The following is a 57202-nucleotide window of genomic DNA, read 5'->3' as shown; positions in this document are numbered from 1 at the left end:
GTACGGCACGCCGAGCAGCAGGCCGACCGTGGCCCCGATGACCCCGTAGAGGCTGGACTCGGTGGTGAGCATGGTCCGCAGGCCGGCGCGGGAGAGGCCGACGGCGCGCAGCAGGCCGGACTCGCGGACGCGTTCCACCACCGACAGGGCGGTCGTGGTGCCGACGCCGACGACCGCGATCAGCACGGTCAGGCCGACCAGGCCGATGAGCACCGCGAGCATGGTGGTGATCATCTTGTCGTACTCGTCGCGCTGGTCGGCGAGGACCGCGACGCCGAGTCCGCTGTGGCCCGCCGCCAGTTGCCGCATCGCCTTCTGACCGGCCGTACGCCCCTCCTCGCCGGGCTTGGCGGCGTCGGCGAGCAACCCGGTCGGAGTGGCCGCCGCGCCGAGCTTGGTGAGGTCGCCCGGGTCGGTCACGATGTCCGACTGCAACGGCCCGGAGTCCGGCAGGATCGCGACCACCTGCGCCTGGAGCTTCTTGCCGTTCGCCGTCATCGTGGCGGTGTCGCCGACGTCCAGCCCGTGGTGCTCGGCGACGTACGTGTTCATCGCGACCTTGCCGGGCCCGATCGCGGCCAGCGAGCCGCGCGTGACGTCGATCTTCTTCAACTCCGGCAGCGCCGTCATGGACAGGTCGGTGACCCGCAGCTTCCAGGTGTTCTCACCGCCGGGGATCTCGACGTCGGAGAGGCGGCGGTACGGCGTCACGTGCGTCAGGTCCGTGCTGGCCTGCGCCTGCGTCACGACGGTGGCCGGCACCGTGGCCGAGTCGCCGTTGGCGGTCAGCTCGAAGTCGGCGGGGGCGGACGAGGCCAGTTCCCGGTCGGCCAGGACCCGCGACGAGGCGCCCGTCACCACCACTCCCGCGATGAGCGCGACGCCGAGAGCGACGACCACCGACACCGCGGCGGCACGCCGGGGCGCCCCGCCCACGCCGCCGACGGCGAGCCGGCCGACCGGGCCGAGCCGGCGCAGCGGCCAGCCGACGGTGGCGAGCACCGGGCGCACCAGCAGCGGGCCCAGTGCGATGAGCGCGAGGAAGGCCAGCGCGGCGGAGCCCAGGGTCGCGTACATCATCGGCTCGGCGTCGTAGTTCTTGGTGTCGGGGCCGGGCAGGTTGGCGACGACGTACGCGACCAGCAGCGCCGCACCGGCCGCGACCAGCACACCGAACGCGCCGCGGATCTTGCCGATGCTCTTGCGCCCGGCGGTCGTGCTGGCCGACCGCAGCGCCTCCAGGGGCGCCACCTTGGCGGCCGAGAGCGCCGGGGCCAGCACCGCCAGCACGGTGATCACCGTCGAGAGCAGGACGACGCCGACCGCGGGCAGCACCGGCAGCCCGGGCGAGGAGACCTTGATGTCGAAGGCGCGCAGCAGGGGCGGCGTCGCCTGGCCCAGCGCCAGGGCGCCGAGCACACCGACGGTGCCGGCGACGAAACCGGTCAGTGCGCCTTCGACGGCGAGGGCACGCCACAGCGAGCCGCGTCCGGCACCGACCGCGCGGAGCAGGGCGAGCTGGCGCATCCGCTGGGCGAACACGATCCGGAAGGTGGACGTGGCGACCAGGCCCGCAGCGCCGACGGCGATAGCCACGAACATCCCCATCGCGAGGAAGAGCTCGTCGATGCCGGAGGCGGCCTGCTGCGCTTCCGCGAGCCGCACGTCCGCACCGGTGCGGACCTGAGGCCGCGCGCCTCCCTCCTGCGGCGCGGGAGCGGCGGCGATGACGCGCTCCGCGGCGGCGGTCACCGCGGCGGCGTCGGCACCGGGTTCGAGCCGCAGCTCCACCTGCTGCATGAGGTCCGAGTTCGCGATCATGGAGACGGTGCTCTGCGGCGCGTACGCGGTGCCGCCGAAGTCGCTCTCGGCGTCGACGATCCCGGTGACCGTGAGCTTCACCGGCTTGATCGGCTTGTCGTTCTTGTCGCGCCCGGTGTGGATGGTCACCGTGTTCCCGATGGCCAGGCCCATCCGGTCCGCGGTCCGCGGGCTGACGGCGATCTGGCCGGGCTCGGCCGGATAGGTGCCCTTCGTGGCGTGCACGGTGGCGAGCGGGCCGCTGCCCGGATCGGCCACGAACTCGATGAAGTCGCCGTTCAGCTCGCTGCCCGCCCGGGGCCGCCCGACGACCTCCGCCACGCCGGGAACGGCCTTGAGCTTGGCGATGTCCTGGGCGCGGAACTCCATGTCGGCGAACTCGTTGTCGCCGCCGGGGCTGACCACCAGGTCCGCGGCGGCCGGAGTGCCGGTGAACCCCTCGATCGCGGTCTTCTCGGTGATGTCCCGCGCGAGGACGGTGCTGTAGACGACGAAGGCCGCGACGAGGACGGCCAGGCCGGTCAGCAGGAGGCGGGCGGGCCGGCGGGCGACGCCGGCGAGCTGGGTGCCGAGGACCTTCATCGCTGGTTCCCCAGGTGCTGCAGGGCCTCGGCGACCGACGCACGGTCCGGGCGGTCGATCTCGCCGGCGATGCGGCCGTCGGCGAGCAGCACGACCCGGTCGGCGTAGGCGGCGGCGGCCGGGTCGTGGGTGACCATGACCACGGTCTGGCCCAGCTCGCGCACCGAGTTGCGCAGGAACGACAGGACCTCGGCGCCGGAGCGCGAGTCGAGGTTGCCGGTCGGCTCGTCGGCGAACACGACCTCCGGGCGCGAGACCAGAGCGCGGGCGAGCGCGACGCGCTGCTGCTGGCCGCCGGAGAGCTCGCTGGGGCGGTGCTTCAGCCGTTCGGTGATCCCGAGAACCTCGGTGAGGCGGGCGAGCAGGCCGCGCTCGGCGGTGCGTCCGGCCAGATCCAGGGGCAGGGTGATGTTCTGCTCGGCGGTGAGCTGCGGAAGCAGGTTGAAGGACTGGAAGACGAAGCCGATGCGTTCGCGGCGGACCTTCGTCAGCACCTTGTCGGAGAGCACGGTGAGGTCGGTGCCGCCGAGCAGCGCGCGGCCGGAGGTGGCGGTGTCGAGGCCGGCGAGGCAGTGCATGAGGGTCGACTTGCCGGAGCCGGAGGGGCCCATGATGGCGGTGAACTGGGCGCGGGCGAATCCGACGGTGACGCCGTCGAGGGCGCGGACCGCGGTGTCGCCGGTGCCGTACACCTTGACCAGGTCCACGGCCGCGACGGCGGTGAGGTGGCCGTCGGGTGCGCCGTCGGCGGAGGTGAACGGCGCGGCGGCCGGGGATGGCGGGTACATGGGGTGCCTCCGGGTTAGGGGATCTGACGGGAGAGATCTTGCGGGAGGCGAGGCGGGCGGCACATCGGCCGGCGGTGAGGAACGGCCCAGGGCGTGGATCTGCCTTTCGGCCGATGGAGGCCGCCGGAGCAGCCGTTACGCTGGGTCACGATGTTGACGCAACGCGCCCTGCTCTTCCGGCTGGCCCAGCTCGGTGGCCTCTTCCTGATGGCCTGCCTCGGCCTGTTCGACCTGGCCAACGGGCTGAGCAACAGCGGGGACGTCGTGCTCCTGCAGGTGCTGAGCGCGATCGCCACCGCGGTGGTCTGGCTGCGCCGGCACCGCCAGGGCTCGACGCGTCTGCCGAAAGTCGCAATGGCGCTCGCCGGCTTCTCGCTGCTGCTCACGATCGCCGTCGGAGGCGCGGACCACGGCGGCAGCTATGGCGTCGCCGAGGCGGTCGGGTTGCTCGGCGTGCTGTTCGTGGTCAGCCGGCGCGGCGACCCGCAGTGGGCCATCGGCGCGGTGCTGGCGACCGGAATGGCCCTCGGCTTCCTGCCGCTGCGCAGCGGCCCCGACTCCGGCATGGTCATCCTGGGCCTCGCCCAGGGCCTGGCCGGCACGGCCGTCATCGGCCTCGGCGTCTACCTGCGGACCCTCGAGGCGACCCGGGTGCGGGCGATGGACACGGTCCGCGCCGAGCAGCGCGCCGAGTTCGCCCGAGACCTGCACGACTTCATCGCCCATCACGTGACCGGCATCGTGGTGCAGGCGCAGGGTGCCCGCTTCATCGCCGAGCAGGACCCGAAGCGGGTGCTGCTCGCGCTGGAGCAGATCGAGGCCGCGGGCGCCGAGACGATGGCGTCGATGCGCCGCATGGTCGGCGTGCTGCGCGACCCGAACGCGCAGCCGGACGCCCCGCTGACGCCGCTGGCCGGGGTCGACGAGCTGAGCCCGCTGCTCGAGCAGTTCACCAGCTCGGGCGGCCCGCTCGCGCGACTGCATCTCGACGGCAGCACCGAGGGCGTCCCGGTCGAGGTCTCCACCTCCGCCTATCGGGTGGTGATGGAGGCGCTGACCAACATCCGTCGGCACGCGCAGGGTGCACGGGTCGCCGACGTGTGGGTGCGCCGCACGCCCGACTGGTTGCTGGTCCGGGTGGCGAACGACGGATTGCCACCCAAGGCCGGCACGCCGCGGGAGGCGCCAGGGTACGGTCTCGTGGGCCTGCAGGAGCGGGTCCGCGCGGTCGGCGGGCGCATCACCGCCGGGCCGGGCATCGACGGCGGCTGGGTGGTCGACGCGGCCCTGCCCTTGGACCAGGAGGTGACGCGGTGATCCGCGTGATGATCGCCGACGACCAGGCGATGGTACGCACCGGCTTCGGCATGATCATCGGTGCACAGCCCGACATGGAGCTGGTCGGCGAGGCGGCCGACGGCGTCGAGGCGGTCGCGATGGCGCGCAAGCTCAAACCGGACGTGGCGCTGTTCGACATCCGCATGCCGCGGATGGACGGGCTGGAGGCGCTGCGGCTGCTCGCCGGCCCGGGCGTCGCGGACCCCATGAAGGTGGTCGTCGTGACGACCTTCGACCTCGACGAGTACGTGCACCAGGCGCTGCGCAACGGCGCGGCGGGCTTCCTGCTCAAGGACTCCGGCCCGGCGCTGCTGGTGGAGGCGGTGCGCGCGGCCGTCTCCGGGGACGCCCTGATCAGCCCGTCGATCACCGTACGGCTGCTGGAGCATCTCTCCCCGCCCGCGCCGAGCGACGACGACGGCGGCCTGTCGCCGCGTGAGCTGGACGTGGTGAAACTCGCCGCACGCGGCCTGACCAACGCCGAGATCGCGACCGAGCTGTTCATCTCGGTCGGCACGGTGAAGACGCACCTCGGCAGCGTGCAGACCAAGCTCAACGCCCGCAACCGGGTGGAGATCGCCGCTTGGGCCTGGGAGCGTCGTCTGGTGGGCTGACCCTGAACGAGGGATTCTGTCCCGGTTCCTTCCGAGTCGCCCTTCTTCCGGCGGTCGCACCTCCACGATCTTGCACATGCAGCTCAAGCGATGCGCACGCCTCGGCCTGGCCGCGGCGACAGCGTTCCTGACCCTCGGTGCCCTCGCCGCCGCGGCGGCGCCGCCGGAGAACTGGACCCAGGACGGGTACGGCCCCGGCCACACCTTCTACAACCCGTCCGAGTCGGTGATCAACTCTTCCACTGTCGCCAAGCTCAAGACCCGCTGGACGGTGACCCCCAAGGCGGCCGTCGACAGCTGCCCGCTGAACCCGGTCGCCCCGATCGTCGCCGGCGGCCGGATGTACGTCCTGGAGCCGGACGGCAACGGCGTCGGCGCCTACGACACCAGGACCGGCAAGCGGCTGTGGGCGTACTTCGCCGGCTACCTGGAGGCCACCGGCCTCGCCGTGTCGGGCGACACCGTCGTCGTCACCGACATCGCCTGCTACTCGAACAGCAACTACGACAGCAACGTGATCGGCCTCGACGCGGCGACCGGCGCCGAGCGGTGGAGCAGCCTGACCGCGTGGACCACCGACACCGTGGTCGCCGACCAGGGCACGGTCGTCGTCTCCGGCTACTGCGGCACCTGCGACGACGCCGACCACGGCGTCGAGGCGTTCCGGATCTCCGACGGCGCGTCGCTGTGGAGCCGCCCGAACGCCGTGCTCGCCGGGCCGGTCGCCCGCAACGGCCGGATCCTGCTCACACACACCCGTACCCACCTCACCCAGGCGGTCTCCGTCCAGAGCGGCCTGGACCACTGGGGCACCGGCCTGCGGTACACGGCCCGCGCCGCCGACCCGGCTCGCGACCAGTTCTACGTCTCCGGCCCCACCGGCCTGCGCGCCCTGGCGGCCGGCACCGGCAAGACGCTGTGGACGGTGAAGAACGAGGCGGGCGAGCTCGCCACCGACGGGCGGCGCGTCTACGTGGCGTCGGCCGGGCGGATCAACGCGTACGACGCGAAGAACGGCAAGCCGCTGTGGACCCGAGCCCTCAGGACGCCCGGCCACCCGGTCCGTGCCGGCGGCCTGCTCTACGCCACCAGCGGCAAGTCGCTGATGGTGCTGGCGCCGACCAGCGGCAAGACGGTCCGTACGTTCGGCACGGCCACCGATCACGTGGTGGTCGCGGGCGGGCGGCTCCTCGTCACCAACGGGCGGACGGTGAAGGCCTACACGCCGTGATCCTCACCGCTCGGCCGGGCCGCGGCGAGGCTGATCCAGTATCGCCGGACCCGACCGAGCGGGGTGTCGCGCACGTCCTCGCACTCGCCGCCGTTGCCTTCGATCGTGCGGCGCGAGGCCTCGTTCCCGACCTCGCAGGTCAGCAGCACCCGGTCCAGGCCGAGGTCCCGCGCGTACGGCAGCACCTGCCCCAGCGCCCACGAGGCGAGGCCGCGGCGGCGGGCGCCGGGGCGTACGCCGTAGCCGATGTGACCGCCCGCGTCGAGCAGGATGTCGTTGAGCTCGTGGCGCAACGCGATCGCGCCCAGCACCTCGTCGTCCTCGACGATCCACCAGTACGTGCAGTGCACCCAGCCCGCCACGGGCGGGACCGCCGGATCCGACTCGCGCCGCAGCTTGCCGACGAAGGCGGCGAAACCCTCGGCCGTGGCCACCTCGTCCTCGGGGCGCAGCCCCGAGCCGTCCTGATGCACCCCGCGTCCCCACTCGTCGCGCGCGGCGAGCCATTGTGCGTGCAGCCGGGTGGTCGGGGTGATCAAGTGCGCCATGGAAGGCAGGCTAGCGTGGGCCCGGCCGGGCGGCGACCTGATTCGGCTCGGCGGCCTCGAGGCGGGCCAGGACCCGGCGGGCGACCTCGCCGAGCTGGGCCAGCTCCGGGCCGGTGAGGGCGTCCAGGACCAGCGCCCGCACCGCCTCGACGTGGCCGGGGGCGCTGCTGCGCACCTTCTCCCAGCCGGCCTCGGTGAGGACCGCGTTGGTGTAGCGCCCGTCCCGCGGGCACGCGGCACGCTCGACCCAGCCGCGACCCTCGAGGCGCTTGACCACATGGGACAGTCGCGACAGCGACCCGTTGGCCAGCGCGGCGAGGGCGCTCATCCGGCGGGTGCGGCCCGGTGCCTCGGAGAGGTTGGCCAGCACCAGGTACTCGAAGTGGCTCAGACCCGAGTCGCGCTGCATCTGGGCGTCCAGCGCGGCGGGAAGCCGCAGGAGCAGGCCCCCGACCGGCAGCCAGCACTCCAGCTCCTCGGCGCTGAGCCAGCGGGCCCGTGATTCGGCACTCACCCGCTCATCGTACGGGGGGTTTGAAGCTTCAACGAGCGATCGATCGGGCTATGCCAGGGCCAGCAAGCGCCGGATCCAGTCCCGGCGGGTCGTTGTCATCTCCTCGGCGAGCTCCCGCGCGGGCGGATACCGGCCGCCGGCCGACTCCATGCGGCTCACCTCGACGCCGCGGTGCAGATGACCGAGGAGCAGGGCCACCGCCGTACGGTCGAAGTCATCGCCGCGCGCCAGGCTCAGCTCGGCGATGTCGGAGTCCCGGAGGGAATGCAGGTCGCCGTGCCCCGCGTGGGCGTCCGCCGCGGGGTTCGCGGACACCGGTTGCCGCCAGCCGGCCAGCAGGTCCCGCATGGTCCGGGCCTCGGCCCGGCACCGCTCGCGCACCTCGGCCGCGAGCGAGCGCAGCCGCGGATCGGCCGCCCGCTGCGCGGTGGGCCCGGCGACCCGGTCACCCTGATCGGCGTACGCCAGGCCCATCTGCAGGAACATCACATCGGTGGCGCCGTACGCCGGGGCCGGGGCCGGCGCGGGCTCGGACCCGCAACCGGCGACGACCGCCAGCAGGACCGCCGCGACGGTCCGGCGCCAGCTCACATCCGTTCCCACAGGGCGGGGACGTTCGGCGGTTCCCAGCCGGTCAGCGCGGTGTGCGCCTGCCGGCACCGGTACGCCGCCCCGCCGTAGGTGACGGTGTTCCCGGGCGCGTACGCCGCCCCGGCCTGCCAGGTGCCACCGTCCGGCGGCGTCGTCGGCGGGGCGGGCGGCGTGGTGGGCGGCGCCGGTGGGGTCGTGGGCGGCTGACCGCCACCCCCGCCGATGTTGAGGTCGACACAGGAGTAGAAGGCCATCGGGGTGTCGTTGATGTTCCAGCGGGCGAGCAGGGTCTGGCGGCCGTTGAAGCCACCCATGCTGACCGTGTGGGACTTGGTGGCGCCGGGCTGCGCGCCGCCGTCGTGGAAGACGGCCAGCCGGGTGCCGCCGATGAAGTACTCCCACGAGTGGGTGGCGTGCCGGGCGGTGAGCACCCAGTTGAAGGTCACCGTCTTGCCGACGGAGGCGGCCGGCCAGTTCCTGCTGTTGTCGTTGAGGACGGCGAAGCGACTGCCGCCGCCGTTGCACTGCATCGAACCCTTGGGCGCCTCCACGCTCTGCGGCTCGTAGATGATGTCGCCGCAGTTCGCGACGGCACCGCTGGCACAGTTCGCCTGCCGACTGGGTGGCGACGAGACGTACCCGTGTGCCGAGGCGGGGGCCACGGCGACGAAGAGCGACGCGCCGACGGCGGCGATGCTGAGGATGGGAAGGGCGACTCTGCGTCTCATGAAGGGCTCCTCTTCATGGGGGACGGCAGGCCGGGGACGTGGGGGACCCGGCCCACCGCGGGGACGGGACGGCAGGCGTGGGGGCGCCTTCCGGCCGTGGGCCCAACATAAGTTAAAGCTTGTTAACAGTAAATACATCTAACGAAATATTTCGATACATGAGATCGGTCTGCGGACGTTTCCCGATGCGTCCAGTGGGTATTCGGCCGGCCCCGGGGCCGATGACGTCCCCGGAGGAAGGGCGTGGTCATGCATCGCGACGACCTGGTGTCTCACGTACGAGCCCGTGCTCGCCTGCACGGGCGCAACGAGGCGCGGCGCGTCATCCGAGCCGTGCTGCAAGCGTGCCGACAGTTCGTTCCGGACCGGACATTCCAGCAGGTCAATGCCCAGCTTCCCGCCGATGTCGCCGCGCCGGGGAGGGAACACGGCGACGAGCAGCCGAGCGTCGACGGCGACGCGTGCCGCACGCTGATCCGCTCCGTGGCGCGGCGACTGCACGTCGACGAGCCGAACGCCGCGTTCCTGTCCCGGGTCGTCTTCGAACAGCTCAACAACTACTGCCGCGGGGTCACACCCGCGTCGATCGCTCCGTCCCTGCCGGCCGAGGTGCGCCCCCTGCTGGCGGCACGCTCGGACGACCCCGCCCGGCGGTACCGGCTCCTGCTTCCCACACTGGGCTCGGCCGGCGCGGTGCTGGGCGGTCGTGCCGCTCCGCAGGGGGCCGCGCTGACCGCCGCCGTGCCGCCCCCGCGGCCGAGCCGGCCGGACCGCCCGGCCGCGAAGAACCGGGATTGACCTTCAGACGGTCAGATCCTCCAGCGTGGCGCGGGCACCCTTGGTGTGCAGGGAGGCCAGGACGGTCCGGTAGGTCGCGACGAACCGCTCGTCGTCCACGAGGTCGCCGAACAGCTCACGGTTCTCGACGAAGGCGAGCGGCTCGTCGTGCTGTCGCCGGGCGCGCGGCACCAGGCAGTCGCGCAGCCGGTCCACCACCTCGATCGGCTGCCCCTTCTCGTCGACGCCCTCGGCGTAGCGCGCCCAGGAGGCCACCACCGCGGTCGCGCGCAGGATCTCGCCGCCGGTGCGCAGATTGTGGCGGATCACCGGCAGCAACCACTTGGGAATGCGGTCGGAGCTCTCCGCGCACAGCCGCGCCACGGTGTCCTTCACCTGGGCATTGGAGAAACGCTCGATGAGCTGGCGCTGGTACCTGTCCAGGTCGATGCCGGGCACCGGCGCCAGGGTCGGCGTGGCCTCGCGGTCCATGTACGCGAGCAGGAAGCCGGCGAACAGCGGATCCTGTGCCACCTCGTGCACCAGCCGGTAGCCGCAGAGGTAGCCGAAGTAGCACAGCGCCTGGTGGCTCGCGTTGAGCAGGCGCAGCTTCATCAGCTCGTACGGCTCCACATCGGCCACCACCTGCACTCCGGCGTCCTCGAAGGGCGGGCGCCCCAGCGGGAACGCGTCCTCGAGCGCCCACTGGGTGAAAGGCTCGCAGACCACCGGCCACGCATCGTCCACACCGAACCGCCGGCGGACCTCCTCACGGTCCTCGGCGGTGGTCACCGGGGTGATGCGGTCCACCATGCTGTTGGGGAACGCCACGTGCTCCTGCACCCACGCGCCCAGCTCGGGGTCGCGCAGCCTGGCGAACGCGACGAAGCTGCGCCGGGCGGCGTGGCCGTTGCCCTGGATGTTGTCGCAGCTCATGATCGTGAACGGGGCGACACCGCGCGCCCGGCGCCGGGCCAATGCCTCGGTGATCAGCCCGAAGGTCGTCCGGGGCCGGACGCCGGGAACCAGGTCGTGCTGCACGCCGGGATCGTCCGCGAGGAACTCGCCGGTGACCGCGTCGATGTTGTAGCCGCCCTCGGTGACGGTCAGCGAGACGATGCGCACGTCCGGGTCGGCCATCTTCTCGACGACGGCCTCCGGGTCGTCGGGCGCGTACAGATACTCCTTGATGGAGCCGATGACGCGCGGCTCGAGGATGCCGTCCGGCGCCTTGACGACGAGGGTGTAGAGGCCGTCCTGCGCGACGAGCGCGTCGCGCATCCGCTCGTCGAACGGCATGACGCCCACGCCGCAGATCGCCCAGTCCAGGGCCGTGCCGGCGGACATCAGCCGATCGAGATACATCGCCTCGTGGGCCCGGTGGAAACCGCCGACGCCGAAGTGCACGATCCCGGTCCGCAGCGCGGCGCGGTCGTAGGACGGGACGGGCAGATCCGCCGGCAGGGATGACAGGTTCCGGGCAGTGAGCGGCAACATCGGTGTGTCCTCCCAGCGCTGCGAGAAGCCTCGTGGCGACCTCAGCATCGCATCTGGGAGAGAGCCCCGCCGGGCCCCGAGCCCGGCGCCTTTCACACCGTGCGCCAACACGGGCACGGCCCGGCGGCAGATCGCCGCCGGGCCGTGTTTTTCCCGCAGGTCAGACGCTCATGGCAGGGGCCGGCGTGGGCTTGTCCCCGGTCATGTGCCGCAGGTACGCGGGCAGAGTGAGGAACTCCGGACAGGTCCGCTCCGTGAGCAACACGGTGAGCAGGGTGCGGGCCTGCCCGAAGCGCCGGGCGGCGTCCTCGTCGAGAGCGCCCGTCTCCGCGAGGACGTCCAGTTCCTCGCGCAGCATCCGGGTCACCAGTCCGGCCGTGACCGGCACACCGTAGTCGGTCGGGGTGCCGTGAGAGATCCACTGCCAGAGCTGGGCCCGGCAGATCTCCGCGGTCGCCGCGTCCTCCATCAGCCCGCCGAGTGCCACCGCGCCCCGCCCGCCGAGCCAGGCGGCCGTGTAGCGCAGGGCGACGCTGACGTTGTTGCGCAGCGCCACCTCGGTGACCGTGACCGCCGTGGCCCGCACGTCGAGCAACTCCTTGGCGGTCACCCGCACGTCGTCGCGGCGACGCACGAGCTGGTTCGGCTCGAAGCCGAGCCACTGGTCGAAGACCTCCTTGCAGGTCTCGACCAGACCGGGGTGGGCCACCCACGAGCCGTCGAAGCCGTCGCCGACCTCGCGGCGCTTGTCCTGACGCACCTGGTTGAGCGCCCGCTTGGCCGCGACCGGGTCGCGGCTGGGCACGACGGCGGCCATGCCGCCGATCGCGTGGGCGCCACGCTTGTGGCACGTCTGGACCAGCAGTTCCGTGTACGCCCGCATGAACGGCGCGGTCATCGTGACCTGCGAGCGCTCCGGAAGCACCACGTCCGGCCGGTTCTTGATCATGCTGAAGAGGTAGTCCCACCGGCCCGCGTTCAGGCCGGCCGAGTGCTCGCGCAGCTCGTACAGGATCTCTTCCATCTCGAAGGCCGCGGTGATCGTCTCGATCAGCACCGTCGCGCGGATCGTGCCCCGGGGGATGCCGAGCAGATCCTGCGCGAAGACGAAGACGTCGTTCCACAGCCGAGCCTCGAGGTGGCTCTCGAGCTTCGGCAGGTAGAAGTACGGCCCGCTGTCACGTTCGAGCTGACGCCGTCCGCAGTGGAACAGGTACATGCCGAAGTCGAACAGCGACGCCGACACCGCCCGCCCGCCGATGCGCAGGTGGCACTCGGGCAGGTGCCAGCCCCGGGGCCGGACCATGATGGTCGGCATCGTGGCGCCGATCCGGTACTCCTTGCCGTCCGGCGCGGTGAAGTCGAGCTTGCCGTCCAGCGCATCGCGCAGATTGAGCTGACCGAGGATGACGTTCTCCCAGGTCGGCGCGGTGGCGTCCTCGAAGTCCGCCATCCACACCTTGGCACCGGAGTTGAGCGCATTGATGGTCATCTTGCGCTCGGGCGGACCGGTGATCTCCACCCGCCGGTCCGTCAGGTCCTCGGCCGGCGGCGCCACCGTCCACGAGTCATCCCTGCGGATGTGCTCGGTCGACGGCAGGAAGTCCAGCTCGGTGGTGCGGGTGGCGCGCCGGCGACGCCGGCGCTCCAGCAACTGCACCCGGCGGGCGCCGAACTCGCGATCCAGCGCCACGACGAAGTCGATCGCCTCGGGCGTCAGGATCTCGGCGTACCGGCCCCCGCTTTCGCCACAGATGGTGACCTCTTCGGTGCCCATGTCAGAACTGCTCTTCCTCGGTGGAGCCGGACAGCGCGGTGGTGGAGCTCTCCGGGTTCAGCGCGGTCGACACCGCGTCGAAGTAGCCGGTGCCGACCTCGGCCTGGTGCTTGGTCGCGGTGTAGCCGTCGGTCTCGGCCGCGAACTCGGCCTCCTGCAGCTTCACGTACGCGCTCATGCCGGTGGTCGAGTAGCCCTTCGCCAGCTCGAACATCGAGTGGTTCAGGGCGTGGAAGCCGGCCAGCGTGACGAACTGGAACTTGTAGCCCATCGCGCCGAGCTCCTTCTGGAACCGGGCGATCGTGGAGTCGTCCAGGTTGCGCTTCCAGTTGAACGACGGCGAGCAGTTGTACGCCAGCATCTTGCCCGGGTGCTTGGCGTGCACGGCCTCGGCGAACCGCTTGGCGAACTCGAGGTCCGGCTTGCCGGTCTCGACCCAGAGCAGGTCGGCGTAGTCGGCGTACGCGACGCCACGGGCGATCGCGGCGTCCTCGCCCGGACGGACCCGGAAGAAGCCCTCCGCGGTGCGCTCACCGGTCAGGAACGGCTTGTCACGGTCGTCCACATCGGTGGTCAGCAGGTCCGCGGCGAGCGCGTCGGTGCGGGCGATGACCAGGGTGGGGACGCCGGCAACGTCGGCCGCGAGGCGGGCCGCGTTCAGCGTACGGATGTGCTGCTGGGTCGGGATGAGCACCTTGCCACCCAGGTGGCCGCACTTCTTCTCGGAGGCGAGCTGGTCCTCCCAGTGCACGCCCGCGGCGCCGGCGGCGATCATCGCCTTCATCAGCTCGAACGCGTTGAGCGGGCCACCGAAGCCGGCCTCCGCGTCGGCCACGATCGGCGCGAACCAGTCCTTCTCGTGGCGGCCCGCGGCCACCTCGATCTGGTCGGTGCGCAGCAGCGCGTTGTTGATCCGGCGCACCACGGCCGGCACCGAGTTGGCCGGGTAGAGGCTCTGGTCCGGGTAGGTGTGGCCGGAGAGGTTCGCGTCGGCCGCCACCTGCCAACCGGAAAGGTAGATCGCCTTCAGGCCGGCCCGGACCATCTGCACGGCCTGGCCGCCGGTGAGGGCGCCGAGCGCGTTGATGTAGTCCTCGGAGTGCAGCAGGTCCCAGAGCTTCTGGGCGCCGCGCTCGGCGAGAGTGTGCCGTTCCTGGAGGCTGCCACGAAGACGCACGACGTCCTGCGCGGTGTAGTCGCGCTTGATGCCGAGCCATCGGGGATCGCCGGCCCAAGCCCGAGTGAGGTCCGCGGCGGTACCGCCCCTGACGTCGGTCAGCTGATCAGTCATCTCAAGTTTCCTTTCCAGCCCTGCTCCGTGCGGGAAGAACTCGACTCTCGCGCACCGCGCAACCCCTCGCGTATGGGTTTGTGACGAGAAGAATTGGATTTCTTCTGCTAACGTAAAAACCCGTGACGGCTTCATCTTCGGAAGGCTCGGTCGACCTCGTGACCCTCGGCCAGCGGCTGCGGCACCTGCGACGGTCGAAGAACATGACCCTCGACCAGCTCAGCGCGGCGGTCGGCCGGGCACCCTCGCAGCTCTCCCTGATCGAGAACGGCAAACGCGAGCCGAAGCTCAGCGTCCTGCAGGCGATCGCGGCAGCGCTGGGCGTACCGATGCAGGATCTGCTGCGGCCCGAGGCGCCGAGCCGGCGCGCCGGGCTGGAGATCGAGCTGGCCCATTTCCAGCGGGAGCCGGCCTACCAGGCGCTCGGCCTCCCCCTCGTGCGCGGCGGCCGGCGACTGCCCGCCGACGCCCTCGAGTCGCTGATCGGCCTGCACCGCGAGCTGACTCGGCTGCTGACCGAGCAGAGCGCGACCCCCGAGGTGGCCCGGCGGGCCAACCAGCAACTCCGCGAGCAGATGCGCGAACGCGACAACTACTTCCCTCACATCGAGGAGGCCGCGGCGAAGATCCTGCAGTCGGTCCGGCACACCACCGGCCCGCTGTCTCAGCGCGGCATCCTGGACATCGCGGTACAACTCGGCTTCACCCTGCACTACGTGCCCGACCTGCCGGACTCGACCCGGTCGGTCACCGACCTGCGCAACCGACGCATCTACCTGCCGCAGGTGGCGAGCAACAAGGGCCACGACCCGCGCGCCGTGGTCCTGCAGACACTGGGCCACTTCGTGCTCGGCCACGAGGACCCGTCGGACTACGGCGACTTCCTGCGCCAGCGGGTGGAGGCAAACTACTTCGCGGCGGCGCTGCTGATGCCGGAGAAGTTCGCCGTCGACTTCCTGCGCGACGCCAAGGCGGACCGGGCCCTGGCGATCGACGACTTCCGCGACGCCTTTGGCGTCTCGTACGAGACGGCGGCCCACCGCTTCACCAACCTGGCGACCCACCACTTCGGCATCCCGGTCCACTTCTGCCGGGTCCACGAGAGCGGCACGGTGTACAAGGCGTACGAGAACGACGGCGTGCGCTTCCCCTCGGACGTCACCGGCGCGATCGAGGGCCAGCCGGTGTGCCGCAACTGGGCCTCACGCACGGTCTTCCAGGCCGACGACCCGTACTCGTCCTTCTACCAGTTCACCGACACCGTGGGCGGCACGTACTGGTGCACGGTGCACGTCGAGTCGACCCGCTCGGGCGAGTTCTCGGTGACGGTGGGAACGCCGTACGAACACGCCCGCTGGTTCCGCGGCGGCGACACGACCCGGCGCACGGTGTCCCGCTGCCCCGACCCGGACTGCTGCCACCGCCCACCCGCCACCCTGGTGAAGCAGTGGGCGGGGCACGCGTGGCCGAGCGCCCGCGTACACTCCCACCTGCTCGCCGCACTCCCCCCGGGCACCTTCCCGGGCGTCGACGCCCAGGACGTCTACGAGTTCCTGGAGCGCCGCGCCCAGGACTGACGCCGACCGCCGGATACCGCACGCACATGGGCCGTCGAAACTCGCTGTCACTGGCGACGTCCGCAGTCACTTTCCGTGCGTGAGACAGTTCGAGATCTGTCGGACCGCGTCCGGGCAGGCCGCGGCCATGCAGCGCTACCGGGCACCGTTGGGCACCGGACCCGCTCCCGGACGAGACGCCGACCGTCCACATCGAAGCCGGCGACACGTGAGGGGCGGTCCCCCGACCCCGAATTCGCAAGTTCGCCCTGTGACCCGCGCCCTGGAGGCAACCCCGTAGTTGACCGATCAGTCAACAGCCTTCTAGGGTGAGTTGACTGATCGGTCAAGCGCTGCGCGCACAGTTGACCGACCAGTCAACTCATCGAGGAGAGGAACACCCATGGGAGAGCGCAAGACCAAGGTGGTCGCCGTGCCGGTTGCGGGAAGTCACCACATCAACACTTATCTGGTGATCGGGAGGCGGCCGATCCTCGTCGACGCGGGCATTCCGGGCAGCGCCCGGCGGATCCACGAGGGCATCACCCGGCACGGCGTCGACCCTGCGGACCTGGCGCTGATCGTGCTCACCCACGCCCACCTCGACCACTTCGGTGCGGCGGCCGAGTTGCGGCGGCTGACCGGGGCTCCCGTGGCCGGGCACGCCGCCGACGCCGCGCAGTACCGCAGCGGCCGGGTCCGCAAGCCGTACCTACCCACCGGGCCGATGGGGCGGCTCATGGCGCGGGCCCGCGCGCTGCACGTGCGTGCCGAGCCGCTCGAGCCGGACATCCTGCTCGACGGGCCGGCATCGCTCGGCGAGTTCGGCGTCGACGGCCGCATCATGCCCACCCCCGGGCACACGGCCGGGTCGGTGTCGGTCCTGACGGACGCCGGCGACCTGGTCGCGGGCGACCTCATCGCCGGTTCCTTCATGGGGCTCCTCCCCCGCCGCCCCGCCAATCCGCCGTTCCACGACGATCCGGCGGGCAACCTGGCCAGCCTGCGGGCGATGCTCGCGCTGCGGCCACGGACGCTGCACGTCGGGCACGGCGGCCCCCTCGACCCCGGCCGCGCCGCCGGCTGGGCCGCCCGGGAACAACGGCGCCTGGACCGGCTGGCGCGCCGGGGGCGGCTGACCCGGCGCCCGGCCGAGCTGGACGCGTAAAGTTCGGCGCGGCTGCAAAGGAGGCGCCGAGATGGCGAACGACACCCGCGAACGCATCGTCGCGGTGGCTCGGGATCTGGTGCACGGCGCCTCGCTCGCGCAGGTCAGCACCGAGGACGTCTGCAAGGCCGCGGGCGTCCACAAGGGCAGCCTCTACCACTTCTTCCCGTCCAAGAACGCGCTCGCCGCCGCGGTGCTGGACCGGAACTGGGACATGATGAGCACGGTGCTGGAGGAGGCCTTCGCCGACGACGTCGGCCCCCTGGCGCGCATCGACCGGTTCGTCGACAGCTTCGCCGGAATGCTCGCACTGATGCGGCAGCGCATGGGCGCCACCCCCGGTTGCCCGCTGGGGGGTCTCGCCGCGGAGATGGCCGGCCTGGGTGACGACTCCCGCGCGCAGGTCACCCGAATCCTGGCCGGCTGGACGCGGTACTTCACCTCGTCCATCGGCGAGGCGAGGGACCGCGGCGAGATCGACCCGGCCACCGATCCCGGCGAGGCCGCGATGCGGCTGCTGGCCCACCTGCAGGGCTACGCCCTGATGGCGAAGGCGTACGACGACCCGGACGTACTCCGCCACGCCAAGCCCGGCCTACGGATGCTCCTCGGCGCCCGCCCACCCGCGGAGCAGCCGTGAGCCCGGGATCCGGCGGCCCGGCGGTCGCCGGGTGTCAGCCCGACTCCAGGATCTGCAGGTCGCGTTCGGCGTAGAGGCGGTGTTCCCATTCCTCGGTGAGGATGCAGAGCAGGCATTCGCGCACCGGGAAGCTGAAGGAAGCGGGCCAGCCCGGCGCCTCGACCGGTTCGGTGTGGCCGTTCAACGTCTCGTCGCTGAGGCCGTCCATGACCCGGCGCACGGTGGCCATCCGGTCCCGGCGCAGTGACAGCATCACCTCCAGGCCGGGGCGGACCGTGCGGTCGCGGGGTATCCCGGGGGTGTCGGGCATCTCGTCCCACGGCAGGTCCAGCGGATCCCAGGGCGACGGGTCGCCGAGGATCACCCGCCGGATCCAGGAGTCGGTGGCGAACACCAGGTGCCGCAGGGTCTCGATAAAGGACCATTCACCGTCGACCGACTCGTGCAGCAGCGCGGGGTCGAGGCGGCGGGCCCGTTCGACCGTCCCCGTCCACAGGCGCTCGACGACGTCCCAGGCCCGGCGGAAACCGTCCGCGTCGACCGGGCGCATCGCGGCCCGTTCGGGATAGCGCCGGTCGAGCTCGGCGTTCACGTACCCGCTGACCTCGACGCCGTTGATGGTCAGGGTGCCGAGCTCGCCGTAGATGTCGACACCCTCCAGCCGGGCTCCGCGCAGGACGGCGCCGCTGAGGTCCACGCCGTGGAAGCGGGCGTCGATGAGGTCCGTGGCGCGGAACTCGGCGCCGTTCAGTGTGATACGCCGGAAGCGCGAGCCGGCCAGGTCCACGCCCTCGAAACGGGAACCCCGGAGATCGTCACCGACGAATTCGGCCATGGCCACGACCCTAACGTCAACTTCGGGTCTGTGGCGGCCGGGGACGATACTGAGCGGATGTCGCGTTACACCGCCCTCCTGCGGCGCCTCGGCAGCCAGCGCTGGTTCGCCTCCCTCGGCCGGCGGCTGGCACCGCTGGACGGCCGGCTCTACCGGCTCACCGGCGGCCGCTGGTCCGTGATCGGCCGCCACGAGCTTCCCTCGCTGCTGATCACCACGACCGGGCGGAAGTCCGGCCTGCCCCGTACCCATCCGCTGCTGTACGCCACCGACGGCGACGCGTACGTGGTGATCGGCTCGAACTGGGGCCAGGCGCACCACCCGGCCTGGTCGGCGAACCTGATCGCGCACCCCGCCGCCCGGGTGACCCTCGGCGACCGGGAGTTCGGCGTACGGGCGGCGCTGACCACCGGCGCCGAACGCGACCGGCTCTGGCGGATGCTGCAGGGGATCTGGCCGGGCTACGCCTCCTACGCCGAGCGGGCCGACGGCCGGGAGATCCGGATCTTCCGGCTGGTGCGCTCGGACTGATGCGGCGGGGACCGGGCGGGGCCGGGCCGAGGCCGGGCCGAGGCGGCGGGGACCGGGCCGGGCCGCGATCCTAGACCGCGCCGGTGACCGGGATGGTGAACGACGGCTCTGCGGCCGGCCGGCCGAAGTGGTAGCCCTGCGCCAGCTCGTAACCGAGCCGGTGCAGCTCGGCGGCCTGTTCCGCGGTCTCCACGCCCTCGGCCACGGCGGTCAGGCCGAGTCCGGCGCTGACCTGGATCAGCGCCGTGGCGATGACCGCGTGCCGGCCGGCCATGGTGATGGTGTCGACGAAGGACTTGTCGACCTTGATCACGTCGACGGGGACGGTCTGCAACAGGCCGAGCGACGAGTGGCCGGTGCCGAAGTCGTCGAGGGCGATGGCCACGCCCAGGTCGTGCACGTCCTGCAGGGACTGCACGGCCTGACCCCCGCCGAACACCGCGGTCTCGGTGACCTCGACGGCGAGCCCGTTCGCGGGCAGTCCGGTCTCCCGCAGCACGGCCGCCACCATCGCGGCGAAGCCGGGCTCGGCGAGCTGGCGGGCCGACACGTTGACGCTCATCCGCATCGGGGCCGCGGCGCCGTGCTGCGCGCGCCACAGGACCGCCTGCGTGCAGGCCGTACGCATGATCCATTCGCCGAGCTCGACGATCAGGCCGTTGCGTTCGGCGGCGGGGATGAAGCGGTCCGGCGGGATCATGCCGCGCTCCGGGTGGTCCCAGCGCACCAGCGCCTCGACGGCGACGGTCTCCCCGGCCGGAAGCGACACGATCGGCTGGTAGACGACCCGGAACTGCCCGGCGTCCAGGGCGGTGCGCAGCTCGGCCCCGATCCGGGCCTGCTCGTCCGACGTCTCGTCGAGGTCGGGGGTGTAGCGGCGCGGCCGGTCGTGGGCGGCCTTGGCGGCGTACATGGCGACGTCGGCACGGCGCATCACCTCGTACGGGTCGCTCGTGCCGTCCCCGCAGGTGACGCCGATGCTGGCGCCGACGAGCAGCTCGTGCTCGCCGGCGGTGACCGGGACGCCGAGCGCCTCCGCGAGGCGGGCCACGATCTTGTCGGCCTCGGCATCGGTCATGTCCGGCATCAGCACGGCGAACTCGTCCCCGCCCATCCGCGAGACCAGGACGTCGGCGGGCAGTGCGGCGCGCAGCCGGTGCGCGACCACGGTGAGCAGGCGGTCGCCGACGCCGTGGCCGAGCCGGTCGTTGACGCCCTTGAAGTCGTCGAGGTCGAGCAGCGCCACCTGGATCCGCCCGGCCGCGAGGGCGGTGCCGAGCGCCTGCTCGAAGCGGCGCCGGTTCGCCAGCCCGGTGAGGTCGTCGGCCATGGCCAGGTTCTCGAGCTGGTCCGCCTGGCGCTGGACCTCGCCGACGAAGCCCGACATGCGCACCACGACGAGCAGGAAGAGCAGCACCGCGCCGCCGGCGATGGTGAGCCGGTCGACCTCGTCGGCGCCGATGCCCGGGATGAAGAGCAGGCCGGGCGCGAGCAGCGAGCACACGGCCAGCAGCACCAGCCGGGCCCGGCCGACCCGCGCACCGCTGGTGTGTTCCGCGGCCGTGCCGGCGCCCCGCATCGAGGGGTGCAGCGCGGCGGCCGCCCAGCAGATGTAGGACCCCAGCCAGCCGGCGTCCAGGATCGAGATCTCGACCTCGACGTACAGCTCGACGAGCGAATAGATGACGTCGCTGACGAGCAGCAGCAGCGCGGCCAGGCCGAGCAGCCGGACGCTGGGCGACAGGCGGCCGACGCCGGTGTAGAAACGGGCCAGCATGGCCAGCAGCAGCGCGTCCGCGGCGGGATAGGCGACGCCAACGACCCGCTCCATGGTCGTCGCGCTCGAGTCGGCGGCGACCGGGTGCATCACGAACACCCAGAACACCAGGCCGAGACCGATCGCCACGATGGCGGCGTCGACCAGGGCCGCGATGTCGCGGACGCCCCGCTTCCGATCGCGGATCAGCATCAGCATCCCGGCCACGAGCATCGGGTACGCGCTGAGATAGACGTAGTCCGCCGGCGAGGGGTACGGATCCTGCTTCAGGACGTACAGGTAGTACTCCCACACCAGGTCGCCGACGACCCAGGTGAACTGCCCGGCGGCGAACCAGTACCACATCGCCGGGCGGTGGGCCCGGTTCAGTCGCACGCCGGTGATGATCAGCGCGGTGGAGGCCAGGCCGATGGCGTCGTACCCGAGGTTCGAGGCGAGCCCGTCGGGAGGCAGCAGGAAATAGCCGGCCGTGGCCAGTGACCCCGTCACCAGCCAGACCCACCACAACCGTTCGCGCCGCACACCTTGCCATCGGCCGCGCCGGGTTTCAGATGAGGTGTCCATGGGCTAGGAGACCGTCGCCACGCCGGTGCCCGCGACCACGCCGGTGCCGTGGAAGCGGGGTTCCGCGGACGGCTCGCCGAAGAGGTGGCCCTGCGCGAAGCGGTAGCCGATCCGGTGCAGCTCCGCGGCCTGCTCGGCGGTCTCCACCCCCTCGGCCACCGCGGCCAGCCCGAGGCCGTCGCTGACCTGCAGAAGCGCCGTGGCGATGACCGCGTGCCGGCCGGTCCGGGTGATCGAGGCGATGAAGGACTTGTCGACCTTGATGACGTCGACGGGGACGGCCTGCAGCAGACCGAGCGAGGAGTGGCCGGTGCCGAAGTCGTCGAGGGCGACGGGCACACCCAGGGCGCGCAGGTCGTCGAGCGCCCGTACCGCCTCACCGCCGTGGATGAGGGCGGTCTCGCTCACCTCGAGGGTCAGGTGGTCAGCGGGCAGGCGGGTCTCGGCCAGAGTGGCCGCGACCAGCGCCGGGAAGCCGGGGTCCGCGAGCTGACGGTCGGAGACGTTGACGTGCAGACGCCCGGGCGCGGCCGCGCCGAGCGTCCGCAGCCAGCCGGCGGCCTGCGCGCACGCGGTCCGCAGGATCCAGTCGCCGAGCTCGATGATGAGGCCGCTGCGCTCGGCGACCGGCAGGAAGTCGGCCGGCGCGACCGTGCCGCGTACGGGATGGTCCCAGCGCACCAGCGCCTCGACGGCGACCATCCGGTGGTCGGGCAGGGAGACGACGGGCTGGTAGACGAGGTGGAACTGACCCTCGTCGAGGGCGGTGCGCAGCTCCGCCCCGGTCCGGGCCTCCTCGGCCGCCTGGACGTCCAGGTCGGGGCTGTAGCGCCGGTGCCGCTCGCCGGCCTGCTTGGCGGCGTACATCGCGACGTCCGCGCGGCGCAGCACCTCGTAGCCGTCGGCGGTGTCCTCGCCGTCCGCGGTGCCGATGCTGGCACCGACGAGCAGGTCCTGACCCTCGAGCGTGATGGGCTCGCGCAGCGCGGTGGCGATCCGGCCGACGATCTGGTCCATGACGGCCACCGATCCGCCGGGCACGAGCACCGCGAACTCGTCGCCGCCCATCCGCGCGACCAGGTCCCCGTCGCGCAGCGCGCCGAGCAGGCGGCCCGCGACCACCTCGAGCAGCCGGTCGCCGACCGCGTGCCCGAGCCGGTCGTTGACGTCCTTGAAGCCGTTGAGGTCGAGCACCGCCACCTGCGGCGAGCCGGAGGCGACGGCCGTACCGAGGCGCCGCTCGAAGACCCGGCGGTTGGGCAGCCCGGTCAGGGCGTCGCGCAGGGCGAGGTCCTCGAGCTGACCGGCCTGGCGCTGGATCTGCGTCACGAACCCGGACATGCGGGCAAGGACCAGCAGGAACAGCAGCACGGCGCCGACGCCGATCGCCGGCCAGCTGATCGCGCCCGAGCCGGTCGCGCCCTCGATGAACAGCAGCGCCGGAACCAGCAGCGTGCAGGCCGCCAGCAGGACCAGCCGGCCCCGGCCCAGACGCTGGTCGACCGTGCGCGGTTGCTGGGCCGCTGCGCCGGCCGAGCGGTGCAGGGCGGCGGCGCCGTAGAACACGTTGCCCACCATCCAGCCCGCCGAGATCGAGCCGTCCAGCGTGGGAGCGTACACGGAGACGAGCTGGAACGCCACGTCGGAGAGGAGCATGGCGGCGGTGCCGGCGGTGATGAGCATGAGGCTGGCGGAGGCCCGGCCGGAGCGGGTCAGCAGCCGGGCCACGAGCGCGAGCAGCAGCAGGTCGAAGGCCGGGTAGGCGGCCCCGATCAGGCGTTCCAGCGGCGGGATGGATCCGTCGGCGGCGACCGGGCCGATGACGAACACCCACCACACCAGCCCCAGCCCGGTGGCGATGATCGCGGCGTCGAGCCGTCCGGCCAAATCGCGCAGGAGCCGGCCGCGCGCGAGCATGACCGTGCTCAGGATCAGCAGCGGGCACGAGGCGAGGTAGAAGACGTCCGCCAGCGACGGGAACGGATCCCGGTGCAGCACGTGCAGGTCAATGTCGTAGCTGATGTCGCCGGCCATCCGGAAGAACACCGAGCCGGCGAAGGCGTACCAGGCCAGCCGCAGTTCAGGCCGGTTGCGCCGGATGCCGGCGAGGACCGCCACCAGGGTGGCGGCCGCCAGCACGTCCCAGAGCCAGGCGCCGGAGACGGTGTCGGCGCCCAGCAACGGGTACGCGACGCAGGCCAGCAGCCCCGCTGCCGTCCACGCCGCGACCGTCCGGTCGACCCGTACGCTCCGCACGCCAGGTCATCGGCGGTAGCCTGCGGCACCTGAGGTTTCGGTTCACCCGGGCGCGGCGCGCTCCAGCAGGACGTCGGCGGCCGAACCGGACGGCAGAGTGCCGAAGGTACGGCCCCAGTCGCCGGCGAGCCGGGTCGCGCAGAAGGCGTCCGCGACCTCGGCGGGGGCGTGGCGCACCAGCAGCGAACCCTGCATCACCACCGCCATGCGCTCCACGGCGCGGCGGGCCTGGAACTCCAGGTCGTCGCCGCCGAGCAGGGCGGTCAGGCCCGCCGCGGCTTCGTCGAGGCGCCGGTCCGCACCCGCGGCCGCCGCGATCTCCGCCCGGAACGCCTCCAGGCTGCCCGGATCGCGGCGCAGCGCCCGCAGCACGTCCAGGGCCTGCACGTTGCCGGAGCCCTCCCAGATCGAGTTCAGCGGGGCGTCACGATACAGCCGGGGCAGGCCGGACTCCTCGACGTAGCCGTTGCCGCCGAGGCATTCGAGGGCCTCGCCGACCACGGCCGGCTGGCGCTTGCACACCCAGTACTTGCCGACCGCCACGGCCAGGCGGCCGAAGGCACGTTCGCTGTCGTCCCCGCGTACACCCCGGTCGACGGCCCCGGCCAACCGCAGGGCCAGCGCCGTCGCCGCCTCGGTCTCCACCGCCAGGTCGGCGCAGACGTTGCGCATCAGCGGCTTGTCGATCAGCCGGCCGCCGAAGGCGGACCGGTGCCGCACGTGGTGCAGCGCCTGGACCAGCGCCCCCCGCATCCCGGACGCCGAGCCGGTCACGCAGTCGAGCCGGGTCATCGCGACCATCTCGATGATCGTGCGTACGCCCTGGCCCTCGTCGCCGACCCGCCACGCCACGGTGTCGTCGAACTCGGGCTCGCTGCTGGCGTTGCTGCGGTTGCCCAGCTTGTCCTTGAGCCGTTGAATCCGGAACGTGTTGCGCTCCCCGCCCGGCAGCACCCGTGGCACCAGGAAGCACGTCAGCCCCGCCGGCGCCTGGGCCAGCACGAGGAACAGGTCGCACATCGGCGCACTGGTGAACCACTTGTGGCCGCACAGCCGATAGGTGCCGTCGGCGGCGGGGGTGGCGGTGGTCGAGTTCGCCCGGACGTCCGAGCCTCCCTGCTTCTCCGTCATGCCCATGCCGGCGAGCAGGCCCCGCTTGGCCAGCGGCGTCCGCAGCCCCGGGTCGTACGCCCGGCTGGTGAGCAGCGGCTCGTACGCGGCGGCCAGCTCCGGCGCGTGACGCAGGGCGGGAACCACGGCGTACGTCATCGAGACCGGGCACGAATGACCGGCCTCGACCTGACTCCACACGAACAGCCCGGCGGCCCGCGCCACGTGCGCACCCGGCCGCGGATCGGCCCACGGCGCCCCGGCCAGCCCCTCGCCCACCGCGACGTCCATCAGCCGGTGCCAGGACGGGTGGAACTCCACCTCGTCGAGGCGGTGACCGTAGCGGTCGTGGGTCGCGAGGCGCGGCTCGTGCCGGTTGGCCTCGTCGGCCCACCGCTGCGGCTCCGCCTCCCCGGCCAGCTTGCCGAGCCGGTGCAGGTCACCGGCGGCCCATCCGGCACCCTCCCGCTCGACCGCCCCGAGCAAGGCCACATCGGCGGCGACGTCGTAGCCGACGAGCGGCGGGGGCTGGTTGACGACCTCATGCGTGGAAGCGCTCACGCGCCGAATCTAGACCGGATCGACGCCCGTCGCGACCACCGGTACCACCGCGCGCCGCTCACCTCACCGCGTCGCCAGCGACTTGAGCGCCGTGTCCAGGGTGGCGAACACGGCATCCGAGCCACCGTCCCAGCTCGGAGCCGGATCGGGCTGCCCGGGCGCGGGCTCCCACAACCACCAGATGTTCTGCCAGGGATCGAGCATCCTGCCGAGGGTCGATTCACCGTAGAACGGGGTCGGTTCGGTGATCGTGGTGGCGCCCCGATTCCGGGCACGATCCAGCACCGTGGCCACGGCACGAACCCAGATCTGCAGCAGACCCGGGCGTAGAGGCCAGCCGTCGAGCCGATCGGCGGCCATCAAATCGACGCTACCGAGTCGCAACTGCGCATGGATGAGCCTGCCGTCAGGCATCGGTGTTCTCGCCTCGACGGTCTCGTCCACACCGAACACGTCGGATACGAAGTCGACGAAGCCGGCCGCGTCGTCCACGATCACGAACGGATTGAGCACGGCGCCGGCGGCGGGAACCGAATCCCGCGGAAGCAGAATCTCACTAGTCATGGTGCGAAGCCTCGCACCGAATCAGGTCAGTTCCTGACCGCGCCCGGGTTCCTCACGGGAGCCGGCGGCGGCCGGCGAAGCCGAGGTCGAGGCGGTGGAACCAGGAGAGTTCCGCCTCGCCCTCCAGCCAGCACAACAGCACCGGTACGCCGTCGAGGTCGGCGGGGAAGTCGACGAGCAGCGGCGCCACGCCCTTCAGCACCGCTCCGGTCTGCTGGATCTGCGTCATCAGCTCATCGAGCCGGGCCTCCGCGGCCTTGCGCTCGGCGAGGCCGCCGAGCGCGGTCGGCTCTCCCCCGACGGTCAGGGCGGCGGTCAGTTCGACCATGTCCGCCCGCACGACGACGATCTCCTCGAGCACCGGCCGCAGCCGGGCCAACTCCTGGCGTGCCTCCGCCGGCGTGAAGAGCCCCATGGTGAGAGTCTGTCACCCGGGGGCGGCCGGCCGAGCTCATGGATGCCATCTCGTTCTGCCCTGGTTCGCAGGAACCGACGGACACACGGGGCGGGATGCGCGGGAAATCACCGCGGAACGAGCTTGCTTCGCGTTGAATCCGAGGCGCTTCGGGCAGCCGAGTAGGCGCCGGCGGCGCGAAGGAGGCGGTCAGCGCTGGCCGAGGAGGTCCCGGACGCTCGCGGTCAGGTCGCGCTGGCTGATCGGGTCGACCATGCCGCCGGTGCGGGCGTCCTGCATCGCCTTGGCGAGCTGGACCCGGCGCAGCGCCTCCTTGATGTCCGCGCCCGTCATGCCGTGGCTGAGGCGGCCGAGCTCGCCCAGGTCGAGGTCGCCCGCGAACATCGTGAAGCCGGGCTCCTCGTGGGCCGCCGCGAGCTGGGCGATCATCTTGCGGAAGATCTCCGCGCGGCCGGCCTCGTCGGGTTTCGGTACGGAGATCTTCACGTCGAACCGGCCCGAGCGGATGAGGGAGTCGTCGACGCGGTGCGGGAAGTTGGTCGTCGCGACCACGATGACGGCCGGGTTGGCCTCGATGAGGTCGTTCATCTCCTGCTTGAAGATGCCCGCCACCGCGTTGATCGCCTGGCTGGCCGCGTCGCCGCCGGCGCCGGCGTAGCTGATGATCGAGTCGAACTCGTCGAAGAGCAGCAGCGTCGGCACGCGGTAGCGGCGGGCGTCGCGGAAGATCTGCTTGATGTTGCGTTCCGAGCCGCCCAGCCACTTGTCGAGGATCTCGGGCGTACGGATCTCACGGAAGTCGGCACCGATCTCGTTCGCCAGCGCCCGCGACAGCATGGTCTTGCCGGTGCCGGGCGGCCCGTACATGAGGATGCCCTGCGGCCGTCGCGCGCCCCAGCGGGCCATCGCCTCGGGGTGGCGGAACGACACCGCGATCTGCCGCAGCTGCGCGACCACGTCGGCGAGGCCGCCGACCTGGTCGAGGGTGACCTCCTGGGTGGTGGTCACGACCGTCGGAATGTTCTCGCGGGTCACCAGGTAGCGCCGCCCGGCCAGCGGTTGCGTGGACGGCGGCAGCAGCTCGGTCACGGCCTGCAGTACCAGCCGGACCATGGCGGTGAGGTGCTCGGGGGTCACCTCGTCGCGCGGCACCTCGGCACGCAGGCGCACCACGCTGCCGCCGGCCTCGTGGGTCACCGCCGCCTGCAGGCCGGCGGCCGCGTCGGCCAGGACCGCCGTCTGCGACTCACGCTCGGTGGGGCGGTCGAGACCCAGTTTCCGGTACGCCGCCACGGCCACTGTCCCGACACCGTCCACGATGCGGGTGGCGATGGGATCCCCGGCGGCGATGCGCTTGGCGAGCAGCGTGCCGACCGGATCGTTGCCGAGCACCACGGCGCGGATGCGTTCCTTGTCCGGGATGTCGCCGGTCGTGGTGCCGATCTCGGCGGCGAACACGTGCACCGGGCCGGCCGGGGTGTCGGCACTGGACACGGTCAGCTCGACCCGGCGTACGGGCGGCGGGAACGCGGCCCGGCGCAGCAGCTCCACCGGGTTGACCCGGGCGGCGGCGAGGATGGTGCCGGCCTCGACGATCTCCACGGTGGCCCCGGCGTACTCGAAGGACACGGTCATGGCGGCCCCCTCCCGCATCCCAGGATGACACAGGGCCCGGCCTACGGAAGGGCGTCACCCTGGCGGACCAGACCACTCTGGTACGCGAGCACGACAAGCTGCGCCCGGTCGCGCGCGTCGAGCTTCGTCATGGCCCGGTTCACGTGGGTCTTGGCGGTCAGCGGGGAAAGATGCAGCCGCTCGGCGATGTCGTCGTTGGACAGTCCGTGGGCGACCAGCACGAGGATCTCCCGCTCGCGCTCGGTGAGCAGATTCAGCGCCGCCGGCCGGGGCGCCGCCTCGGGCCGCAGGCTGGTCAGGAAGCGGCTGACCAGTCCGCGGGTGGCCTTCGGCGACAGCAGCGCCTCGCCGCCGGCCACCACCCGGATCGCGTGCAGCAGCTCCTCGGGCGGCACCCCCTTGCCGAGGAAGCCACCGGCTCCCGCCTGGAGGGCCAGCACGACGTTGTCGTCGTTCTCGAAGGTGGTCAGCACCAGGACCCGGACGCCGGCGAGGTTGTCGTCGGCCGCGATGCGGCGGGTCGCCTCCAGCCCGTCCATCCGGGGCATGCGGATGTCCATGAGCACCACGTCGGCGCGCGCCGTGCGGGCCAGTTCGACCGCCTCCCGGCCGTCGCCGGCCTCGGCGACGACCTCGAGGCCCGGCTCCGAGTCGATGATCATCCGGAAGCCCGCCCGGATCAGCGCCTGGTCGTCGGCGAGCAGCACCCGGATCGTCACGCGGGCTCCTCGCCGGGCAGGCAGGCGCGCAGACCGGACACGAACCGGGACCCCGGTCCGCCGGGCGGCCGGGCGACGCCCGGGGGTGCCGGGTCGACGGCGACGGCCGTGGCGGGCGCCGCGATCTCGGTGGGCAGCACGGCGTGGACCCGGAACCGGCCGTCGTCCGTCGGGGCCGCGGTGACGTGCCCGCCCGCCGACGCGGCCCGTTCCCGCATGCCGAGCAGGCCGTAGCCCGACCCCGGGAGGCCCGGGACCGGCCGCAGGCCGTTGCCGATCTCGAGGACGACGCCGCTGGGCGCGTACTCGACGAGCAGGTCAGCCGTGCCGTCGCCGTACCGGTGGGCGTTGGTCAGCGCCTCCTGCACGATCCGGTACGCGGCCAGATCGACCATCGCGGGCAGCTCCCGGGGCTCGCCGCGGTGCCGCAGGCGGACCGTGAAACCGGCCGTCTCCAGGCTTGCGAGCAGCTCCGGCAACCGGGCGAGGCCCGGCGCGGGCTCGGTGCTCTCCCCCTCGTCGCTGCCGCGCAGCACGCCCACCACGGACTGGATCTCCTGCAGCACAGTGTCGGAGGCCTCGCGGATGTGCGCCAGCACCGCGCCGACCTGCTCCGGCCGGCGTTCCAGCACGTGCGCCGCGGCGCCGGCCTGGACGCTGATCACCGCGATGTGGTGGGCCACCACGTCGTGCAGCTCCCGGGCGATGCGCACCCGCTCGTCCATGACCCGCCGGCGCGCCTCCTCCTCGCGGGTCTGCTCCGCGCGGCGGGCGCGCTCCTCCACCTCGCGCACGTACGCGCGGTGCGTGCGCGCCGCGTCCCCGGCCGCCGCGGCCAGGAAGATCCAGGCGAAGAGGCCGAGCGTCTCCACCCGCCACCAGTCGCCGGCGGAGACGACCAGCCCGGTCACGTAGATCAGCGACGAGGAGATCAGCGCGCAGATCCAGCCCTGGCGGCGCCCGGTGTGTGCGGCGATCGAATATGTGATGACGCCCAGCGCGGCGATCAGGCCGGGGTTGCGCACCTCCCGCAGCACCGCACCGATGGAGGCGGCGGTGCACACCCCGAGCGCGAGGAACGGCCGGATCCGGCGCATCAGCACGGCGACGAAGGCCACCCCGGCCACGACCACGTCGTTGGGCGACACGAGGTCGTCGACCGTCGCCTTGAAGACCGCGGATGCCAGGACCAGGGCGAGCAGGACGTCGAGCAGCAGCGGCTTGTCCGCCACTTCCTTCCACGCCCTGAGCCGCGCGATGTGTCTGGTCTGCATCACCTGAGGACCCTACGCGGACGGCGGCACCCGCACGTCCTCTCCTCGTGGTAGCCGGAGCGGGGCGGAAATACCGCGACCATGGTACGGCGGTGCCTGCACCCGGACGACGCTTTCCGGCCCGTCCGGCGGCACGGTAAGGCGATGGCTACCTACCTCTATCGCCTCGGCCGGTTCGCCTTCCGCCGCCGGGCGCTGGTCCTCACGATGTGGCTCGCCCTGCTCGCGGTCCTGGGGGTGGGCGCGGCCACGCTGTCCGGGCCGACCTCGGAGAGCTTCTCCATCCCGGGTACCGAGGCGCAGCAGGCGCAGGACCTGCTCGCCGACCGGTTCCCGCAGGCCGGTGCCGGCGGCGCGGAGGCCCGGGTCGTCTTCGCGGCGCCGGCCGGCGAGAAGCTCACCGACCCGGAGAACCGCGCCGCGATCGAGGCGACCGTCGCCCGGTTGCGCACCGGGGCGCGGGTCGGCGCGGTCACCGATCCGCTGCGCTCCGGCGTCAACCCGGGCGGCACGGTGGCGTACGCCCAGGTCACGTACAAGGTGCCCGCGGACGCCCTGACCGAGAAGGACCGGGAGGCGCTGGCCGGCGCCGCCGAGGCCGGGCGGGCCGCGGGCCTGACCGTCGAGACCGGCGGCGACGCCCTGCGCGAACCGGCCGAGCAGGGCATCGGCGAGGTGATCGGCTTCCTGGTCGCCGCCGTGGTGCTGCTGATCACCTTCGGCTCGCTGGTCGCGGCGGGCCTGCCGCTGGTCACCGCGATCCTCGGCGTGGGCGCCGCGATGGCCGGCATCCAGATCGTCTCCGGCTTCGTCGACCTCAGCAGCAACACCCCGACGTTGGCGCTGATGCTCGGCACCGCGGTCGCCATCGACTACGCGCTGTTCATCGTCTCCCGCTACCGCCACGAGGTGGCGGTGGGGCGTGCCGGCATCGAGGCGGCCGGCCGGGCGGTCGGCACCGCCGGGTCCGCGGTCACCTTCGCCGGCCTCACGGTGATCATCGCCCTGGCCGCCCTGGCCGTGGTGAACGTGCCGGTGCTGACCCAGATGGGGCTCGCCGCCGTGGCCGCCGTCGCCGTCGCCGTCCTGATCGCGCTCACCCTGCTGCCGGCGCTGCTGGGCTTCGCCGGCGACCGGATCACCGGCAAACGCGGCCGCACGCGCGAGGGCTCGCCCGGCGGTTCGCCCGGCACCGCGGGCGACGACCGGCGCGGCCGCACGCGCGATCCCGAGGGCGGCGGGGTGCGGCCCACGGCCGGGCGACGCTGGGCTCGGCTGGTCACCCGCCGGCCGGTGCTGACCCTGCTCGGCGCGACGCTGGCGCTGCTGGTCATCGCCATCCCGGCACTCGACCTGCGGCTGGGCCTGCCGGGCGACAACATGGCCGGGCCGCAGACCACCCAGCGCAAGGCGTACGACATGCTCACCGCGGGATTCGGCCCGGGCTTCAACGGGCCGCTCCTGGTCGTGGTGGACGCGGGCCCCGGCGCCGACGCGAGGGCCGTGGCCGCCGAGGTCAGCACCGCCGTCACGGGCCTGCCGGACGTCGCCAGGGTGGGCCCGGCCACCGTCAACCCGGCCGGCGACACGGCCATCCTCCAGGTCATCCCGCGGAGCGCGCCGGACAGCCGGGAGACCACGGACCTCGTGCACGCCATCCGGGACCAGGACGAGGCCCTGCGCGGCGAGATCTTCGTGACGGGTACGACCGCGGTGAACATCGACATGTCCGCGAAGCTGGGTGCGGCGCTGGGGCCGTACCTCGCGGTGATCGTGATTCTGGCGTTCCTGCTGCTCACCCTCCTGTTCCGGGCGGTGCTGGTGCCGCTCAAGGCGATCGCCGGCTTCCTGCTCAGCGTCGCCGCCACCTTCGGCGCGGTCGTCGCCGTCTTCCAGTGGGGCTGGCTGGCGGGTCCGCTCGGCGTCGAGCAGACCGGCCCGGTGGTGAGCCTGATGCCGGTCATCCTTATCGGCATCGTGTTCGGCCTGGCGATGGACTACGAGGTCTTCCTCGTCAGCCGCATGCGCGAGGAACACGTGCAGGGCGCCGCACCGGGGCAGGCGGTGGTGAACGGCTTCGGCCACAGCGCCCGGGTCGTCACGGCCGCCGCCATCATCATGATCAGCGTCTTCGCGGGCTTCGTCCTCTCCCCCGACTCCATGATCAAGTCGATCGGCTTCGCCCTGGCGGCGGCCATCCTCCTCGACGCGTTCGTGGTCCGCATGACCATCGTGCCGGCGGCAATGGCGCTGCTCGGGCGGCGGGCCTGGGCGCTACCCCGCTGGCTCGACCGGATCCTGCCGGACGTGGACGTCGAGGGTGACCGGCTGCGCGCCGAGCCGGACGCACCACGGCCCGAGGCGGAGCTCGTCGGCGCGGACCGCTGACCGCCCCCGGACCGCCGCGCCCGGGGCGGTCCGGGGCGCCCCCGTCGACGACCGGAGGCATCCACGTCAGTCTCCGGCGGCGGCGAGCGCTTGCGCGACCGCCTCCTCCGGCGTGCCGGCGTACCGGATGCCCGGCACCGCCCCGCCGTCGGCCCGCACGATCCGCCACCCGCCGAGCGCGACCACCGGAATCCCGCCCCGGCGCATGGCGAGGGCGATCTCGCTGAGGGTGCCCCACGAGCCGCCGACACCGATCACCGCGTCCGCGCTCCACACGATGATCGCGTTCCGGGCCTCGCCCATGTTCGTCACGATCGTCGCCGACAGGTGGGGTGACGCCCCTTCCCTGGTGCCGTTCGGTCGGATGCCGATGACGAGGCCACCTCTCGACCGGGCGCCGGCCGCCACGGCCGCCATGACGCCGTCTCCCCCGCCGCAGACGACCACCGCGCCACGCTCGGCGAGGAGCTCACCGACCCGCCGGGCGTTCTCGGCATCGGTGTCCGTGCAGGCGCGGGGTCCGCACACGGCTACCTGCAGGGCCATGGTCAGAGCTGACGGCCGTGGTCCCGCAGCGCCTTCTCGACGCGGGTGCGGTGCGCGGCCTCCCAGTCGTCGAGCGACTCGCTCTCCTCCTTGGCGAGCCTCGCGCGGGCGGCCGCGAGAACCTCGTCCTGCCGGGCGTGCGGCACCACCACGACGCCCTCCTCGTCGGCGACGACGACGTCACCGGCCGCGACATCGACGCCACCGCAGCGCACCGTGCCCCCGTGGTCGCCGAGCGCCGTCTTGGTGCCCGGGATGGGAATCACCCCACGGGCGAAAACCGGGAAGCCCGCCTCCCGCACCTCGCCCAGGTCGCGGATCAGCCCGTCGAGCACGAACGCGGCGATGCCCCGGCGCTGCGCCACCGCACACACGTTGCCGCCGGCGAGGGCGTAGTCGAGATCGCCCGAATCCACGACGACGACGGAACCCGGCGCGGCCTGGTAGATCGCCGCGTGCAGCATGAGATTGTCGCCGCGCGGACAGCGCACGGTGAACGCCGGCCCGGCGATCCGCGGCATCGGCGCCCAGAGCGGACGGATGCCGATGTCCATGACCTGTTCCCGGCCGAGCACGTCGGCCAAGGTCGTCGGCGGGATCTCCTGGAAGTCGTCGGTACCCACGTCGTCCCTCTCTTCGCGGTCAGGACCGCCGCCGGCTCGCCGGATCACGGAGCCGCGCATCCCTGGGCGGTCCGGGCATCGGCGCACCTGCGCCGGGACGGTCGCGAAGTGACCCTACTAGCCTGGTCTGGTGATGTCGGTGCGGGAGACGGTCGCCGCGGTGCTGGGCGGCCGGGTCGGTTACGAGGACGGCCTGGACCTGCTGACCGTCGCGCCCGCCGACGAGGTCGATCCGGTGCTGACCCGGGAGCTGTTCGAGGGCGTGGCGCGGGCCGCCGCGGACGGGTGGCAGCCGGTCGAGTTGCAGCGGGTCGTGGCACGCCGGGGTGACGCGGTGCAGGCTCAGCTCGTGGTCGATGCGATCGCCGCGCATCTGAGGGGGTTCGCCGCCCGGGCGGTGGATCCGCGGTGGCGGGCCCAGGCCGAGGAGCTCGGGGCGCGGGTGTGGTGGGGCGACGACGACGGCTTCCCCGCCGAGGTGGTGCGGCGGCGACGCACCGATCGGATCGCGCTGATCGACGCCTTTCTCGGTGCGCTGCGGGTGCTGGGCGGGCTGCCGCAGCTCGACGTGCTGATCCCGCCGCCGGGGCGGGTGGTGCGGGCCGCGCCCGGCACGCGGAACGAGGCGATGCTGCACCGGGTGCGGTCCCTGCTCGCCAAGGCGGAGGCGACGACGTTCCCGGCCGAGGCGGAGGCGTTCAGCGCCAAGGCGCAGGAGCTGATCTCGCGGCACAGCCTGGACGAGGCACTGGTCGGGGCCGGGGACGCCGAGGTCACGCCGTTCGCGCGCCGGATCGGGGTCGACCATCCGTACGAGAGCGAGAAGGCGTCCCTGCTCGACGCGGTGGCCCGGGCGAACCGCTGTCAGGTCGTGTGGTCACCGGAGTTCGGTTTCGCCACCGTGTTCGGCTTCGACGCCGACGTCGACGCGGTGGATCTGCTCCATGCCTCGCTGCTGGTGCAGGCCCACCGGGCCATGGCGCGTGCCGAGCCCCCCGGGGGCAAGGCCGGGCGGGCCCGGCTCAAGTCGTTCCGGCAGTCCTTCCTGATCGGGTACGCCGTACGCATCGGCGAGCGCCTCGCCGAGGCCGACCGGGCGGCCCTGGCACACTCCACGGACGCCGCCGCGCTGCTGCCGGTGCTGGCGTCGCGGGAGACGCAGGTCCGCGAGGCGCGGGAGCGGGCGTTTCCGCGTACGGTGCGCGGCCGGGGTTTCCGGGTGGCCAGCGAGGAAGGGTGGGAGTCCGGGCGCACCGCCGCCGACCGGGCGACCCTGCGCTGAGATCACGGACAGTTTGATCTTGACTCCACTGTGTATGGTGCACAGGGTGGAGACGACATCCGTGGCGCGTATCACAGTAGTGGTGGCCGATGACCCGGTCGCCTCCGACGAGGCCGCCCAGCGGCTGATGAAGGAACTGCACGGCCTGCCCGAGGTGGTCGCAGTCGAGCCGGCGGCGATTCCCGGCGCCGACGGCGGGCGGTCCGTGGACGCCCTCGCCGTGGGCACCCTGCTGCTCACCATGGCCGCCACCCCGGAGGTGCTCGGTGGGGTGCTCACCTACCTCGTCGAGTGGCTGCAGCGCCAGGGAAACGACCGCGGCATGCTCAAGTTCCGGCTGGGCGACAAGGAGCTCGAGATCACCAACGCCACCCCCGCCGAGCGCAAGCGGCTCATCGACGCGTTCGTCAGGGAGTTGAGGCGACGCTGACCCACCGACACGCGCTGATCCTGGCCTCGGAGCACTACAGCGACCCCGCCTTCTCCGAGCTGCCCGGCACCACCGCCGACGCCGAGGGCCTGCGGGAGGTCCTCGGCGATCCGCGCGTCGGCGACTTCGACGTCACCGTCCTCAAAGATCCCGACGTCCTCACCGCGGGTCACCGGATCGAGCGGTTCTTCTCCCGCGCCTCCCCGGACGACATCCTGCTGCTGTACATCGCGGGGCATGGCGTCCGCAACGACAAGGGCAACCTGTACTTCGCGGTCAGCGACACCGTGCCCGACCTGCTGTGGGTGACGGCGCTCGCGGCCAAGGACATCACCCACGAGATGGAGACCAGCCCGGCCCGCCGGATCGTGGTCCTGCTCGACTGCTGCTATGCGGGCGCCTTCGACGATCGCAAGGACCTCGACGACGCCGGCCCGCGCCCCGTCCCGGCCACACCACCGGTCGGGTCCGCCGCGGCCGCCGGCACGAGCGCGTTCACCGCGCCGCTGGCCGCTCGCGCGGAACGCGACGAGGCGCCCGCCGACGACGCGCACGTCCGCGGGCAGGTGGTCATCGCCGCGGCGACCAGCATCCAGCAGGCGATCGAGGGCAAGACCGGCGGCCTGTTCACCCGGTGCGTGGTGCACGGGCTGCGGACCGGCGAGGCGGATCTCAACCGCGACGGCGAGATCGACGCCCACGAGCTGCATCTGTACGTGGACGCGCGGATGCGGACTCTCGGCGCCGGGGTGGAGCAGCACCCGGCGTACTCGGTGCACCGGCTCCAGGGCATGCTGCGGATCGCGCACCGGGCGACCACCGCGCCGCCCGTCCCGCTCCTGTGGCAGTCCCCCGCCGAGGCGGAGCCGTCCGCGCCGGAACCCCCCGACGCCGAACGCCCCGACTCCGAGCCTTCCGATGCTGAGCCTCCCGACGCCGAGCCTCCCGACGCTGAGCCTCCCGACGCCGAGCCTCCCGACGCCGAGCCTCCCGACGCCGAGCCTCCCGACGCCGAGCCTTCCGATGCTGAGCCTTCCGATGCTGAGCCTCCCGGCGCTGGGTCTCCCGATGCCGAGACTCCCTGGCCGGAGCTCGCCGGCAGGGTGGGACGCGGGTCCGGGAAAGCCCGGCGGTGGACACGGATACCGCTGTTCGTCGCTGCCCTGCTGCTGTCCGGGTGCGGGGTCCAGGCGGACAGCCCGCTGGCCCGCGACGGTTGCCCGCTGCCGGCGCAGCTTCGGGTCGCCGCCGCGCCGGCCGGGCTGGGCGCCTACCGGGAGCTGGCCACGGCGTTCGAGGACTGGGTGGCCGCGCAGCGCCACGGCTGCCGGTCCGTGGACCTGTACGTCTACCCGGTCACCGCCCAGGAGATGGTCGACGGGTTGGAGCGGGGCTGGGGGCAGGAGCGGGACGGGCGGGCGTACCTGCGTGACGTCGGCCCGCACCCGGACGTGTGGCTGCCCGGCGCCGCCACCGACGTGCCCGCGTTCAGCCCGCCCGCCTCCGGCGTCGTGGCCGGCGTCGCGGAGGTGGCGCGCACCCCCGTCGTGCTCGGCGTCCCGCAGCGGGCGACGGTCCCGGACGACGCCCGGCGTGCCACCCACACCTGGCCGGAGCTGTTCGACCTCGTCGACCGTGAGAGCCGCGCCGCCGCTGAGAGCAGCGCCGCCACCAAGAGCAGAGCGGGTACCAAGAGCAGCGCTGGCCCGGAGAGCAGCGCTGGCCCGGAGAGCAACGCGAGCACCAGGAGCAGCGCAGGCCCCGGGAGCAGCGCCGACGTCGGCATCGTGCGGGGCGACTTCGCCGCGTCGTCGGTGGCCCGGATGGCCACCGCCAAGCTCTACGCCGACGGCACGATCGACGCCGCCACCGCGCGCACCCGTTATGAGCAGCGCCTCGAACAGGCGCTGGACACCGGCGGCTATCCCGTCGGCGACGAGGCCCGCCTGCTCTGCCGCTCGCTGGCGCGCGGGGGCACCGCGACGATCCTCACCGAGCAGCAGCTCGTGCGCTTCAACCGCGGCGATCCGGTCGGCGACGCCTGCCCGCAGGCGACGGTGCCGCAGGGCGGTGACCGGATGCGCGCCTACTACCCCTCGGACACCCCGGCGGTCCGGCAGGTCGTCGTCGTCATGGACTGGGCGCGGCAGGTGCAGGCGAGCACGACACGGGCGTACGCCGGATGGTTCCAGCGCTGGCTGCGCACCGATCCCGGACGGGCGGCGCTGCTGCGGATCGGGCTGCGGCCGTACGCGTACGACGCCGGCGAGCCGCTCGGCACCGGGAACGGCGCGCTGGCCGACTGGCCGTTCGCGCGCGTGGTGCAGCCCGAGCCGGACGCGTTCGTGCGCCGCGACGTCGCCGAACGGTACGCGCAGGCCCGCCGGCCGGGGCACTTTCTGGTGGCGCTGGACTCCTCCGGCTCGATGAACACGGTCACCGCCGATCCGACCCGGACCCGGTGGGAGGTCGCCGTCGCCGCGGTGGAGCAGGCCGTCACCCGGCTCGGCGGGCGGGACCGGTTCGGGCTGATCACGTTCGCCGGGAGCGGAGACGGCAGCGGAGCAGGGAGCGGGTCCGGGAACGGGAGCGGGAGCGGTACGCGCGAACTGCTGCCGCTCGCCGCGCCCGCCAAGGACCCGGTCGGCGTGGTGCGCCGGGCGACCGCCGGGGTGCGGCCCGGCGGGGGGACGCCACTGCACGCGGCCATCCGGCGCGGCGCGGCGACCCTGCGCTCCGAGCCGGGCGGCGCCGATCCCCGCCGCACGCTGGTGGTGCTCACCGACGGCAAGGACACCGGCGGCCGGCCGCCGCCGACGCCCGCGCAGACCGCCGGGGTCCGCGTCGTCGTCATCGCGGTGGGCGACGTGGCGTGCGCCGACGCGGGCCTGCGTCGGCTCACCGAGGACACCGCCGGACGCTGCTACGACGCCGGCCTGGGCTCGCTCGCGCCGGTGCTGACCCGCATGTTCCGCGAGATCTGGGGATGAGGGGGAACCGCAGGTGCGTTTCCGCGGCAGACCGTGGTGGCTCTTCGCCGCCGGCAACCTGACCGGCGCCGCCCTGGCGGCGTCGATGTTCCTGATCGGACCGCTGGCCGGCCCGGCCGAGCTCGAGGCCGGTGAGCTGGTCATCCTCAGCGGTCAGGACGACAGCGCCGGCGGGCAGCGGCAGCAGCTCGTCAATCTGTGGAACGACAGTCATCCGCGCAACCCGGCCCGCATCGTCACCGTGCCGCAGGCCGCCGACGGGCAGTGGGTCGAGATGGCCAACCGGGCCGAGGACACCGGGACCGACATCTTCAACCTCGACGTCGCCTGGACGGCGTACTTCGCCAAGCCGCCGCAGGGGCGCCGGCTCATCCGGCCGATCGACGAGTCGCTGCTGGCCGAGAAGCCGGACACGGCGTTCATGGCCAAGCCGCTGCAGACCTGCCGCTACGACGGCGAGCTGTGGGCCCTACCCTTCAACACCGACGCGGGCCTGCTCTACTACCGCACCGACCAGGGGCTGAAACCGCCGTTCACCTGGGCGGCGATCGAGAAGGCGGCCGGGCGCGACGGGTTCGCCGCCGCCTATACCGGCCAGCTCGCCGGGTACGAGGGACTGACGGTCAACGTGCTCGAGGCGGTCTGGGCCGCCGGTGGCCGCCTGGACGTCGCCACCGACGGCCGGGTCGGCCTGGACCTCGCCGCCTGGGACGAGGCGATGCGCCGGCTGACGCCGCGGCGGCAGGGTCCGCCCGTGGTGCTACCCGAGTCGACGACGTTCGACGAGACCGGCAGCCGCGGCGCCTTCCAGGACGGCCGGGTGCTGTTCATGCGCAACTGGCCGGTCGCCTACCGGGCGATGCGCGCCGGTGACCAGCCGCAGTCCGGCGCGCGGGTGCCGTTCGACGTCGCGAAGCTGCCCGGCCACAGCGTGCTGGGCGGGCAGAACCTGGCGATCTCGGAGCGCACCCGCAAGCCGCGGGCCGCCCAGGCGCTCGTCGAGTTCCTGACCAGCCAGCGCAGCCAGCAGATCCTCTTCGACCCGGGCGGTTTCGCCGCGACCCGGGCCGCCGTCTACGACGACGAGACGGTCAAGCAGAAGTATCCGTACGCCCCGCTGCTGCGCGAGGCGGTGGAGACCGCGCGGCTGCGGCCGGTGTCGCCGAACTACGTCGCGTTCAGCCAGCGGCTCCACCAGTTGGTCTCGGAGGTCCTCACCGGACGGCAACCGCAGTTGCCACGCGACCTGGCCGATCAGTTGACGCAGGCCCTGCGGGGCAGGTGATCCCCGCAGGGCCGGCGGGTGTCAGTGCCGGTGCAGCAGCTCGTGGGTCTGCTGGATCTTCGCCCAGGACTTCGGCGCCGCGGGCGCCTTCGCCGCCGGGCCCGCGGACGCCCCGGCCGCCTTCGCCGCACTCGTCAGGACCGGCTTCGACGGGGTGTAGAGCCAGGTCTCGAACAGCTCGTCGAGCTGCAGTCCGGAGACCTTCTCCGCGAGCGCGACGAACTCGGCCGTGGTGGCGTCACCGTGCCGGTGGTCGGCCACCCAGGTGCGCAGGATCTCGAAGAAGTCGTCGTCGCCGACCGTGCGGCGCAACTGGTGCAGGGTCATCGCGCCCCGGTCGTAGACCGCGCCGTCGAAGATCCGCGCCGGGCCGGGGTCGCCGGGCTTCACGGTCCAGAACTCGTCGGGCTGGGTGGCGTACAGGTAGTCGAAGATCTCGTCGGCGGTGCCCTCACCCTGCTCCTGCGACCACAGCCACTCGGCGTAGCTGGCGAAGCCCTCGTTGAGCCAGATCTCCTTCCACTGCGCCACCGACACCGAGTTGCCGAAGTACTGGTGCGCGTTCTCGTGCACCACCACCGAGGTGTTGGAGCCACCCCGGAAGAAGCCGGGCGAGTAGGTGGGCCGGGTCTGGTTCTCCAGCGCGAAGGTCAGCGTGCCGGGCGGCGCCACCAGGCCACCGCGGCCCGTGAACGGCCACGGCCCGAACGTGCCGCTGAGCCACTCGCTGATCTCGACGGTGCGTTCCACGCTGGACCGCGCCGCGGCGTCGAAGTCGTCCGGCAGCAGCTCGGAGTACGCGTTGATCACCGGCTCGCCGTCGGGCATGACGTCGCGGGTGATGTCGTACTGTCCGATCGCGATGAAGGCGAGGTAGGTCGCCTGCGGCTGGGCCGAGCGCCAGTACCAGCGGGTCCAGCCGAGTGTCTCGCGGGTGGGGTTGCGCGGCTGTACCCCGTTGCTGATGACCTCGACGCCGTCCGGCACCGCGACGGAGACGTCGAAGCCGGCCTTGTCCGAGGGGTGGTCGTTGCTGGGGAACCACCACCAGGCCTCCTCCGGCTCACCGACGGCCAGGGCGCCGTCGGGCGTACGGATCCAGGCGGTGAAACCGGCGGCGACCTTGTTCGACGGCACCCCGGAATACTGCACGACCACGGTCATGGCCTGCCCCGCGGCGACCGACCGCGCGGGCGTGACGACCAGCTCGTGATCGCCCTGCCGGGCGAAGGTGGCGGACCGGTTGTTCACCTTGACCGAGGCGACGTCCAGCACGAAGTCGAGGTGGAAGGAGCTGAGGTCCTGCTCGGCCGTGGCGAGGATGGTGGTGGTGCCGGTGAGCTGATCGGTGTCCGGGTAGTAGCGCAGCCGGACGTCGTAGTGGGAGACGTCGTAGCCGCCGTTGCCGTAATCGGGGAAGTACTCGTCCCCCAGGCCGGGGCCGCCGGGGGCGGGCGCGGCAACAGCGGGGGTTGCGGTGCCGGCGAGGGTCAACACTGTGGCGAGCGCCGCCACCAGTAGTCGTCGCACGGTCGGGAATCCTTCCGTCGGCGGACCGGATCACGGTCCGACGTGGATCGGTCAGCCCTGAACCTATCGAAAGACATCGACGAATGGGTGCCGGCCGGCTTCCGCCCGGCGCTCGCGCAACGGCCTGGACGGCGCAGTCCCGCCGCGGTGCGCGGCGGGACTGCGCTGTGTCCGTACTTGTCGAAGCGTCAGCGAATCATGCCGTGCGGGTCGAGGACGTATTTGCGGGCCGCACCCTCGTCGAACTCCTGGTAGCCGCGCGGGGCCTGGTCGAGCGGGATCGGGGTGGCGTTCGCTCGCTTCCTGGCGCTTTACCGCCATCCTGCTCGCGGAAGGGGCGAAGGAGAACGCACTATCGTTTCGATGCTTGTCGATACTCGCTTTGCTCACACAACACCGGCGGCGCGGTACGACGGCTGCGGCCGCGCCCCGACGCGCTCTTGTGGGCGTACAGGTCGTGGTCGGCGTGGGCGTACAGCGCGTCGAAGTCCTCGCCGTGCACGCCCAGGACGGCGGTGCCGATGCTCGCACCGATCCGGGCCGAGATCGCCGCCCGCAGGGTCGCGGCGGCCCCGGCGACGTCCGGAGCGTCGTGCGAGGTGAGCAGGACGACGAACTCGTCACCACCGAGGCGCCCGACCACGTCGTGCGAGTGCAGGCCCTCCCTCAGAGTGTCGGCCACCCACACCAGCAGATCGTCGCCCGCCGCGTGCCCCTGCGAGTCGTTGACCTGTTTGAAGCCGTCGAGGTCGATCAGCAGCAGCGCCAGGGCCCGGTGGTGGCGTTGGGCGTGCGACAGCTCGGCGGTGAACCGCTCGGTGAACCCACGCCGGTTCAGGGTCGAGGTCAGCGGGTCGGTCCGCGACAGCTCTCGCAGCCGGCTCCGCTGCCGCGCGGCCTCCGCGGCCTTGCTCGCGCACACCAGTGTGACCGCGAGCGCGCCGTTGAGGTGGCACAGGGAGAACCAGATGCTGGGCGTGCCGACGAAGAACGCGATGGCCAGGTAGCCGACGGCGATCGCGGCGACCAGCGGGCGCCCCAGGCGGGGCGTCGTCATGACGATGAACGGCATCGGGGCGAACAGGCCGAAGGCGAGAGGGCTGCCGGCTCCGCCGTCCAGCGCCACCACCGCCAGGGCGATGGTGAACTGCACCGCCGTGACCGCCATCACGATGGCGCCCGCGGCGGCATGCCGGCTCAGGGGCGTCGCCAGCAGCCGCACCAGCAGACCGACGACGATCGCCACCATCATCAGCACACCCAGCGCCAGCCGGTGCGGATGACCGGCGGTGAACGCCAGGACGTAGATCATGCCGACGGCCGGGTCGGCGGCGCCCAGCAGACCGCCGGCCGCGATCGCACGGCGGCGGCGTTCCAACGGTGAGACGCTCGGCCGCTCCGGTGCGGCCGGCACGCTGAGCACCCGGGAGACCGCCTCGGCGGCCGGTACCTGCCGGTGCCGGCGGGCCTTGTCCTGATAGACGCGCTCATCGGCGAGATGCTTGAGCTCCTCGCCGGTGCTCGCCTCGGCCGGGTAGCAGGCGTAGCCGATGCTGGCGGACGCGGCGCCGTCGAGGGCGGCGTACAGCCGGGACACCACGATCTCGGCACCCTGGGCGTCGATGCCGCTGAGCACCGCGGCGAACTCGTCGCCGCCCACCCGGCCGACGGCGTCGTGGGCCCGCAACTGCTCGATCAGCGTCCGGCCGGTGAAGGCCAGCAGGTCGTCGCCGGCGCGGTGGCCGTACGTGTCGTTGATCGCCTTGAAGGAGTCCAGGTCGATCAGGAGCAGTACGGCCGGGTCGCCCGCGCGCTCGGCCTCCGCGAGTTCCCCGGCGAGGCGTTCGTCGAAGCCGCGCCGGTTGAGACACTGGGTGAGCGGGTCGATCCGGGACTGCTCGGCGAGCCGGCGCTTCAGCGACGCCATCGCCCCGGCGTAGTGCAGGCAGGCGCCGGAGACGCACGCGATGCCGATGGTGTAGATGGCCGCGTACCCCTGGGGTGCCGGTCCCCCGGTCAGGACCACCACCCAGTAGGCGACGGCGCTGAACGCGCCGGTGACCACGAACGCCCGCGGCGGCATGGTGACGGCGAAGAGCATGACGGTGAACGGCAGCAGCGCGCCCATCGTGCTGAACACGCCGCCGTCGAGCCAGGCCAGGGCCGCGTACGCCTCCATGGTGGCGACCAGGGTGGTCAACTGCACCACCAGGCGCAGCCGGGACCGGGCGATCAGTCGCGCGGCGGCCGCGGTGAGCCCGGAGACGGCCAACAGCACGGCGACCACGACCGCCATGGCCGGCCGATGCTCGGCCGACCAGGTGCCCGCCAGGTACGGCACGCAGAGCAGGGGCACGATACCGGCACGCAGCGCGCTGTTCCGCACGGCCCGGACACGGGCGTGCGGCAGCGGGCTCGGCATGGAGGCGATCCCTTCAGCACGGCGGTCGGACGGCGGCATCCCCTCCCATCGGCAGCCCGGGGCCCGAGGTGAGGAAGCGGGGTCCGGGCCTAGGCTTTCCTAGCGCGGGTCGGCATGCTGGGATTGACATCGACGTAACACGAATTTGTCGAGGAGACCACGCATGCTCAACCTCTCCGTCCTCCTTGAGGACAGCGCCCGGCACTATCCGGAGCGCGCGGCGGTCGTCCTGGGCGACCAAAGGCTGTCGTACGCGCAGGTGAACGCGGCCGCCAACCAGGTCGCCGACCTGCTCGTCAGCCGGGGCATCCGGCCGGGCGACAAGGTGGCGCTGTCGTGCCCCAACCTGCCGTACTTCCCGATCGTGTACTACGGGATCCTCAAGGCCGGCGCGGTCGTGGTGCCGCTGAACGTCCTGCTCAAGGGCCGGGAGGTCGCCTACCACCTCGCCGACTCGCAGGCGCGCGCGTACTTCTGCTTCGAGGGCTCGGCCGAGCTGCCGATGGGCGCCGAGGGCCACGCCGGCTTCGCCGAGGCGGACGGCTGCGAGCACTTCTTCCTGATCACCGCCGACCCGGCCGCGCCGTCGCCGATCGAGGGCACCGAGACGCTCGGGCGGGCGCTGGCGGGCCGGTCGCCGGTCTTCGAGACGGTCCTCGCGGCCGAGACCGACCCGGCCGTGATCCTCTACACCAGCGGCACCACCGGGCAGGCCAAGGGCGCCGAGCTGAGTCACTCCAACCTCATCCTCAACGCCCTCACCTGCAACCGGCTGTTCGGCACCCGGCCCGGCACCGACACCCACCTGCTGGTGCTGCCGCTGTTCCACTCGTTCGGCTCGACGGTGAACATGAACGCCGGCTTCGCCTCGGCGTCGACCCTGGTGCTCATGCCGCGCTTCGACGCGGCCGGCGCGGTCCAGCTCCTGCAGAAGGAGGACGTCACCTTCTTCGCGGGCGTGCCGACGATGTACTGGGGGTTGCTGAACGCCCTCACCGAGGACGTGGACGTGGACCGCATCGCCCGCACCATGCGCGTCGCGGTCAGCGGCGGCTCCAGCCTGCCGGTGGAGATCATCAAGGAGGTCAAGGCCCGCTTCGGGGTGCAGATCCTGGAGGGGTACGGCCTGAGCGAGACCTCGCCGGTGGCCACCTTCAGCGACCCGGACAGCGACCCGCGCCCCGGCTCGATCGGCATCCCGATCTGGGGCGTCGAGGTCCGGCTCGTCGACGAGTCGTGGAACACCGTCGAGGGCGCGGACGAGATCGGCGAGATCGCCATCCGTGGCCACAACATCATGCGCGGCTACTACAACCGCCCGGAGGCCACCGCCGAGGTCATGAACAACGGCTGGTTCCGCACCGGCGACCTGGCCCGGCGCGACAAGGACGGCTTCTACTACATCGTCGACCGCGCCAAGGACATGATCATCCGGGGAGGCTTCAACGTCTACCCGCGCGAGATCGAGGAGGTCCTCCTGACCCACGAGGCCGTCTCGCTCGTCGCGGTCATCGGGGTGCCTCACCCGAGTCACGGCGAGGAGATCAAGGCGTACGTCATCCGCAAGGAAGGCGCCACCGTGACCGAGGAGGAGCTCGGTGCCTGGGCCAAGGAGCAGATGGCCGGCTACAAGTACCCGCGCATCATCACGTTCGTGGATTCGCTGCCGATGACGGCCACCGGCAAGCTGCTGAAGCGGGCTCTGACCTGAGACCGGCGGGACGCGCCCGCGGCAGCAAGCTGCTGAAGCGGGCTCTGACCTGAGACCGGCGGGACGCGCCCGCGGCAGCATCCCGCGGGCGCGTCCGCACCGGCCCCGCGGGCGCGTCCGTCCCCGCCCGGATCCCGGGGAGAGCTGGCCGGCGACGATCGCGGCCAGCGCGAGGGCGAAACCGACCAGTTGCACGGGGCCGAGGAGCTGGTCGAGCAGCACCGCGCCGAGCAGCGCGGCCACCATCGGCGACAGCAGGCCGAGTACGGCGACCGAGGTGACCGGCAGCGTGGTGATGCCGCGGAACCACAGGATGTAGGCGATCAGCCCGCCGGGCAGACCGAGCCAGAGATAGCCGAGTACGGCGTGCCCGCCGACGGCCGGCGGGGCGCCCTCCACCAGCCACGTCACCGGCACCAGGAACAGTCCGCCCGCGGCGAGCTGCCAGCCCGCGTACGCCGTCGGGCCGACCGCGGCAGGGCGTCCCCACCGCTTGGTCAACGTCACTCCCAGCGCCATCGCGCCGGACCCGGCGAGACCGGCCGCGATCCCGACCGGGTCGAAGCCGGCGTCCGGACCGACCACCACCAGGCCGACGCCGGCCACGCCCACGATCCCCCAGGCGAGGTGCCAGGCCGACGGCCGCTGGTGCAGCACCGCCACGGCCAGGGTCGCCACGAGCAGCGGCTGCGCGGCGCCCAGGGTGGCGGCCACGCCGCCGGGCAGTCGGCCGGCGCTGACGAACAGCAGCGGCAGGAACACGCCGATGTTGAGCACCCCGAGCGCGGCGGCCTTCAGCCACCAGGTCCCCCGCGGCAGCGTGCGGCTGAGAGCGATCGCGATCAGGCCGGCCGGCAGCGCCCGCATCACCGCCGCGAACAGCGGATGGTCCGGCGGTAGGAGCTCGGTGGTGACGACGTACGTCGTCCCCCACACCATGGGCGCGACGGCAGTCACCGTGGTCGTCAGAAGTCTCACGGCTTCCAGGCTCACCGCGCCGCAGCGATGAGTCCAACACATCGTTGTCAGGCCAGTCATCGTGATTCACGATTGATCGATGGAGCTGCAACAGTTGCGGTACGTCGTCGCCGTCGCGGAGACGAACAATTTCACGCGGGCCGCCGAACGGTGCCTCGTGGTGCAGTCCGCCCTCAGCCACCAGATCGCCCGCCTGGAACGCGAACTCGGCGCCCGGCTCTTCGAGCGCACCAGCCGGCGGGTTCGGCTGACCACGGCGGGCGCCGCGTTCCTGCCGGTGGCCCGGCAGTGCCTCGACGCCGCCGAGCGCGCCACCGCCGCGGTCGCCGCCGCCGTCGGAGAGATTCGCGGGCGGCTCACCGTGGGCGTGATCCCCACCGTCGCGGCGGTCGACATCCCGTCCGCCCTGCACGCCTTCCACCGCAAGTACCCGCAGGTCCGGATCGGACTGCGCGTCGGCGGCAGCGAGCAGCTCATCGAGCAGGTCAAGGAGGGCGCGGTCGACGTCGCCTTCCTCGGCCTGCCCGTGACCGCACGACCCGAGGGGGTCGGCAGCAGAGAGCTGGCCCACGACCGGCTGGTGGCCGTGGTCGCCCCGGATCATCCGCTCGCCGGGGAGACCGAGGTGGACCTGGCCCGGCTGGCCGTCGAGGCGTTCGTGGACCTGCCGCCGGGAACGGCCGGGCGCACCCAGTCCGACCTGGCGTTCGCCGCGGCGGGCGTGCAGCGCGAGGTCGCCTTCGAGGTGACCACCGTGGACATCCTGATGCTCCGGCTGATCCGGCAGAATCTCGCCGTCGCCCTGCTCGCCTCGATGTACACCCCGCACCTGACCGGAGTGGTCACCGTCGGAGTCCGGGACGCTCCCACCCGGATCGAGCATCTGATCTGGAACCGCTCCTCGCTCTCCCCGGCAGCGTCGGCGTTCCTCACCGAGCTGAACCTCTCCGCCGACGACGCACTATGTCCGGGCCGGGACTCGGCACTCGACCGACGGACCGATCGCTGACAGTATCGGCGGGCCCCGCCCGTCATCGGCGAGACCCGGTTCGACAACCTGTTCGTCGTCACTCTCGCCGAGCCCACCGGTGCGGGCATGCTCGCGCTCAAGTACGCCTGAGACCGGCCAGGCGTGCGCGGGTGGCGTCGTCGCAGAGCGCCCCCGCCAGGCCCGCCCGGTACGCGGCGTCCGCCGTGACGCCGAGGCCTTCGGCGATCTCGTACTCGGTGGACAGATCGGTGTCGAACAGCGCCGGGTCGTCGGTGGAGATCGAGCAGGCGATGCCGGCCGCCCTGAGCTGCGGCAGCGGGTGGTCGCCCGGGGTGACGCCGAGCCGGCGGTTCGAGGTGGGGCAGACGTCCAGGACAACGCCCCGTTCGGCGAGCTCGGCGAGCAGGTGCGGGTCCTCGACGGCACGGATCCCGTGTCGTAGGCGGCGGGCACCCATCCGCAGCGCGGAGCGGATGGAGGCGGGGCCGGCGAGTTCACCGGCGTGCGGCACCAGGCCGAGGCCGCCCTCGGCGGCGATACGCATCGCGTCGGTGTGCGGGCCGTCCGGATAGCGGCCTTCGAAGCCGGCGAGGCCGAAGCCGACGACTCCACGGTCGGCGTAGCGCACCGCCGTCCGCGCCACCGCGGCGCCGAAGCCGGGATCGCAGCCCCGGTACTGCTCCGGAGTCAGCCGCACGATGACGCCATGCTCGCGCTCGGCCTCGGCCGCCCCCGCACAGTAACCGTCGAACATGGCGTCCAGTCCGATCGTGGCCACCTGTTCCGGCTGGGGCGTGAAGATGCCCTCCACGTACACGGCACCGTGCCGCCGCGCCTCCTTCGCATAGTCCACAACGATCTGCCGGAAGTCCTCCGGTGTCCGCAGGCATTCCGCGACCAGGTTCCACAGCTCGAGGAAGTGGGCGAAGTCGCGGAAGGTGAACTGCTGGGCCAGCGACTCCGGCAGCGTCACCCCGTTCCGGCGCGCCAGCCGCACCAGCGTCGCCGGACGGACGGCGCCCTCGAGATGCAGATGAAGTTCGATCTTCGGAGTCACCACGGCATTCTGCCACGATGCGCCAGTAGGGAGATCTCGTCGATATCCGCCCGGGGCGGGCCGGGGCCGCGATACGGTCAGCGCGCGATGAAGGACGAGCGCATCGGTACCGTGCACCGCACCCAGGTGATCGACCTGCTGAACCAGGCGCTCGCCGAGGGTCACCTGCCCGAGCCGGCCTACGACTCCCGGATCGTGGCGGTAAGCACGGCGACGTACGCCTCCGACCTCCTCGCCCAGGTGCAGGACCTGCCGCCGCGGCTGCAGTGGGATCCGCGCAACGCGGCGCCGCCCACCCCGCCGGACGCCAGCGCCGGGCGAGGCGCGCTGGCGCTCGGCCTCATCTCCGTGCCCCTCTCCTTCTGCCTGATCGGCGGGATCCTCGGGATCGTCGCGATCGTGCTGAGCACCCGCGGACGGGGGGCGCACGGGGTGGGACCGGCGCTGATCGGGCGGGTGCTGGGCATCACGAGCGTCGTGCTGTCACTGGGCGCCCTGGCCGCCCTGATCTTCGCCGCCCGCTCCTGAGTCGGCCTACTCCGAGCCGGCCCACTCCCGAGCCGGCCCACTCCCGAGCCGGCCCTACTCCCGACCCGGCCCAGTCCCGAGCCGGCCCACTCCCGAGCGGGGCAGCACCCGCGGCAGACGCCGGGCCGCGCCGGCTCAACCCCACAGCGCGCGGTGCGCCCGCTCCCACAGTTGCGGGCTGCGGGCGAACAGCGACGTGCCCGCGCGGGGTCCCCGGATGCCGTCGACGCCGCCGTAGGCGCCGCCGGCCTCGGTGACGATCAGCGACGTCGCGGCGAAGTCCCAGACCTGCCCGCGGGTCTGCACCGCCAGGTCGAGGCCGCCGCTCGCGACCATCAGCGGGGCGTGCACATCCCACTCGGTGGTCGTCGCGTGTGCGGCCAGCGGGGCGGCAATCCTGCGGTCGGTGTCGAGGTAGTTGGGCGGTGCCGGGACCACGCCCAGGCGGGCGCCGTCGAGGACGTCTGGGCGGCCGGCGGCGACGGTGACGCGCTGTGGCGCCGTACCGTCGAGGGCCGAGCGGAAGGCGCCACCACCGCGGCTCGCCCACCAGAGCGTGCCCTGCGCCGGGACCGCGGCGGCCCCGACGGCGATCTCGCCGTCCACCTCGAGGGCGACCAGCACCAGCCACCGGTCGTCGCCCGCGACGAACTGGGCGGTGCCGTCGATCGGGTCGACGATCCAGCGCCGCCGGCCGTCTCCGACCGCACCGCCTTCCTCGCCCAGCACCGCGTCGGCGGGGCGGGCGGCGCTGAGGACCTCGCGGATCGCCGCCTCGGTGTCGCGGTCGGCGGCGGTGACCACGCTGCCGTCCGGCTTGCGTTCGCGGGGCAGGTCCGCCAGCGCGGCGAAGTGCCGCAGGGCGACGGCCGCACCCGTCTGCGCGGCCTGCCGCGCCAGGTCGAGATCATTCAGCACGTCCCCATACTGCCCTGCCCCACTCGGTCCCGGCGGAGACGAGGATCACGCTCAGTGCCCGGCGAAGACGGGGATGCCGCTCGCCGGGAGCGTCAGGTGCGCCGACTGGCCGAAGCCGTGCCGCGGCGGTCCGTCCGCGACGACGCCGCCGGCGTTGCCGCGGACCCGAGGGTTCGGGAAGTGGCCGTAGTAGTCGCTGTTGAAGATCTCGCGCCAGTGCGCCGCGCGGGGAAAGCCGAGCGCGAACCCGTCGGCCGTCGACAGGACGTCCGCCGCCCGCGCGGCGGCCGCACTCCGCCCCTTGACCAGGCAGATCTCCGACAACGTGCCGCACCGACCCCCGGACCGGCCAGGCCGGCCAGACCGCCAGGCCGGCCATGCCCCGGACCCGGCGAGACCCCCGCGGTCCAAGCCGAGCGGATGGGGGCCGGGGCTACGGTCACAGTGCCGTCTGGTAGGCCAGCACCCCCCGGTTGACCGCCGACATCGCCTTGCGGGCCGTCTCGCGGACGCCCGGCGACGCCGCGGACGCGTCCTTGAGCTGGGCGAGCAGGTCGAGGACCTGGCGGGCCCAACGCACGAAGTCGCCCGCCGGCATGTCGGAGTCGTAGTTGTGACCGCTGGCCAGCACCCGCGCCAGCGGCTCGCCGCGGGCCCAGCGGTACATCGGCCAGACGAAGCCCGCGTCCGGCTCGCGAGTCAGCGACAGGCCATGCTCCGCCTCCTGCGACTCGATCTCCGCCCAGAGCTTCTGGCACGCGTCCACCGCGGCCGTCGTCGCGCCCTTGGGCACCGAGGCGCGCTCGTCGCCCTCGCGGCGGGACTCGTAGAGGACCATCGAGACCGCAGCGGCCAGTTCCTCGGGCTCCAGGCCCTCCCAGACGCCGCGGCGCAGGCACTCGGCGACCAGCAGGTCGGCCTCCGTCCAGATGCGGCCGAGCATCCGGCCCGCGGCGGTGACCTCGCCGTCCGGCGACAGGTATCCGCGCGCGGTGAGCACCGCGCAGACCTGGTCGAACGTGCGCGCCAGCGAGCCGGTGCGCCCGGCCACCTTGTCGCGCAGGGCGTCGGTGTCGCGCTGCAGCCGGTGCCGCCGCTCGGCCCAGCGGGCGTGGTCCTCACGCTCCGGGCAGGCGTGGCACGGGTGCTGGCGCAGCTCCACCTTGAGCAGCGCGATCTCGGGATCATCGCCGGGCGTGCCGCGGTTGCGGCCCCGGCGCCCGCCGCCCGCGCCCGCGTGCCGGTCGAGGCCGGTGGCGCTCACCAGGGCGGCGAGGTCACGGCGGGCCGCGGGCGAGCGGGGGTTGAAATGCTTCGGCACGCGGATGCGGTCGAGCACGTCGACCGCGCCCGGGAAGTCGGCCGGGCTGACCCGTCCGGCCCAGCGGTCCTGGGTCAGCACCAGGGGGCGTGGCTCGCCGAAGCCGCCGCCCGGCGGTTCCAGCACCACCGCCAGGCCCGCGCGGCGGCCCTGCGGCACCCGGATCACGTCGCCGACGCGCAGCTTCTCCAGCGAGGACACCGCCGCGGCGCGACGCTGCGAGGCGCCCTGGCGGGCGATGGTCCGCTCGCGGTCGGCGATCGCCACGCGGATGGCGAAGTACTCGTCGAAGTCGCCGTGGTGGCAGGTGGAGTCCTTGCCGTACGTCGCCATGCTCTCGACGTTGCGCTGCACCTGCCGGGCCAGGCCCACCACCGAGCGGTCCGCCTGGAACTGCGCGAACGACGACTCCAGCAGGTCGCGGGACTTCTCCGCGCCGACCGAGCCGACCAGGTTGACCGCCATGTTGTACGACGGTCGGAAGCTCGACCGCAGCGGATAGGTCCGCGTGGAGGCGAGCCCGGCGACGTGGCGCGGGTCGACCTCGGGGCTCCACAGCACCACCGCGTGCCCCTCGACGTCGATGCCCCGGCGCCCGGCCCGGCCCGTGAGCTGCGTGTACTCCCCCGGGGTGAGATCGACGTGCGCCTCGCCGTTAAACTTCACCAGCCGCTCGAGCACGACGCAGCGGGCCGGCATGTTGATGCCCAGCGCCAGCGTCTCGGTGGCGAAGACGGCCTTGACCAGGCCGCGCACGAAGCATTCCTCGACGGCCTCCTTGAACGCGGGCAGCATGCCGGCGTGGTGCGCGGCGACGCCCCGCTCAAGCCCGTCGAGCCACTCCCAGTAGCCCAGGACCGACAGGTCCTCGGCCGGGATGCCGGCCACCTTGGCCTGCGCGATCTCGCGGATCTCGGCGCGCTCCTCCGGGTTGGTGAGGCGCAGTCCGCCGGCCAGGCACTGCTGCACGGCGGCGTCACACCCCGCCCGGCTGAAGATGAACAGGATCGCGGGCAGCAGGTTGGCCCGGTCGAGCCGGTCGACGACCTCGGCCCGCGGCGGCGGCTGCCAGCGGCGCGGCCGCCCACCGCGGCCCTGCCAGCCCGGCCCGGCCGTCCGGTCGGTGAGCTCCAGCCGGCGCAGCATCTCCCGCGTGTAGCGCAGCAGTTCGGGGTGCACGTCGTGCTTGCGGGCCGCGTCGGCGTCGTGGAACAGGTCGAACATCCGCTTGCCGACCAGCATGTGCTGCCACAGCGGCACCGGCCGGTGCTCGCTCACCACCACCTCGGTCTCGCCGCGGACGGTGACGAGCCAGTCGGCGAACTCCTCGTAGTTGCTGACCGTGGCCGACAGCGAAACCAGGGTCACGGAGGAGGGCAGATGGATGATCACCTCCTCCCAGACCGCGCCGCGGAACCGGTCGGCGAGGTAGTGCACCTCGTCCATCACCACGTAGGCCAGGCCCTGCAGGCTCGCCGAGCCCGAGTAGAGCATGTTGCGCAGGACCTCGGTGGTCATCACCACCACCGGCGCGTCGCCGTTGATCGCGTTGTCGCCGGTCAGCAGGCCCACGTGCGCGGCGCCGTAGCGCTCGACGAGGTCGTGGTACTTCTGGTTGGAGAGCGCCTTGATCGGGGTCGTGTAGAAGCATTTACGCCGCGTGCCGGAGCCGTCGGCGCGCAGCGCGAGATGCACGGCGAACTCGCCCACCACCGTCTTGCCGGCACCGGTGGGCGCGCAGACCAGCACGCCGCTGCCGCGCTCCAGGGCCTCGCAGGCCTGTCGTTGGAAATCGTCCAGGTCGAAGCCGACGTCCAGCATGAAGTCGTCCAGCGCGGGGAACTCGGCCGCGCGGGCCGCCCGCCTTCTCGACTCCGCATAGCGTTCGGCGGGGCTCGTCATGACCACAAGGCTAATGCGTGGGTGTGACACAACGATGGTCATGGCTCGCCGGGCGGTTGCCGACGGACCGGTCCGAGCGCCTCGGTATCGTGCACGGCGTGCCGGATGCCGCCGAATCGACCGCCTTCCCGTCGCGCCGTCAGGTCGACGCCGTGCTCTTCGACTTCCACGGCACGCTCGCCCAGGTCGAGGAGCCGGTCGCGTGGGTGATCGCGGCCGCCGCGGCCTGCGGCACGGAGCTGGACCGCGGCCGGGCCACGATCCTGGCCGACCGGCTGGTCACCGCCGGGCGCGCCGGCGGCCCACTGCCGCACCGGGTGCCCATCCACCTCGCCGAGCACTGGGCCGACCGCGACCTGTACGAGCACAGCCACCGCGCCGCGTACACGGGCCTGGCGGAGACGGTGAGCTGCGACGTCGAGGGCCTCGCCGACGCCCTCTACGAGCGGCTGCTGGGCCCGGAGGGCTGGCTGCCGTACGCGGACACCCTGCCGACCCTGCGCACGCTGCACGAGGCGGGGGTCAAGGTGGCGGTGGTGAGCAACATCGGCTTCGACATCCGCCCGCACCTCGCCGCCTGGGGCATGGACGGGCTGGTGGACGCGTTCGCACTGTCGTTCGAGGTGGGCCGCACGAAGCCCGACCCGGCGATCTTCCTGCGCGCGTGCGGCATGCTGGGCGTCGACCCCGAGCGCACGCTGATGGTCGGCGACAGCCCGGCGGACGCGGGCGCGGTGAAGGCCGGCTGCGCGGCCCTGGTGCTTCCGGCGGCCGAGCCGGGGCGCTCAAACGGCCTGGGTGCGACGCTGGCCCTCGCCGGCTGCGAGAAGTGAGCCCTCGGCGAGCTCTGCGCCCTCAGAGGTAGGTGTCGACCAGCGTGCCCTGAGTGGCCGAGACGCTGCGGATCGGCTGCTGCGCGTCCTGCGCCGCGACGTGGTCGGCGATCGTCGCCTCGGTGCCCTGCTCCGGGGTCTTCTTCGCCGCGGCGGTGTCGGTGGACGCCAGGTACCCGGCGGAGACCGTGCTGGAGCTGAGCGAACCGACCGACATGCTGCCTCCTGTGGGGAAGATCTGCGGCTTCACCGTCTCCGTTCGACCCGGTCCGGAGGTCGCTGACCCCCTGGTCACCGCAGCAACCGTACGGCACCCGGCCGGCAGCCGATCACGAGCGGCAGCGCGGCGACCCGCTCGCCGTCGGCGTACCCGACGATCCCGGGCGTGTCGATGCGCACCTCGCGGGCCCGGAAGCTGGTGATCAGCGGGTCCTCGACGTGGGTGCCCCGCCGCACGCGGGGCTGCAGCCGCGCGAGCGCGACCCGCCCGAGCGGCGCCGCGACGACGACGTCCAGCAGCCCGTCGGCGGGGTCGGCGTCCGGACAGATCCGCAAGCCCCCGCCGTAGCTGGGGCAATTGCCGACCGCGACCAGCACGCCGGCGAAGCTGTGGTCGACGCCGTCGAGCTCCAGGGTGTAGCGGCGCGGGCGCAGCCGGGCGGCCTCGAGCATGATCGCCAGGTCGTAGCGGCGCGGCCCGCGGGGCCACCGCATCCGGTTGGCGCGCTCGTTGACGATCGCGTCGAAGCCGGCGGCGAGCACGGCGCCGAACCACCGCACGTCGCCCTGCCCGGTGCCGATCCGGGCCAGGTCGACCGGCTGGTGCCGGCCGTCGCGGTGCGCCGCCGCGATCGACTCGGCGGCGAGCAGCGGCTCCTGCGGTACGCCGGTGCCGGTCGCGAAGTCGTTGCCGGTGCCGGCGGGGACCACGCCGAAGCCGACCCCGGTGCCCGCCACGGCCTGCAGCGCCCGGTGCACGGTGCCGTCCCCGCCGACCGCGACGAGGGCACCGATCCCCTCGGCCACGGCGCGGTGGCAGGCCTTCTCGGCGTCCTCCGCGCTGTCCGCCTCCAGGAGCCGAACGGTCCGACCGCCGGCCCCGAGCCGGTCGAGCACCGCCGGAAGCAGACCGCGGTGCCGGCCGCGTCCCGCTCCGGGATTGGCCAGCACCGCGATGTCGTCACTGCATTTCACAGCCGGAATGTACCGGCGGCGAGGCTCAGGTCATGTCGTCGAATCGGCTGTCCAACGGCAACGGTCGGGCGACCGGCGCCGGCGACTGCACCGGTGCGGGCCCGTCGATGCGGTCCGACACCGCGACCGGCGTGTGTTCCTCCTCCAGCGGGGAGGTCTCGTCGTCGTCCAGGCCGGCGTACATCTCCTTGCCCCGGCCCTTGCGCCGGTCGTTGAGTGTGGCGACGCCGACGGAGATGAAGTAGAGCAGGCTCATGCAGGCAGCGAGCAGGGTCATGCCGAACGGCCCGGGGTCGGGCGTGGCGATCGCCGCGAAGACGAACGACAGGAAGACCACGATCCGCCACCAGCTCAGCAGGCGCTTGGCGCTGACCACGCCGGTGAAGTTGAGCATCAGCAGGACCAGCGGGAACTCGAACGCCACCCCGAAGATCAAGATCATGTTGGTCACGAAGCCGATGTAGCTGGTGACCTCGAGCTGGGTGGTGCTGCCGATCACACCGGACTGCATGATGAAGGCCAGGCTGTGGCCGATCACGAAGTACGCCAGGAGGGCGCCGCCGCCGAAGAGCGGCGCGGCGATCGCGACGAAGACGTACGCCCACTTGCGCTCGTGGCGGTGCAGGCCCGGGGCGATGAACGCCCACAACTGGTAGAGCCAGACCGGCGCCCCGACGATGAGGCCGACCCAGAGCGCGATCTTCAGTCGCAGCACGAGCTGGTCGGTGGCGCCGAGGGTGAGGAAGCTGCAGACGCGCTCACCCTTGCCGTTGAGGATCCAGGACGACTCGAGGTTGCAGTACGGCACCGACAGCAGGTCGAACACCTGCATGGACACGACGAAGCCGACGATCAGCCCGGCGACGATGCCGAGCGACGCCCAGAAGAGACGGTTACGCAGCTCCCGAACGTGCTCGATGAGGGTCATCGAGCCGTCGGCGGCCTGCTCGAACTTGCTGGGCCCCCGGCGGCGCAGGGAGATGGCCACGGTGGGTCAGCGGTCGTTGGTGCGCTGCACCGGGTCGACGTACGGCGGCTGCTGAGGCTGCTGCTGGTAGCCCGGCGGAGGCTGCTGCTGATAGCCCGGCTGACCCGGCTGGTGGATCTCGTTCGGGTGCAGCGGCTCGCGCGAATACTGCGGCTCGGCCTTCTCCGCGACGTTGTCGTCGTCCACCAGGCCCTTGGTCTCGGCCTTGATGATCCGCAGCGACCGCCCCAGCGACCGGGCGGCGTCCGGAAGGCGCTTCGCGCCGAACAGCAGCACGAGCACGACAAGGACAACGATGATGTGCCATGGCTTGATGGCGTTCATGGAAGACTCCGTCGAATCAGGGTGGTTCGTCGATGGTGCGGGGTCCATCGTACGTGTGCACTCTGGAAGTCACCCGTGCCGGATCCGTTTGTTTGACCGGCGACCCGAGGAATTTTCGGACAACGGGGCGGAAACCCTCGCGTCAGGAACCGCCGAGCCCGGCCTTGATCACCGCGACCTTCTCCTGTGCCGTCTGGGCGCGCTGCTGCAGGCCGGCGACGGATTCCTGGAGTACGGCCGCCTTCTGCTGCAGCACGGCGGCCTGTTCCTGCCGGCGCAGCAGCCGGCGCAACGCCCGGTCGAGACCGGACAGCCGTCCGACCACGGACATGACCGTCGCCACCATGACGACGAGGGCGACGACAACGACCGCCAGCACGATCCACCACACCATGGCGGACAGCTTAGGGGGTGGAGGGGCCGGGGGCCGCGTACTGGTCGAGTGCCGTGGTGGCCTGGGCGCGGATCCGCTCGACCAGCGCCGCCGGAGCGGCCACGGTCACGTCCGGCCCCATCCCGAGCAGGAACCGCTGCGCCCAGCCGAGATCGGTCACGCGCAGGGTCACCACCCACTCGTCGCCGTCGCGGCGGACCTCCTCGCACGGGTAGTACTCGGTGATCCAGCGGCTGCCGCGGCCCACCCGCAGCGTCACCAGCGGCAGGCCAGGACCCGGATGGAAGACACCGTCGCGCAGGTCGTGCGGCACCGCCGTCGCCGGGGGCGCGGCCGGCTCGTCCAGCTCGGTGAAGGCGTCGATGCGGTCCAGGCGGAACAGGCGGGTGCCCTCGGCACGCCGGCACCACGCTTCCAGGTAGGCACGGTTGCCGACCATCAGCACCCGCATCGGGTCGACGACGCGGTCGGTGGTCTCGTCGCGGGCGGCCGTGTAGTACGTGATGCGCATGGCCCGGCGGCGCTCGACGATGTCCCGGACGGCGTCGAGACGCTCGGTGGCGGCGGGCAGCGCCACGGCCACCGGCGCGTCGCCGAGGTCCCCGGCGGCGCTCTCGATCTTGACAAGGGCCCGCTCGATCGCGTCCCGCGACCCGATGCCGGGCGTCTCGGCGAGCATCCGCAGCGCCACCACCAGCGCGAGAGCCTCGTCCGGGTTGAGCCGCAGCGGCCGGTCGATGCCCGCGTCGTAGGTGATGGTCACCCGGTCGCCGTCGAGCGCCATGTCGATGAGGTCGCCGGGGCCGTAGCCGGGCAGGCCGCAGACCCAGAGCAGCTCCAGGTCCTCGCGGAGCTGACGCTCGGT

At 72.6% G+C, this 57202-nt stretch carries 49 protein-coding genes and 1 pseudogene (2 of these 50 running past the window's edge); 17 read left to right on the top strand and 33 right to left on the bottom strand.

Features of this window, described 5'->3' with window-relative positions; all coding sequences use genetic code 11:
- Both EDD30_RS36545 and EDD30_RS36540 read right to left on the bottom strand, forming a co-directional pair.
- Positions 1–2403 carry the 5' portion of an ABC transporter permease gene (locus tag EDD30_RS36545; RefSeq protein ID WP_071805630.1) on the bottom strand. It extends 168 nt beyond the left edge of the window, so the window shows 2403 of its 2571 coding nt (coding positions 1–2403); the start codon lies at positions 2401–2403; its stop codon lies beyond the left edge, outside the window.
- Positions 2400–3191 (bottom strand): ABC transporter ATP-binding protein, encoded by a 792-nt coding sequence (locus EDD30_RS36540; protein WP_071805629.1) that lies wholly within the window; start codon positions 3189–3191, stop codon positions 2400–2402. The genes EDD30_RS36545 and EDD30_RS36540 overlap by 4 nt, the downstream gene beginning before the upstream one ends.
- Positions 3192–3341: 150 nt before the next feature.
- Here EDD30_RS36540 and EDD30_RS36535 point away from each other — a divergent pair, with 150 nt between their 5' ends.
- The 3 genes from EDD30_RS36535 to EDD30_RS36525 all read left to right on the top strand — a co-directional run bounded on the left by EDD30_RS36535 (position 3342) and on the right by EDD30_RS36525 (position 6374).
- Complete coding sequence (locus EDD30_RS36535) at positions 3342–4508, top strand: sensor histidine kinase (RefSeq protein ID WP_071805628.1); 1167 nt, start codon at positions 3342–3344, stop codon at positions 4506–4508.
- Entirely contained in the window at positions 4505–5143 is a 639-nt protein-coding gene (locus EDD30_RS36530; protein ID WP_071805627.1) for a response regulator, read from the top strand. The genes EDD30_RS36535 and EDD30_RS36530 overlap by 4 nt, the downstream gene beginning before the upstream one ends.
- 76 nt (positions 5144–5219) lie before the next feature.
- Positions 5220–6374 (top strand): outer membrane protein assembly factor BamB family protein, encoded by a 1155-nt coding sequence (locus EDD30_RS36525; protein ID WP_071805626.1) that lies wholly within the window; start codon positions 5220–5222, stop codon positions 6372–6374.
- Here EDD30_RS36525 and EDD30_RS36520 read toward each other — a convergent pair.
- Genes EDD30_RS36520 through EDD30_RS36505 form a run of 4 tightly spaced genes read right to left on the bottom strand, consistent with a single transcriptional unit; the run spans position 6362 to position 8755 of the window.
- The gene (locus tag EDD30_RS36520; protein WP_071805625.1) at positions 6362–6922 is read right to left on the bottom strand and encodes a GNAT family N-acetyltransferase; all 561 of its coding nucleotides are present in this window, start codon (positions 6920–6922) and stop codon (positions 6362–6364) included. The genes EDD30_RS36525 and EDD30_RS36520 overlap by 13 nt on opposite strands.
- Before the next feature lie 10 nt (positions 6923–6932).
- A complete protein-coding gene (locus EDD30_RS36515; RefSeq protein ID WP_071805624.1) occupies positions 6933–7436 on the bottom strand; it encodes a MarR family winged helix-turn-helix transcriptional regulator in 504 nt (167 codons plus the stop codon).
- A gap of 48 nt (positions 7437–7484) precedes the next feature.
- Positions 7485–8027, bottom strand: coding sequence for a DUF305 domain-containing protein (locus tag EDD30_RS36510; RefSeq protein WP_071805623.1), 543 nt, complete (start codon positions 8025–8027; stop codon positions 7485–7487).
- A complete protein-coding gene (locus tag EDD30_RS36505; protein WP_071805622.1) occupies positions 8024–8755 on the bottom strand; it encodes a lytic polysaccharide monooxygenase in 732 nt (243 codons plus the stop codon). The genes EDD30_RS36510 and EDD30_RS36505 overlap by 4 nt, the downstream gene beginning before the upstream one ends.
- A 249-nt stretch (positions 8756–9004) precedes the next feature.
- Between EDD30_RS36505 and EDD30_RS36500 the strand changes: the two genes are divergently transcribed.
- Complete coding sequence (locus EDD30_RS36500) at positions 9005–9553, top strand: DUF2267 domain-containing protein (protein WP_143162686.1); 549 nt, start codon at positions 9005–9007, stop codon at positions 9551–9553.
- 3 nt (positions 9554–9556) lie between these two features.
- Here the strand turns inward: EDD30_RS36500 and EDD30_RS36495 are convergent, their stop codons facing one another.
- From EDD30_RS36495 to aceA, 3 genes are all read right to left on the bottom strand, one after another.
- A complete protein-coding gene (locus EDD30_RS36495) occupies positions 9557–11029 on the bottom strand; it encodes a mannitol dehydrogenase family protein (protein WP_071805620.1) in 1473 nt (490 codons plus the stop codon).
- Between the two features lie 160 nt (positions 11030–11189).
- Positions 11190–12806, bottom strand: a complete 1617-nt coding sequence (gene aceB, locus EDD30_RS36490; protein WP_071805619.1) for a malate synthase A — start codon at positions 12804–12806, stop codon at positions 11190–11192.
- A 1-nt stretch (position 12807) separates the two neighbouring features.
- Entirely contained in the window at positions 12808–14097 is a 1290-nt protein-coding gene (aceA, locus tag EDD30_RS36485) for an isocitrate lyase (protein WP_071805618.1), read from the bottom strand.
- Between the two features lie 122 nt (positions 14098–14219).
- Here aceA and EDD30_RS36480 point away from each other — a divergent pair, with 122 nt between their 5' ends.
- The 3 genes from EDD30_RS36480 to EDD30_RS36470 all read left to right on the top strand — a co-directional run bounded on the left by EDD30_RS36480 (position 14220) and on the right by EDD30_RS36470 (position 17461).
- Positions 14220–15674, top strand: coding sequence for a helix-turn-helix domain-containing protein (locus tag EDD30_RS36480; protein WP_071805617.1), 1455 nt, complete (start codon positions 14220–14222; stop codon positions 15672–15674).
- 382 nt (positions 15675–16056) lie between these two features.
- On the top strand, positions 16057–16821 hold the full coding sequence (locus EDD30_RS36475; protein ID WP_071805614.1) for an MBL fold metallo-hydrolase: 765 nt from the start codon (positions 16057–16059) through the stop codon (positions 16819–16821).
- A 31-nt stretch (positions 16822–16852) separates the two neighbouring features.
- The gene (locus tag EDD30_RS36470; RefSeq protein WP_071805613.1) at positions 16853–17461 is read left to right on the top strand and encodes a TetR/AcrR family transcriptional regulator; all 609 of its coding nucleotides are present in this window, start codon (positions 16853–16855) and stop codon (positions 17459–17461) included.
- Positions 17462–17495: 34 nt separating this feature from the next.
- On the opposite strand, the gene EDD30_RS36465 is transcribed toward EDD30_RS36470, so the two are convergent.
- A complete protein-coding gene (locus EDD30_RS36465; protein WP_071805632.1) occupies positions 17496–18296 on the bottom strand; it encodes a DinB family protein in 801 nt (266 codons plus the stop codon).
- Positions 18297–18353: 57 nt separating this feature from the next.
- On the opposite strand from EDD30_RS36465, the gene EDD30_RS36460 reads away from it, so the two are divergent.
- Positions 18354–18827, top strand: coding sequence for a nitroreductase/quinone reductase family protein (locus tag EDD30_RS36460; protein ID WP_071805611.1), 474 nt, complete (start codon positions 18354–18356; stop codon positions 18825–18827).
- A gap of 70 nt (positions 18828–18897) precedes the next feature.
- Here the strand turns inward: EDD30_RS36460 and EDD30_RS36455 are convergent, their stop codons facing one another.
- The 8 genes from EDD30_RS36455 to EDD30_RS36420 form a co-directional block, all read right to left on the bottom strand.
- Complete coding sequence (locus EDD30_RS36455; RefSeq protein WP_342353753.1) at positions 18898–21093, bottom strand: putative bifunctional diguanylate cyclase/phosphodiesterase; 2196 nt, start codon at positions 21091–21093, stop codon at positions 18898–18900.
- Between the two features lie 78 nt (positions 21094–21171).
- The gene (locus EDD30_RS36450; protein WP_071805606.1) at positions 21172–23424 is read right to left on the bottom strand and encodes a putative bifunctional diguanylate cyclase/phosphodiesterase; all 2253 of its coding nucleotides are present in this window, start codon (positions 23422–23424) and stop codon (positions 21172–21174) included.
- Between the two features lie 42 nt (positions 23425–23466).
- Positions 23467–25095 (bottom strand): acyl-CoA dehydrogenase family protein, encoded by a 1629-nt coding sequence (locus EDD30_RS36445; protein ID WP_211353770.1) that lies wholly within the window; start codon positions 25093–25095, stop codon positions 23467–23469.
- Positions 25096–25158: 63 nt separating this feature from the next.
- Positions 25159–25659, bottom strand: a complete 501-nt coding sequence (locus EDD30_RS36440) for a VOC family protein (protein ID WP_071806082.1) — start codon at positions 25657–25659, stop codon at positions 25159–25161.
- A gap of 52 nt (positions 25660–25711) precedes the next feature.
- Positions 25712–26074 (bottom strand): DUF2203 domain-containing protein, encoded by a 363-nt coding sequence (locus EDD30_RS36435; RefSeq protein WP_071806081.1) that lies wholly within the window; start codon positions 26072–26074, stop codon positions 25712–25714.
- 189 nt (positions 26075–26263) lie between these two features.
- Entirely contained in the window at positions 26264–27709 is a 1446-nt protein-coding gene (locus tag EDD30_RS36430; RefSeq protein ID WP_084556466.1) for an ATP-binding protein, read from the bottom strand.
- A gap of 41 nt (positions 27710–27750) precedes the next feature.
- Entirely contained in the window at positions 27751–28428 is a 678-nt protein-coding gene (locus tag EDD30_RS36425) for a response regulator (RefSeq protein ID WP_071806079.1), read from the bottom strand.
- Positions 28425–29702 carry a sensor histidine kinase gene (locus EDD30_RS36420; RefSeq protein WP_084556467.1) on the bottom strand — a complete coding sequence of 426 codons (1278 nt, stop codon included), beginning with the start codon at positions 29700–29702 and terminating at the stop codon, positions 28425–28427. The genes EDD30_RS36425 and EDD30_RS36420 overlap by 4 nt, the downstream gene beginning before the upstream one ends.
- Before the next feature lie 144 nt (positions 29703–29846).
- Here EDD30_RS36420 and EDD30_RS36415 point away from each other — a divergent pair, with 144 nt between their 5' ends.
- Positions 29847–32090, top strand: a complete 2244-nt coding sequence (locus EDD30_RS36415) for an MMPL family transporter (protein WP_123678916.1) — start codon at positions 29847–29849, stop codon at positions 32088–32090.
- A gap of 66 nt (positions 32091–32156) precedes the next feature.
- Here the strand turns inward: EDD30_RS36415 and EDD30_RS36410 are convergent, their stop codons facing one another.
- Positions 32157–32636, bottom strand: coding sequence for a TIGR00725 family protein (locus EDD30_RS36410; RefSeq protein ID WP_170047311.1), 480 nt, complete (start codon positions 32634–32636; stop codon positions 32157–32159).
- 2 nt (positions 32637–32638) lie between these two features.
- The gene (locus EDD30_RS36405; protein ID WP_244945527.1) at positions 32639–33259 is read right to left on the bottom strand and encodes an RraA family protein; all 621 of its coding nucleotides are present in this window, start codon (positions 33257–33259) and stop codon (positions 32639–32641) included.
- A 133-nt stretch (positions 33260–33392) separates the two neighbouring features.
- Here EDD30_RS36405 and EDD30_RS36400 point away from each other — a divergent pair, with 133 nt between their 5' ends.
- The 4 genes from EDD30_RS36400 to EDD30_RS36390 are packed head-to-tail and all read left to right on the top strand — an operon-like array spanning position 33393 to position 39246.
- The gene (locus EDD30_RS36400; protein ID WP_071806076.1) at positions 33393–34541 is read left to right on the top strand and encodes a DUF2786 domain-containing protein; all 1149 of its coding nucleotides are present in this window, start codon (positions 33393–33395) and stop codon (positions 34539–34541) included.
- Between the two features lie 46 nt (positions 34542–34587).
- On the top strand, positions 34588–34971 hold the full coding sequence (locus EDD30_RS41255; protein WP_244945526.1) for a hypothetical protein: 384 nt from the start codon (positions 34588–34590) through the stop codon (positions 34969–34971).
- On the top strand, positions 34968–37961 hold the full coding sequence (locus tag EDD30_RS36395) for a caspase family protein (protein ID WP_244945683.1): 2994 nt from the start codon (positions 34968–34970) through the stop codon (positions 37959–37961). Before EDD30_RS41255 ends, EDD30_RS36395 begins: the two co-directional genes overlap by 4 nt.
- Positions 37962–37974: 13 nt before the next feature.
- Positions 37975–39246, top strand: a complete 1272-nt coding sequence (locus EDD30_RS36390; RefSeq protein ID WP_071804981.1) for an extracellular solute-binding protein — start codon at positions 37975–37977, stop codon at positions 39244–39246.
- Positions 39247–39267: 21 nt separating this feature from the next.
- Here EDD30_RS36390 and EDD30_RS36385 read toward each other — a convergent pair whose 3' ends face one another.
- Complete coding sequence (locus EDD30_RS36385) at positions 39268–40776, bottom strand: M1 family metallopeptidase (protein WP_071804979.1); 1509 nt, start codon at positions 40774–40776, stop codon at positions 39268–39270.
- A gap of 352 nt (positions 40777–41128) precedes the next feature.
- Entirely contained in the window at positions 41129–43198 is a 2070-nt protein-coding gene (locus tag EDD30_RS41680) for a GGDEF domain-containing protein (protein WP_170047234.1), read from the bottom strand.
- 163 nt (positions 43199–43361) lie between these two features.
- Here EDD30_RS41680 and EDD30_RS36375 point away from each other — a divergent pair, with 163 nt between their 5' ends.
- Positions 43362–44909 carry a long-chain-fatty-acid--CoA ligase gene (locus EDD30_RS36375; RefSeq protein WP_071804974.1) on the top strand — a complete coding sequence of 516 codons (1548 nt, stop codon included), beginning with the start codon at positions 43362–43364 and terminating at the stop codon, positions 44907–44909.
- Between the two features lie 165 nt (positions 44910–45074).
- On the opposite strand, the pseudogene EDD30_RS36370 reads toward EDD30_RS36375, so the two are convergent.
- Positions 45075–45848 (bottom strand): annotated as a pseudogene (locus EDD30_RS36370) (EamA family transporter); the annotation flags it as partial.
- 118 nt (positions 45849–45966) lie between these two features.
- Here EDD30_RS36370 and EDD30_RS36365 point away from each other — a divergent pair.
- Positions 45967–46896 (top strand): LysR family transcriptional regulator, encoded by a 930-nt coding sequence (locus tag EDD30_RS36365; protein ID WP_123678716.1) that lies wholly within the window; start codon positions 45967–45969, stop codon positions 46894–46896.
- Between the two features lie 97 nt (positions 46897–46993).
- On the opposite strand, the gene add is transcribed toward EDD30_RS36365, so the two are convergent.
- On the bottom strand, positions 46994–47935 hold the full coding sequence (gene add, locus EDD30_RS36355) for an adenosine deaminase (protein WP_211278041.1): 942 nt from the start codon (positions 47933–47935) through the stop codon (positions 46994–46996).
- An 87-nt stretch (positions 47936–48022) separates the two neighbouring features.
- Here add and EDD30_RS36350 point away from each other — a divergent pair, with 87 nt between their 5' ends.
- The gene (locus EDD30_RS36350) at positions 48023–48463 is read left to right on the top strand and encodes a DUF1707 SHOCT-like domain-containing protein (RefSeq protein WP_071809452.1); all 441 of its coding nucleotides are present in this window, start codon (positions 48023–48025) and stop codon (positions 48461–48463) included.
- 135 nt (positions 48464–48598) lie between these two features.
- On the opposite strand, the gene EDD30_RS36345 is transcribed toward EDD30_RS36350, so the two are convergent.
- From EDD30_RS36345 to EDD30_RS36335, 3 genes are all read right to left on the bottom strand, one after another.
- Positions 48599–49381, bottom strand: coding sequence for an inositol monophosphatase family protein (locus EDD30_RS36345; protein ID WP_084557697.1), 783 nt, complete (start codon positions 49379–49381; stop codon positions 48599–48601).
- Between the two features lie 51 nt (positions 49382–49432).
- Positions 49433–49705: an alpha amylase C-terminal domain-containing protein gene (locus tag EDD30_RS36340; protein WP_071809451.1), complete on the bottom strand. Its 273-nt coding sequence runs from the start codon at positions 49703–49705 to the stop codon at positions 49433–49435.
- Between the two features lie 115 nt (positions 49706–49820).
- Complete coding sequence (locus EDD30_RS36335) at positions 49821–52604, bottom strand: DEAD/DEAH box helicase (RefSeq protein WP_071809455.1); 2784 nt, start codon at positions 52602–52604, stop codon at positions 49821–49823.
- Positions 52605–52693: 89 nt separating this feature from the next.
- Between EDD30_RS36335 and EDD30_RS36330 the strand changes: the two genes are divergently transcribed.
- Complete coding sequence (locus EDD30_RS36330) at positions 52694–53437, top strand: HAD family hydrolase (RefSeq protein WP_394328324.1); 744 nt, start codon at positions 52694–52696, stop codon at positions 53435–53437.
- Between the two features lie 22 nt (positions 53438–53459).
- Here EDD30_RS36330 and EDD30_RS36325 read toward each other — a convergent pair whose 3' ends face one another.
- The 6 genes from EDD30_RS36325 to EDD30_RS36300 all read right to left on the bottom strand — a co-directional run.
- Positions 53460–53654, bottom strand: a complete 195-nt coding sequence (locus EDD30_RS36325; RefSeq protein ID WP_071809449.1) for a hypothetical protein — start codon at positions 53652–53654, stop codon at positions 53460–53462.
- 74 nt (positions 53655–53728) lie between these two features.
- A complete protein-coding gene (locus EDD30_RS36320; protein ID WP_123678715.1) occupies positions 53729–54640 on the bottom strand; it encodes a diacylglycerol kinase family protein in 912 nt (303 codons plus the stop codon).
- Between the two features lie 16 nt (positions 54641–54656).
- Entirely contained in the window at positions 54657–55619 is a 963-nt protein-coding gene (gene tatC / locus EDD30_RS36315) for a twin-arginine translocase subunit TatC (protein ID WP_071807949.1), read from the bottom strand.
- A gap of 6 nt (positions 55620–55625) precedes the next feature.
- Positions 55626–55943 carry a Sec-independent protein translocase subunit TatA gene (tatA, locus tag EDD30_RS36310; protein ID WP_071807950.1) on the bottom strand — a complete coding sequence of 106 codons (318 nt, stop codon included), beginning with the start codon at positions 55941–55943 and terminating at the stop codon, positions 55626–55628.
- A gap of 142 nt (positions 55944–56085) precedes the next feature.
- Positions 56086–56337, bottom strand: a complete 252-nt coding sequence (locus EDD30_RS36305) for a hypothetical protein (protein WP_071807951.1) — start codon at positions 56335–56337, stop codon at positions 56086–56088.
- A 10-nt stretch (positions 56338–56347) separates the two neighbouring features.
- Positions 56348–57202: the 3' portion of a helix-turn-helix transcriptional regulator gene (locus tag EDD30_RS36300; RefSeq protein WP_071807952.1), read on the bottom strand. The gene runs 129 nt beyond the window's last position; 855 of the gene's 984 nt are visible here — the last part of the coding sequence; its start codon lies off the right edge, out of view — the gene reads right to left on this strand; it ends in the stop codon at positions 56348–56350.

The sequence above is a fragment of the Couchioplanes caeruleus genome, assembly GCF_003751945.1.
Classification (GTDB): Bacteria; Actinomycetota; Actinomycetes; order Mycobacteriales; family Micromonosporaceae; genus Actinoplanes; species Actinoplanes caeruleus.
This window is presented reverse-complemented; position numbering and strand designations above follow the sequence as displayed.

Coding starts and splice junctions, on each gene's coding strand:
- EDD30_RS36495 (WP_071805620.1), bottom strand. CDS start 11,029: ATGTTGCCGCTCACTGCCCGGAACCTGTCATCCCTGCCGGCGGATCTG.
- EDD30_RS36400 (WP_071806076.1), top strand. CDS start 33,393: ATGTCGGTGCGGGAGACGGTCGCCGCGGTGCTGGGCGGCCGGGTCGGT.
- EDD30_RS36305 (WP_071807951.1), bottom strand. CDS start 56,337: ATGGTGTGGTGGATCGTGCTGGCGGTCGTTGTCGTCGCCCTCGTCGTC.
- EDD30_RS36430 (WP_084556466.1), bottom strand. CDS start 27,709: ATGACCGTGTCCTTCGAGTACGCCGGGGCCACCGTGGAGATCGTCGAG.
- EDD30_RS36540 (WP_071805629.1), bottom strand. CDS start 3,191: ATGTACCCGCCATCCCCGGCCGCCGCGCCGTTCACCTCCGCCGACGGC.
- EDD30_RS36410 (WP_170047311.1), bottom strand. CDS start 32,636: ATGGCCCTGCAGGTAGCCGTGTGCGGACCCCGCGCCTGCACGGACACC.
- EDD30_RS36500 (WP_143162686.1), top strand. CDS start 9,005: ATGCATCGCGACGACCTGGTGTCTCACGTACGAGCCCGTGCTCGCCTG.
- EDD30_RS36365 (WP_123678716.1), top strand. CDS start 45,967: ATGGAGCTGCAACAGTTGCGGTACGTCGTCGCCGTCGCGGAGACGAAC.
- EDD30_RS36475 (WP_071805614.1), top strand. CDS start 16,057: ATGGGAGAGCGCAAGACCAAGGTGGTCGCCGTGCCGGTTGCGGGAAGT.
- EDD30_RS36520 (WP_071805625.1), bottom strand. CDS start 6,922: ATGGCGCACTTGATCACCCCGACCACCCGGCTGCACGCACAATGGCTC.
- EDD30_RS36460 (WP_071805611.1), top strand. CDS start 18,354: ATGTCGCGTTACACCGCCCTCCTGCGGCGCCTCGGCAGCCAGCGCTGG.
- EDD30_RS36325 (WP_071809449.1), bottom strand. CDS start 53,654: ATGTCGGTCGGTTCGCTCAGCTCCAGCACGGTCTCCGCCGGGTACCTG.
- EDD30_RS36505 (WP_071805622.1), bottom strand. CDS start 8,755: ATGAGACGCAGAGTCGCCCTTCCCATCCTCAGCATCGCCGCCGTCGGC.
- EDD30_RS36415 (WP_123678916.1), top strand. CDS start 29,847: ATGGCTACCTACCTCTATCGCCTCGGCCGGTTCGCCTTCCGCCGCCGG.
- EDD30_RS36440 (WP_071806082.1), bottom strand. CDS start 25,659: ATGACTAGTGAGATTCTGCTTCCGCGGGATTCGGTTCCCGCCGCCGGC.
- EDD30_RS36375 (WP_071804974.1), top strand. CDS start 43,362: ATGCTCAACCTCTCCGTCCTCCTTGAGGACAGCGCCCGGCACTATCCG.
- EDD30_RS36525 (WP_071805626.1), top strand. CDS start 5,220: ATGCAGCTCAAGCGATGCGCACGCCTCGGCCTGGCCGCGGCGACAGCG.
- EDD30_RS36435 (WP_071806081.1), bottom strand. CDS start 26,074: ATGGGGCTCTTCACGCCGGCGGAGGCACGCCAGGAGTTGGCCCGGCTG.
- tatA (WP_071807950.1), bottom strand. CDS start 55,943: ATGAACGCCATCAAGCCATGGCACATCATCGTTGTCCTTGTCGTGCTC.
- aceB (WP_071805619.1), bottom strand. CDS start 12,806: ATGGGCACCGAAGAGGTCACCATCTGTGGCGAAAGCGGGGGCCGGTAC.
- EDD30_RS36465 (WP_071805632.1), bottom strand. CDS start 18,296: ATGGCCGAATTCGTCGGTGACGATCTCCGGGGTTCCCGTTTCGAGGGC.
- EDD30_RS36535 (WP_071805628.1), top strand. CDS start 3,342: ATGTTGACGCAACGCGCCCTGCTCTTCCGGCTGGCCCAGCTCGGTGGC.
- EDD30_RS36335 (WP_071809455.1), bottom strand. CDS start 52,604: ATGACGAGCCCCGCCGAACGCTATGCGGAGTCGAGAAGGCGGGCGGCC.
- aceA (WP_071805618.1), bottom strand. CDS start 14,097: ATGACTGATCAGCTGACCGACGTCAGGGGCGGTACCGCCGCGGACCTC.
- EDD30_RS36420 (WP_084556467.1), bottom strand. CDS start 29,702: ATGCAGACCAGACACATCGCGCGGCTCAGGGCGTGGAAGGAAGTGGCG.
- EDD30_RS41680 (WP_170047234.1), bottom strand. CDS start 43,198: ATGCCGAGCCCGCTGCCGCACGCCCGTGTCCGGGCCGTGCGGAACAGC.
- EDD30_RS36470 (WP_071805613.1), top strand. CDS start 16,853: ATGGCGAACGACACCCGCGAACGCATCGTCGCGGTGGCTCGGGATCTG.
- EDD30_RS36350 (WP_071809452.1), top strand. CDS start 48,023: ATGAAGGACGAGCGCATCGGTACCGTGCACCGCACCCAGGTGATCGAC.